This is a genomic window from Cryomorphaceae bacterium (assembly GCA_017798125.1).
In the GTDB taxonomy this organism is placed as follows: domain Bacteria; phylum Bacteroidota; class Bacteroidia; order Flavobacteriales; family ECT2AJA-044; genus ECT2AJA-044.
The window spans coordinates 2,076,174-2,133,844 of sequence record CP059070.1 but is presented as its reverse complement, the minus strand read 5'-3'; the positions used below and the strand labels follow the sequence as shown (position 1 = coordinate 2,133,844).

Sequence of the window (57,671 nt, the reverse complement as noted above, 5' to 3'; positions counted from 1 at the left end):
ATAGAATAGAGGCCTCACAGACGTGGGGCTTCTTTTTAACTCAAATTACTAATTAACATAATATTAATTATAGGACATATGTAGTTCATGATGTACTGAACATAAACCACTTAGAATTCGTTCCTTTGCAGCTCTTAACACGATAATACACTCAAATGAGTCAAGTAAAACAAAACGATACGGTACGTGTCCACTATACCGGAACTCTAGCGGATGGAGAAATTTTCGATTCATCACGCGAACGTGAGCCGCTCGAATTTACCCTTGGTCAAGGCCAATTAATCCCCGGTTTCGAGAATGGCGTCATCGACATGAAAACTGGTGAGACCAAAACCGTTCACATTCCTGCAGCCGAAGCCTACGGCGAACGTCGCGAGGAAATGATTCAGGAAGTTCCCAAAGACCAATTGCCTGAAGAAATCAAGCCTGAAGTCGGAATGACGCTGTTTAGCCGCACTCCAGACGGACGCGAAATGCCTTTGATTGTCTCTGAAGTTCTTGAGACGAGTATCATGGTCGATGCCAATCACCCATTGGCTGGAAAGGACCTCACTTTTGAAATCGAATTGGTCGAGATCAAATAAGAGAGTTAACATAATAATAGAGAAGCCTTCCTTTTGGAGGGCTTTTTTTTGGCCCTACGGGCCGATGCTTCAGGTTTTCTGCACCCCTAAAGTTTTGAGGTGGTACCTCAAATAAGCATAGGTAATCAAAGTGGAAAGGCCGTCGGCTAAGGGAAAACTGAAGAATACCCCGTCCAAGTCAAACCACCGGGGTAAAATCAAAATAAACGGAATCAACAGAAAGGCCTGTCTGGAAAGGGTCAGTATCAAGCCCGGCCATACCTTCCCTATCGCCTGAAAATAGGCTGCTCCAATGAGTTGAACCGCAATAATGGGCGTCAGAGAAAACACGAAGCGCATTGGTCTTGGCGTCTGTGCTATGAGTTCCGGATCCGTGGTAAAGACCCTTGTCAGTGCTTCAGCGCCGAACATCACTCCGAAGAAGACCCCTACACTTAAAATGCTCCCGTACTTAAAGGCCACTCCAATGGATTCTTTCACTCGGTCCCAAGACTGTGCTCCATAGTTGAATCCCGCAATGGGCATAAAGCCTTGCATGGTTCCAATCACGGGGAATAAGGCAAACATCATGATGCGGTTGATGATCCCCCAGACGGCAACACCGGTTTCCGCCCCGTAGCGAAACAGCGCTTGATTCAAAACAACGCTTAACAAGCTTATGGCCGCCTGCCGGGCAATTGTAATGCCACCAATACTCATGGTCTCCCGAATGATGCTCAAGTCCGGCACCAAGTTTTCGACACTCAAGGTGAGTTCAGATCGACCAAAGGCAAAATACCCCAAGGAAAACAGCGCCGAACCTATATAGGCTATGGTTGTCGCATACGCTGCGCCTTCAATGCCCAAGTCCAGCCAAACAATCATAATCGGATCCAAGATCAAATTGACCACGGCCGGTATGACCAATACATACATCGCCGCCTTGGGCCGCCCCTCGGCCCGCATCACATTGTTGGCCATCATGGCTATGATCAGCGCCGGAAGTCCGTAAAGAATGATCATGAAATAACGCTGCGCATAGGGAAAAATCCCTCCCTTTGCACCAAACGTGCTCAGAATCGGATCCGCATAAAGCACGCCGAGCAGAACAAACACCGCGCCCAGCACAAAGACAGCCGAAATCATGTTGCCAAAGGCCAGATTCGCCCGATCCAGTTGTCTTGCGCCCAAAGCCCTAGAGATGATACTGCTCCCCCCTATTCCAATGGCCATCCCAATGGAAGAGATTAAAAAACTAATGGGAAGTACGACAGTAATCGCACCAATTCCCTCACTACCCACATAGCGTCCTACGAAGATGGTATCCACAATATTGTAGATGGACATCACCAAGAATCCAATGGAAGCCGGAATGCTTTGTTGAAGGAGAAGTTTAGGAATGGGGAGGACGCCTAGGTCATCAGAACGGCGTGATTCGTTTTTTGGCACGATTTTTATTCTATTCTAAGTGCATCAAATCCAAAAGCGATGAAAACGAAGATAGCCTTTTTCCCCCTCCTACTTGCCCTACTCATTGGTACGGCACAGATCAGTTGTAAAAGCACTTATGGCACTAAGGTGAAACAACCTTTTAGCGGCAATAAGTATGAAAGTGACAAAAAGTGGTTTCGAGCCGTAGGCTCAGGCGAAAGCGTGAAAGACAATATCGCTCGCGACAAAGCCGAACTCGACGCCAAACAGCGTCTGGCCTCGCAAGTCGGTACCAATATGAAGCGTGTAGCTGATCAATACTTGGGGCAAACCGAGAACGCCAATAATGCTGATGTCGCGGACAAGTTTCAGAGCTTGGTGCGAGAAGTCATGAACACGCCTATGGCCGATCTGCGCAAGTTCGATGAGGAAGTCTTCTACACAGATGAGCAGAAGTACCGCATCTTCGTCGCTTATGAAATCAAGAAGAAGGACATGCTCAAATTCATGAAGAAGCAGGCGAAGCTAAACAGCAAACTGGATGACATCACCAGAAAACGCATCGAGGAGATAATCGATGAAGAATTGAAGCAATACGAGGACGATTAAATCGATTTCGTCTTGCTGAGTTTGGCCGTCTCTACGACCACATCCCCTACTTCGTTCGTATAGAACATCCGCTCAAATTGGCGGCCAAACTCAATCTCCTCTGCCGTATAACTGTAGCGCGTATAAACCGTTTGTCCGAAGCTCTCATCGAAGCCCTTCAAGAGCACGAGTATCTCACCCCCATTCTTTGTCACGTCCTCCGCACTTAAACCGTATAGAGGACTTTCGGAATCAATAGGATGAACCAAGGTCCAGTTCATCGGAAAGAAGGTAACCTTGTCCAAGGTCAACGGAAGTCGGTGGTACCGGCGCTCTATATGACCTTCATTCATCACTTCATACTTGTACATCACCGTTGCTTCCATTTCCATCAATATGTTGTGACGGAGATTGACAATCCGGAACATCAGGGCCGTTTGATCCCTGAAAGGCGTGACGAGCGCGATTTGACTAAAGCCAATTTTAGCCTGTGGATGACTGAATCGCCCATAGAGCAGCCCTGTAGCAAGTGCAAAACCCATAAGCCCGAGCAGAGCTTCAAAAGAACTGATCAACCCAGCTAGGTGACCTACTGGCGAGATAGCACCATACCCTACTGTGGTAAAGGTCTGTACGCTGAAGTAAAAGGCATAGAGAAAGGCATCGAGCCCTGTATCGATTGGCGGCAGCCCCTGAAGGCTATCGAGACCGATGGCCAAGTAGATCAGAGAAAAGAACGCATTGACCAGAAAGTACAGACCGAAGATCAAGCCCAAGAATTTGGGCCAGCTCATTTCGATCAGCCATTTATATGAATCCCTGAAAAAATCACCAGTGTGGTCCCTTCGAACGTTGAAGGTCCCATCTCTATTAATGACGCGTTTACTCTTTCCCAGGTACTTTTGACCTAATCCCGGATCCGAGGTACTTGTCTGCTGTTTCGCCATGTAATCGAAGATAATATAATTCCCACTTTAAGCTATATTAGCCTCAAAGCAGAACGTAATGGCGGAATCCGTAGATGCAGTAATAGTTGGGGCCGGTATGGCCGGACTCGTCGCAGCCCAACACTTAAGGGAAGCCGGGAAATCGGTGAAAATCATCGAGAAAGGAAAGCAACCTGGAGGGCGCGTAAGAACCGATGAAGTTCAAGGCTTTCGATTGGACCGTGGATTCCAAGTTCTTTTAACCGCTTACCCAGAAGCCCAGCGCTACTTTGATTACGAAGCTCTTGACCTTCGCAATTTTGAAAGTGGCGCCCTGGTCTTTCAAGGACGGCGCCACAACCGCTTTTACAACCCGCAGCGCCATCGAGATAAGTTTGTCCCCACCTTGCGCAGTGGCCTGGCGACTGTTCGTGATTTGACGATTCTTATGCGCCTTGCGGCGCGATGGAAACGAGCCACGCCAGCAGAACTCTTCCAACAGGATCAAATAACCACACGGGAATACCTAAAGCTTCAAGGCTTCAGCAACACTTTTGTCGATCGCTTCTTGGAGCCCTTTATGACGGGAATCTTTCTAGAGCAAGGGCTTGAAACCCCTCAACGTATGTTCGAATTCGTCATGAAGATGTTCAGTGAGGCGCCCGCGGCGATACCGGCTATGGGTATGGGTGCACTTGCCGATCAATTGGCATCAAAACTGCCAGAGGGTACCATAGTCTACGGAGAGGAAGTACGTAACATTCGCAGTGGAAGTGTTAAAACGCGCTCTGGGAAGATCTTCGAAGCGCCCATTATCATCATGGCCACGGACCCGACAAATATGCTTCGGAATTTCGTAGAGGAGCATCAGCCCTATCGTTCCGTAGTGAACCTATATTTTTCTGCGGACAGAGCTCCATTTAGCGATAAGCTCATCGCCTTGAATTATGGCGGATCTCGATGGGTCAATAATCTAGCCGTATTAACCAACCTATCCCCTAAGCTAGCTCCTGAAGGGAAACACCTCATTTCCGTATCCGTGGTCCGAGATACCGAGCTCGGTGAACGCGACCTACAGAAACTCGTTAAAAGTGAACTCTCCCAAGCCTTTGGACCTGAAGTCAACGACTGGCAACATCTTCGTTCCTATTTTATTTCAAGAGCACTCCCCTCACCTTCTGTATTCGACATGGAATTAGAAGATCAGGACGTCATCTATCAAAACGGAATATATCTAGCGGGAGACTACCTGCTCAACGGTTCGTTACAGGCTGCGCTATACAGTGGACGAAGAGCCGCAGAAGTGGCTTTGAAAAAGCCAGCTGCCCAAGCTAAAGAAGTCGAAGTCGAATCAGCCTCAAAATAAAAAAGCCCCAAAGTCAACGACTCCGAGGCTCAATGTGTTCTACCCTAACGTATCCTTACGCCCCTTTCGGGTCTTGTTGCAACACGTTTAATGGCAACTTATGCTCTGAAATATCCAACGAGATGAAGTAAGCCTCCATTTGGTTGCTGATCTGAATGTACTCAGCTCCGGCTTTCCCTTGAATCTCATTGAAGTACTCCTCTAAACGAGCTACGTTCTTCTTCATGTTTTCCACACGATCAAAACGCCCGTAAACAGCGTCCGCTTCGTTACTGGAGTATTCCTTTTCGAAACCTTCAACTTTGCTTTTCCAAGCGTCAATACGCTCTTTCAACTTGGCAATTCGGGGATCTAGTGCTTCTGACACAATACAATGCTTTTAATTCGGAGCAAAAATAAGACTAATTTGTTTGTTTTCCTCCATCTCTTCAATCCAAGCGCGAATAAGTTCCACCCCTTCACGATGCACAGATGAACGCCCCAATTCCGGCATCATAACACCGGGATCAAGACTTTCCATCCGATAGAGTAGAATGCTCTCCTGCGGTGCGCCAGGAACTATATCGTACAAGCGCCCGCCTGAACCCTTCCCGGCGGCCACTGGTTTCTTACCGATCCCCAATTCGTAACCATCCTGAGCGTAAACAGATAGATCTAAACCACTTGTTTTCGCTGGCCCTCCGGGCCGATGACAAGTCCCACAGTTTATGTCCAAGTAAGCTCGAGCCCTATCGTTCAAGCGTTCATGGGGTTGATCCCACTGAGCCAGCTTTGGCCACCCCGAGTCGGGTGCACCCTTGAGGTATCCCTTTTCTATCCACTCTACTACATGGCTTCCTTCATCTCTATGAAGTTGCCGTACTGAGGGTCCCAAAGGCGTAATACCACCGTTCAGCATGTGGCAGCTTTTGCATTGATTGATGGTTGGAACCTTGTAGGTCAAATCGCGCTCAACACCAGCATGCTCGAAAGCTAGGTCAAGTCGAGCACCGGTTACACTCAAATAGGCCTCCGATTGCTCCTCGTTCCATACATAGCTGATCGGATTCCATTCGCCTTGTTCAAGCTGGAGAAGACGTGTTTCAACGACTCTGCGTTTCTGGTCAGATCCTTTATTCTCCTTTTCATAAAGGAAATTCTTGACGATAATAGTTCCCTCTGGAAACTGAAGCACGTCTCGATCGTCGTAGACCATTTTAGCCTCTTCGTTAGGAAGTACAATGAATCGCTCCTTGTCCGCATAGTCGGTGAAAAGTGGTGTATTCAAAGAATACGGAAGAACGAGTCCATGAGCCGGTTTAAGCTTGGACATCGGAGTTTCAAAAAAGCCGTATTCGCTCAGTCGCGATCGTCCGAACCCTTTTTCACTCAAAGCGATTGCTCGATTCATGAGCTCAGTATCGGACTTGATGGTCGCTTTAGCTGAATCTTCCTGGGAATCCTTCGGGCCGCAGGCCCAAAAAACTAAGGAAATTCCGATGAATACCCAGAGTCTCATGGGCAAGCAAAAATTGATTTGTCATGGCTGATGGCCTCGAAGCCTTTGCCGGCATCCAAATCCGCAAACCTCGTTTCGATATCCTCTGCGAGGCAAATCTTGTATTCGGAAGATTGAAGTTCCTGACGGTCGGAAATACCAGGAGGAAGAACACCGTCGTACACAATGTCTGGGGTTTCGAAAGGAAACTTCAACAGAAACAAACGGCCAAAATCATGGCTTGTAGCAGGAAGGACATACGAGTTCGAAACGGTGTTGTTCTCCAGTCTAATTCCTCTTGGATACGGATTATAGGCCGCATCCTCTTCATACTTGCGGTTAATCTGTTGGGCGCTACCCGCATTTGAGTTCTCGGAGTCGTTATCGCCTGTCAACTCACTCACCAGTGCGTAGCTAATAATAGCTGCACCGACCGTCCTATTTTCCAGAATCTCATTGTCATGCACGTAAACATCCTCTGTTGCCAGAATCATGAATCCTGAACCAGGTGGAACGGCGGCGACAATGTTTCCTTCAGGCGCAAAATTCTTACGGTTATTTTCAACGACTACATTGTCGTAGGCCTCAATGTCTTTTCCAAACTGAGTCAGTCCAGGTAGGTCAAAAATGAGGATGCCTCCTGTGTTGTCGGTGGCTTCGTTTCCATAGATTTTTACCCATCTCGAATTCTCGGATTCGATTCCAGCGACATTCATATATGCCTTGTTATTTCGGATAATTACTGAGTCTGATTGGCCTACGTAAATACCAGCATCACTAGCCCCCATGGCCTCACACTCGTCGATCAGAACATTTCGGCATTGAACAGGATAAAAGCCGTAGGCTCCATTCGTTTCATCAATAGGACCCGTCCAAGCAACTTTGACACGGAGAAATGAAATTCCATCGGTATCCATCACTTTGATGTTATCTCCTTCCGCGTCTTCAACGGTAAAGTCCTCGAAGACGACATTCTGGCTATTGACAACCCGAATTCCCTCCGCCCCTTCGCTCTGATCAAGAAAACTCAGAACAGTCTTGTCCATTCCAGCCCCTCGAACCGTTACGTGACGAACTCCATCCAAGATTAAGGACCTGTCGAAACGAAAATGCCCTTCAGGCAACTCAATAACAGAACTATCCTCAGCAGTAAGAAAGACCAATTCGATATCCTCGCCATCAGCTCTAAAATTTCTCTCCGGATTATAGGTGTCAGTACATCCAACAGCCAGCAACATCAAACAACACAGACCGAAACCGATTCGCATACTCATTAGGTTTTGTTGCAAATTAAGGGATTCTACCTAAATATCGCAGACCTCTAGCTTGTACAAATCTGCCCCGTACTTCTTCAATTGTAGGTCAAATACGATGGTATCCTCACGGCTCGACTTCTGGGTACAATAGCGGTGATCAAAGCCCCTTCCGTTTAAGAATGCTTCGTGAACTTCTCGCACGCCTCGAGCGCGCAGCTCCTGAAGAATTTTGTAGTTCCTAGCAATCCGCTTTTGAATGGGACGGCATTCGGCGCTGCGCGCTCGACGCATTTCGTTGTGGTACGCATTCCGGCAATGGTCGTCGCAGAACTTCTTATCCACTCGACCAGTAATGCGTTCTTGACAATGTAGACAGTGTTTTGACATAGGTCAAATTTGCACTGCTACGAGGACTAGGAATGGACCTTAATTCCCCAATATGCCAAAAGGTAAGACCCTATGCTATAGGGTTATGGATTAGCGACTGTCGGACACCTTTATACTTCTCCCAATCGAATCGCTCAAGAAAATCAATTGCGCCTTTAGCCCCATAAAGAAATAAGTCCCTTTTCTCTTCATTGGTCATATTGAAATTGAGCCAATGAAACTTCTGGTCTACATCTAAGCGACAAATCAAGTGGCTGTAATCCTCGTTGCGCAATAGAAAATCGAGATCGTGTATTTGCCTCATGGTACTGATCATAGCGCCCATAAACGGCATGAGCTTTCCTGTGGACCCGTAGTTTTCACGGTACTGTGACAAACGCACCCCAAAAGTTGGTCTTCGCGGGACCGCATTCTTTCGATGAAAAACATTAATGGGGAAATTGCTCAGCATTCCGCCATCGACCATTTCCACTTCAGGAGGAATGGGCCCTTTATAGCGCGCGTGTTCCCACCAGCGCTCCTTGGCCTCCGGTCCCTGAGGAATAGTGCTGAAACGAACGGGTTCAAAGAAAATGGGAACGGACATGCTCGCTCTCACCCAACGGGCTGGATTCTCCTGATCAGGATTGGAAACATACAGCTCACCCATCGCTGGGAATTGAACCTTGGTCTTTGTAGTGACATCCGAAGCTATTACCGTCCACTTGGGCTTCGATTCAATGCTGTTCCCTTTCCTGTCTCTAAAACCACTTGGGTTAACCCTTTTTCTTTCTAGGTCTAACGTTGACTCCACGCCCTGATCTTTTAAGAGCTTCTCGAGCCAAGTGTAGAATACTATACCCGGATTCATGCCGAGTTTTGAACGTAGGAGGTTCCATATTTTTATTCCCTGGAAAATCAGTCTCCTTTTGGCCTTGCCTCCTTTCCCCTCTATAAGCAGCTGAATGGTCCTCTTGATCTTCGGATTCCCGTCGACAAAATCAAATAAGTTTTGTGCTGCCAATGCTTCTAGCGCTACAACCGATTTAGCCTCGGAGGTTGTGCCAATGCTGGCCATGAGTAAGGTATTTATGGCTCCAGCGGAAGTCCCTGCTAAGTCGTAGAACCGAATCCCCGCTTCCTCCATAATGTGCGTGTATCCGAGGAGAGCGATGCCCAATACTCCACCCCCTTCTTGCACGAGATCCGCATATTGATACCCATCATCATCAATAATATCGGAATAAACGCGCTCAGGATCGGCTTTAATCGCCCTTGCTTGGGCGATGAGATCGCGCATAGGTTCATATTCCAAAAAGAAATCGGAGGTCAATTGTTCAGGCATAATTAGGAAGTGTTGCTACCTGAAAATTAATGAAAAATCACCTAACCGATCCTAGTGCCGTTTTTCACGATTTGGTCTGGCTGGAGCAATACTACTCCTGAATCGGAAAGTCCACCGAGAATGAGAACCTCGCTTTTATGAGGTCCGATTTGTTTTGGAGGGAAGTTGACAACAGCAACGACTTTTTTACCCAGCAAGCCCTCAGTTGTATAGTGATCTGTGATTTGTGCACTGGTTTTCTTCACTCCTAAGGGTCCAAAATCAACGCGAAGAATATACGCTGGGTTGCGGGCTTCAGGGAAAGGCTGAGCATCGATAACCTCACCGATTCTGAGGTCAACCTTTGAAAAATCCTCCCAAGTTATGGTCGGGATCAAAAGACTACACCGATTTCTAAAGAGAGCATTCTATTTTCAGCATCCCCCTCAACAAACATGGTATTTATCCCTTGATCATACGTTAAGTCAAGAGTCAAGAACCACAAATCAATTCCTAACCCCGCTTGCCATGACCATATGTTTTCATTGAAGTCTTCAATATTCCAAGCCTCGGGATCATTTGGATCCGACTCAAGATTGAATACACGGGTCCATGCAGGTCCTCCGTTAAGCCGAAGTTTGAACAGTTCCCCATTGACAATATTGTAGCCTAATCGCGCCGGTACTTGAATAGATTGGACATCTAAGGTGAAATTAGCTGCACCCAAGGTATCGGATCCCAGTACGACCAAGTCAGACGACCACCTTTTCCAATAAACACCAGGGTAAAAATGAAATCTCTTACCAAAACGGAACGAAACGCCTAGGTCCGTACCCACGCGTGCCTCGCTCTGGTCAATGATTTCGTCTGTCGTAAGACGTGAAAGTGTCAGCCCGGCCTGAGGTTGAATCTTAACCTGCCCGAAAGAATTCAGGGAAATCAGCACCAGCAAACCGAGAGTCCAAAGTCTTTTCATATCTGATCTCATCTTAAAGGAAGACGGGTTTACGTTTCCAAAGTTCGCGCAATTCCGGCGGAATGTCGATTAGTTCGTCGGCAAAGTCGTCCATCTCGTCCTTAGTCTTTGAAGAAATCAAATCCGCGAGCTCCCTTGAAGCTTCTTCGCCCAATGCATAGGGAAACATGGAAAAGACTAAAAACGGTCCGTGCCCATGTCCTAGGATTTGATATTCATCCATATCTGAGACGCGCTTACCCGTAACTATGCAACGATCGAGCCAGAGTTCAGTATTCAGGTCATATTTACGCAGCATCTCCGCTCGATGACGCATCGGTCGCATCCTTTCTCTAAAGAATTGCTCTATGACTAAACTTGAATCCGCACTAATACGAGATCGTGAATCTTCAATACATGCAAAGCACACGGCATACTCGTAAATGGTATCCCCTGGCTTCAGGGCCTTTTCAATAATGTACTCTACGTCCTCTGCAAGAAGAGGGCGCTTGCAACGACTGCATGTGCTAAAGGGGTCTTTTGATTCAAAAGGATAAAAAACCTCTGGGAGCGGAATGTATGGAAAGTCCTCTCGAAGCATCAGACTAATATAAGTCATTTAGTTTGAGTCATTTCCAGGCATCATTTAGTCCAGATTATTGATTGCTATTATTTGAAACGTTTATAAATGTTTCCCTACCGACTGATTGGCGGCATTCTAGTGTTCTTCGTCTTCGAACTAATGAAAAATAATATGTCTAGTATTCGAAATCGAATTCAGCTCATAGGAAATCTTGGAGCTGATCCGGAAATCAAAGAAATGGAAAGCGGTCGTAAACTCGCCAAGTTCTCCGTAGCAACCAATGAGATCTATCGCAATCAAGAAGGCGATCTCGTCACAGAAACTCAATGGCATCGTCTGATTGCCTGGGGACGAACCGCCGAATTGGCAGAGGAATTCTTAAAAAAAGGAAGTGAGGTTGCCGTTGACGGCAAAATCCAAACTCGTTCGTACACGGATAGTGAGGGTGAACAGAAATTCCTCACGGAAGTCGTCGTAAACGAACTTCTTATGACCGGTGCAAAGAAGAAGGCCGGCTAAACAATGCAGAGTTCCGTAAGGACGAGAAAGGAGCTATCGCTAATCGAATGTTTCACTGCGCCTGACGATCGAGTCGAGCAGCGATAGCGCCTTTCTTTTACCTTCTTATTATCGCTCCCAAGTATCTTCAGGGGCAATCATCAATGAAGGGATACGAGCTTCAAGTATGGCTTCGTTCAGGTTTGAAACTTCGTTGTCCATAAGCGCATAGAACTGCTCAAGGAATTGATCGACCTCTAAGGTCAGTTCAGCAGCCACTTCTCTAGCTTGTTGCGTAGGCGGATAATTGCCGTTTTGTGAAATGGCTCCCACATGACCGAGCTTATTCGTGAGCTTTATTGGAAAATTCAGCATGTCTTGATTGCTGGAAAGCTTCACTTGATAAAGCGCTTCTTCTACATCTTTTAGTCCTTTTTTAAGACTCTTGAGAGACTCTGAAATCGATGAGTCCGCTTCAGTAGTGCGAGATTCGACGAGGGAGATCTGTTTTTTTAAGGCACGGATGTTTCGAATCGCCACATGGGCTTCCGATACCTTGCGGTTAATGGACCAGCAAAACTCGAATTGTTCAACAAGCTCCTCATCCGTTGATTCTGATCTAGGGTCTGAAAGTAGCGTGAAAGGCTGCTCTAGGTTAGACGATCCTAGCGTTAACGATACAGAATAGTCACCGGGAGGTGCCATTGGGCCGCCCATGCCGGCATACCACATCCACATTCCATCAAACTCCTCGGCATCCGGATAGCGCATGTTCCAAACGAAGCGCTGCCAACCCGAGTCTTTAGTCAGCTTCTCTTCCTTTTCTTGGGGATGGGTACTGTAGGTTTTAATGAGTTCACCATCGGCGTCCTTAATGCTCAAGATTAGCGTATCTTCATCTTCAAGGCTCGGAACGAAATAGTCCACATATACCCCAGACCTCCTATTTTGACCGGTGGTTCGACTTCCTCGTCCGTAACTCCCAACGCGGAATGCATCACTCGGAGTCAATAAGCGCAGATCTTCTACGTTTTGGTGCTCCGCATACAAGGGAGAGATGTCATCGAGTACCCAAAAACTTCTACCCTGGGTAGCTGCAATCAGGTCCCCAGACTTGAGAGCCAAGTCCGTTATGGGCACAATTGGAAGATTCAATTGGAGTGAATCCCAAGATGCTCCATCGTTTTGAGAGTACCAGACGGTGCGTTCAGTTCCAGCGAAGAGAAGACCTTCTTTTTCGGGTGAGCACCGAATAACTCGAGTGAAATCATCTTCAGGAAGTCCTTCAGAAATCAGTGACCATTGCTTTCCATAATTACTGACGCGATACAAGTAAGGGCTGTAGTCTCCGAGTTTGTAACGGGTAACCGCCAAATAAACCACTCCATCTTCCCATGGAGAAACCTCCAAACTGTTGATCATGCTCCATTCCGGAAGCTTGCTGGATGTTACATTTTCCCAGTTCTCTCCATTATCGCGACTCACGTGAAGCAAACCGTCGTCGGATCCCGCCCATAAAAGGCCCGGCTCTCGTGATGATTCCGCAGCTGCAAATACCGTGCAGTAGTATTCCACGCCCGTATTGTCCTGGGTAATAGGGCCCCCGCTAGAAACCATTCGAGCGCTATCATTGCGAGTCAAATCAGGGCTGATCACTTCCCAAGAGCCACCACCATCCATTGAGCGGTGAAGGTGGTTAGACGCGGCGTAAAGCACGTCGGGATTGTGTGGCGAAATGAAAACTGGGAAGTTCCATTGGAAGCGATACTTCATGGTCTCTACACCAGCGCCCAGTGGGTTGTCGGGCCAGACATTGATGACTCGGCCTTGTTTGTTAGCATGATTGTAACGGGTTAAAAAGCCTCCATAGCTCCCTCCATAAACAACCTCATTATTGCGGGGGTCAATGGCCAAGTGAGCGCTTTCGCCTCCCGCCGATTCTTGCCAATCTGATTCATCTATATTGTATCCATCTGAAAAGCTTGAGATTCGGATGGTGCTGTTGTCTTGCTGCGCTCCGTAAATGCGATACGGGAAATGATTATCCGTTGTAACCCGATAGAATTGAGCCGTTGGTTGATTGTAGTAGGTGCTCCAGTTAGCGCCTCCGTCTAACGTGACTTGCCCTCCTCCATCGTCCGCGATGATCATTCGTGATGGGTCCTTGGGGTTAATCCATAAATCATGGTGATCCCCGTGAGGAGCTCTCCTGGATGCAAAGGTGCGACCTCCATCTTTGGAATGATGGTAGCTCACGTTCATAATATAAACCTGATCTGGGTCGGTAGGATGTGCATAGATCCTTGAATAATACCATGCTCTTTGACGTAGTGATCGGTCTTTATTGACTCTTCTCCATGATTCTCCGCCATTATCACTGCGGAAAACCCCTCCTTCTGGTGCTTCAACAATGGCATAGATTCGATCCGGTTGTGAGGCGGAGGCAGATACGCCAATGATTCCCAAAGGACCTTCTGCAAAACCAGGCTTATCGCTGAGTTTTTCCCAAGTGTCACCGCCATCAGTGCTCTTCCACAGGTCGCTCCCATCACCTCCTGAAATCAAGGAATATGGCGTTCTCCGAACATGCCAAGTACTCGCGTACAAAACACGAGGGTTGGTCGGGTCCATAAAGAGGTCGACGGCACCAGCGTCTTCATTGGCGAAGAGGACTTGTTCCCAATTCTCTCCTCCGTCGGTAGATCGGTAAACCCCTCGCTCTGAGGTGGGCTTAAAAAGGTCGCCCAAAACAGCTGCGTAGACTAGGTCAGGGTTCTTGGGGTGAATGCGAATGCGCGGAATATGTCGTGACTCGGGGAGACCCGAATGACTCCAGGTTTTTCCGGCGTCCGTGGATTTATAAACCCCATAACCATAACTCACATTTCCACGAACCGTTACCTCTCCTCCTCCAACGTACATAACATTTGGATCCCATTCGGAAATTGCAATAGAGCCAATGGAGCCTCCGAAATGACCGTCTGTAATGTTGTACCAAGTTTGACCCGCGTCATCGGTTTGCCAAACACCGCCACCGGTGGAGCCGAAATAAAAGCGGTCGGCAACTTCAGGATGGCCGACTACAGCGGCACTTCGTCCTCCGCGAAATGGCCCAATATTACGCCATTCGAGTTCGGGGAAGTCGTTGTTCTGGACAGGTGTGGGAACTTGTGCAAAAGTGAGCATCGTGCCGCAGGCACAAATCAATAGGAATAGTCGTCTTAGGGTCATGTGTGCTGATTATGAGTTAAATCGATATGCTTTCTCTAGATAATGGGCCGTTTGTTCCGACCAATCACCCTCGTCTTCGATAGCGATGTAGCGATTGATTTTATCGGTTCCCCCGATGTTCTTAGCCGTTTTTAAAAGTTCATTGGTTGGTTCATCGCCCAGCGCCAATCCAATCCAAATTCCACCGCGCTTAGGCAAAATGACAGCGAACTGCTTGTGGCCCAAAACCGAGACGTACCCTTTACAAATACCGAGCTTGATTGGTTCAGTAAAGGATTTGGTGATTTGAAGACTGAGAAAATCGTAGAGTTCTCGTTGCTCTTCCTTTTTATACTGCTCTTGTAAGAGGGCTTCTGGATTGCCGTAAACGAGCTTTCCGCCATTGAAATAAATCTGCGTCAACACATAAGCTTCGCCGTGTTTGACACCGTGTTCTTGCTTCAGGAATTGTACGAATTCCATCTTCTTCTCAAGACCTGCAGCGGCACATACCTCTATCCATTGATCAAGTGTTTTCCCGTACCTTTCGGGAAGATTCTTGACCATAATGGCTTCCATTTCTGCGGGAGTCTGGGGTGCGGGCATTGGATGGAAAATTTAGCGAGGACCCAAAATAGCAATAATTTCAACAGAGCTCAGGTGACTGAGCGCTTGACGGCAATGTGGGTCCTGACCGAAACTGGTCTTGGTGGATTTCTACACGCTTTTAAGCTTCCGCTTACCGGCCTCTTTGTGGGCGGATTAGCTGTACTCTGGATCGGGCTGATCGCCCGTTTCTCGCCCTACCCAAGAAAGCAAATAGTCTCTTCGGGAATTGTCGTTTTGATTTTAAAGGGCCTTCTGGCCCCTCAAAGCCCTCCGGGCGCTTACTTCGCCCTTTCTATTCAGATTGTCACAGGACTAATCCTCTTCAGGACCAATCGCCATCTCGGCTTGAAAACAGCGATGCTCACCTTCGCAACCGTGACACTCTCCGCGATACAAAAAGTTATCATTCTCACGGTATTATTCGGCGTTCAACTATGGGCGAGCATTGACCTCTTGGGCCGGCAAATTGGAAGCCAACTGGGATGGTCTTCTGATCAATTGCCCGCCTCTGGCCTACTCGTCGGAGGATTCTTACTCTTCTACGCCCTTGGCGGCCTCGTCATAGGAATACTCAATAAGGGTATCGTTGAATATTCTTTTTCCGTGAGGTCACTGCCAGAAGATCTGCGACTACCAACAGACCCGAAAAAGAAGACGCGCGTACCGGCCTGGGTGTGGATAGCCTTTGCTGTGTTGATTGTCATCCTGCTCCAAGGATGGGCTCTGGGGTCATGGGGAATCGCGTTTGACAGTCTCCTACGCGCTGCTTTGATCACCTTTGCTTGGTTTTTTGTTGTGCTCCCGATTCTGCGCCTCACGGCGCGATGGAAAACCGACACATGGAGATTAAAATATCAGCAGTCGATTGTGCAAATCCGTTCCTTCTTGCCCGCTGTATCGGCACTATTTCGGGCCGCCTACCGCGAAACCATCGCTTCAGAAAAGCGTACTTTACGAACCTTCTTAATTACTTGGCTCGAATACGTATTCAGTTATGATTTCGAATATTCTGATTCTTACGGGTCCGATCATCAGCGGTAAGACCTCTGCTCTACTCGATCATTTTGGTAAACGAAGCGATGTCCGAGGATTTCTAACTCCGGACATCAATGATCTTCGAGAAGTTCACCTGCTCCCCTCGAGCAAAACCAGTAAAAAGATCCCGATGCAGTCGCGTGAGTCGAGCTCAGAGACCCTATCCATAGGACGTTATCACTTCTTCAGAAGCGCCTTTGACGCTATGAAGCTGGAGATTTCCGGCATGATTACAGCACCCGCTCTGTGGAACATTGTAGATGAAGTGGGTAAATTAGAAATCAAGGGCGATGGTCTTTGTCCGGAATTGGATCAAGTGATCCATCATTGGCACAGAGAAAACCGCTCCCAACGACTTGTACTGGTGGTACGAAAGGACTTAGTGGACAAGGCCGTTCAAAAATTTGGTTTGAATCAGGCCAGTATTATTCAAGTAGAGGACTTGCCTCTACTTCCTTAAATACTGACTACACCAGCGTCAATGTTGTTCTGCTTGAGAATCCGACGTGTGAATTGCATACTCCCGTGCGGGACAAAAACCTTGAATTGAGAATTCTTGATGTGTGCCATGGTGGCCAGGAGCTTCCACTTGCTTACCAATTCCTCTTTGTTGTCCGTCTTCTGGGCAATTTCAAAGTAGTACTTACTCCCGTTGCGCTGAGCCGTGAGATCCGGAACCAGTTCGCTATTTGCGTTCTTCTGAATGAATTTAGTCGGAGATTCGTAGTCTGGATGATCGGCTTTTATGTTTTCAAAACCGCGATTCTCGAGGTGAGTTACCACAGAATCTAAGAGTTCTTTAACAGTATCCGGATTTTCAATAGACTGGATCATGAGGGCTGGGTTTGAGTGCTTTGAATCTGTTAAGTTAACATTAATATTTGAAACAGTAATTAAATCACTGATTACCAATACACTTGAAAATGACGCTCAAGTCTTGTACAGACTGGGGGTTTTACTGTTTCAAACGCGTCGAATTATCCGACGAAAACTGTTTTGGTATTGATAAAGGCCAAGATCCCTTCTCGTCCAAGCTCACGACCAAAACCGGAGTCCTTTACCCCTCCAAAAGGAAGTCTAGGATCGGACTTGACCATCTCATTGATGAATACGGCTCCTTCATTAAAGTGAGGAGCCAATGCCAGTGCGCGCTCAACATCCTGGGTACACAGGGTGACCCCGAGTCCAAAGGTCGGGTGCTCTGCCTTTTCTAGCAGATCCTCTTTATCGGTATAGGTCATGACCGCCGCAACAGGACCAAAAGTTTCTTCTTGCCAAACGGACATATTCGGACGGACTCCAATAAGAATGGTAGGCTCAAATAAAGCCTGCTCGCGATGGCCTCCCAGCAATAGCTCTGCTCCTTCTTCGACACTACGGCGGACCTGATCACTCAACTCTTCTGCTAAGTCTACACGAGCTAGTGGTCCCACATCACATTCCTCGCTTGTTGGATCTCCAGCCCGAAGGCTTTGGAATCGCGCCGTGAGGCGCAAAACAAACTCATCAGCTATAGATTCATGGATCAGGAAGCGCTTGGCCGCAATGCAGCTCTGTCCGGAGTTCTGAATGCGCGCCTGAACCGCTAAATCGATGGCCTGATCCAGATTTGCATCTTGAAACACGACAAAGGGATTGCTCCCTCCTAGCTCCAGCAAGGACGGCTTTAAATATTTACCTGCCAGTGCGGCAACAGATGATCCTGCAGGTCCAGAACCGGTAAGCGAAACACCTCGGCAACGTGAATCCTGAATCACCTCCTCTACCCGAGCACCGGGCAAAATCAAAGTGCGAAAGACACCCACAGGAAAACCAGCATCGCGAACGAGATTCTCGATTTCAAGAGCACATCCAGTGACATTGCTCGCGTGTTTTAATAGCGCGGTGTTGCCAGCCATGAGTGTTGGGGCAAGAAAACGAAAGACCTGCCAAAACGGGAAGTTCCAAGGCATCACGGCGAGTATCACTCCAAGCGGCTCATAAGTCACATAGCTTTTACGGGCGTCTGTCTTCACGTGACGGTCCGATAAAAACTCAGATGCGTTTTCAGCATAATACTCGCATACCCAAGCACATTTGGAGATCTCGGCCCGAGATTGAGTAATGGGCTTGCCCATTTCGGCCGTCATGAGTTGAGCGAGTTGTTCACGCCGTTCAACAAGTTTCTGAGCCAGGCGCAGCATCCACTTAGATCGGTTGGCAAATGAAGTTCGACGGAAATTCTGAAACGCTTGGTGAGCGTTTTCGATACGCAGGTCTACTTCGGCGCTGGAGTGTTCTTGATACTCCGCCAAAACCTTCAAGGTATACGGATTGATACTGCGAGGCATTACTTAGGACAAGGATGTTCTGTGAGGAGCAGGTTTTCCGTCGGAAACCCTAGTGATTTTGCCTTGTCCAACAACTCGCTCATCCTTTCTTGAGAAAGCTGGGGGTTTCTGCTCAAAATCCACAAGTACTTACGACTTTTGGAGCCCACCATCGCTACTTGATACTGATCGTCCAACGAGATGATGTTGTAGTCTCCCTTAAACGGCCAAAAGAACTGGACGTTTAAAGAAGCGTTGTTGGTCGACTTTACGGGAAACGCTTTCCCTCTGGCATTTATCTCCTTGTTCTTTTCGGTATTCCAACAACGGTTGTACACGCGGACATATCCCTCTTCAACGGTGTATTCCGCCGTAGTACAAGTGCAGTTCTTCTGAAAAGAATTTGGTAATCGCGCAATCTCGTACCACAGACCGGAATACCGATCGATATCAACTTCAGATACTGTTGGAAGAGGTTCTGTCGGCTTACACCCTACAAGAGTCAGGAGAAGCCCTAGAATGGAAATTCTAGCGCTCATTCCACGGGCTCTATCGGTTCATAGGACTTGAATTCTATGGAACTGGCCCATTCATATATGGGAGCCCACTCCTCTACCAACCAAGCGTTGAAATTCTCTTTTGCCATGGCTACGTGCTCTATGGCCCGGTCAAGAGCCCCTCGAGCCGAAGCATCCGGAACTCCTTGAGTCGTTTCAATCAGATTGTACGCCCGATAGATGATGTCCTCTACATCCTCAGGTTCATCAATATATCCATCGCGGTCGTCTTCGTACTCAACGTTTTGCTGAAGCACATGAAGGCTATCCTTGAGATCTCCAAGAGACGATTTCAAGCTGTCTAACTCATCATTCATTGTAGTATCTACGTTGGATTTTATGAGCTTCATAAATTGACCGATCAAATCTTCAGTTTCGGTCATACGATCGTCCACTTCGACCATCTGCTCATAGATACCCAAGTATTCATCGACCCATTTGGCATGCTCTTTATAGTCTTCAAGAGTATAGCTCAAGCGAGGGTCAGCCGCAACGGTGATGGACGCGCTATCAGCGTGATCTCCATAGTTTATTTCAAGGGTATACGTTCCAGGGAGCACTTGAGAAGTGCCGGGCTCATTAGGTTTGTCCGTTTTGTCTTGCCATAATGAGCGAACTCCCTTTCGGTCTCCATACCAGCTGCCAATATTCAATCCGAATTCTTTCGGAGTCCAATATAAGGTCCGGACCTGTTCATTCTTTGCGTCATAGATTTTGACGGTCACGGTATCCGGCTTTTCAATGGTGTCGTTTAATACGTATGCGATCCGTCCACGTTCTCCCCGGTTAGTGCCCTTGTAGTGCGCATCCGCGGCAAAACGGGTTCCTGCTGCCTGCTGGTATTCCGCCAAATAGAAGGTTGGCGCATCAAAGAGTACCAGAGGCTCATCAAGCAGTGCTTCTCCTTCTGCCGCCATTGCCCGAAGAGGGCGAATGTTATCAATGACATATGCCGCGCGTCCAAAGGTTCCCATGACCAAGTCCGCTTCTCGCTCTTGTAAAACGATATCGGCAATCTGCACATTTGGGATGTTATGCGTCCAATGATGCCAGTCCGCCCCTTCGTTCAGGCTAAAATAAAGTCCGTTTTCAGAACCTAACCACATGAGTCGAGGTTCTACTGGATCTTGAAGGAAACTTACCACGTACCCTTGAACGGAATCTTTCTCATCCACCATGCTCTTCCATGATTTTCCATAGTCAGTAGTCTTATACAAGTATGGAGCCCAATCATTCCGTCGGTAGTCATTTACCACGAGAAAAGCAGTTCCGGCATCGTGACGGCTGGCTTTGATCTGCGGCATCCACGAACCATCTGTAAGGCTTGGGATCTTACCTTCAACAGAAGTCCAAGTAGAACCACCATCTCGGGTCACGTGAACACGACCATCATCAGTAGAAACCCAGATTAAACCGCGCTCCAAAGTGCTCGGTTCTATGGCCAAGATGCAGGTATGATTTTCGGCACCAGTTACGTCAAACGTCAAGCCTCCACTTTCACCGTACTTCTGCTTTTCAGGGTCGTTGGTGGTCAAGTCAGGAGAGATGATGTCCCAGGCGCCTCCTTTATTGGCACTTTTGTGCACGTATTGGCTTCCAAAATAGATGGTCTGATCATCAAAGGGGTCCGCAGCAATGGCTGCATTCCAGTGAAATCTTAGCTTGATGGAATCGGTATCTACGGGTCGAATACTCCGAGTCTCTCCAGTCTTGGTATCCACGTGAGCTACATACCCTTCTTGGCTCATGGCGTAGGCATAGCGATTATCATTGGGATCCGGCAGTACGTCGAAACCATCTCCGAAATAGAGCTCTTGCCAGTAGGCATTTCTGATTCCGCCTGATTTCCATACGTAACCAGGCCCTTTCCATGAACCGTTGTCTTGCATACCTCCGTACACATTATACGGGATATCGTTGTCCACATTTATGTGGTAGTACTGCGCCAGAGGAAGATTTTCGACAAATCGCCAGTTTTCACCGCCGTCTCGAGTGATGGCCATTCCTCCATCGTTTCCGTTGATCATAAAGTTGGGATCATCTGGGTGGATATACCAAGCGTGATGATCAGGATGGACTCCCGCTCCCCAATAAGGCATGATGACTCGAAATGACTTACCCCCGTCATCGGACTGCGAGACTACGCTGTAGAGGTTGTAGATTCGATTTTCGTTTGAAGGATCCACATAGAGATCCGCATAGTAAAACGGTCGGTTTCCGATGTTCTTATCACTGACCTTTTCCCAGTTGAATCCACCATCGTTGCTTCGGTAAAGCGCGTTTTTCTTGCTTTCAATCAGGGCGTAGATCACGTTGGTTTTACCCGGAGCTATGGCTAATCCCATTCGGCCGAGCTCCCCTTTGGGGAGTCCGTCTTCATCCGTACGCTCTTCCCACGTTGATCCACCATCGTAGGTTACGTAAAGACCGGATCCTTCACCTCCCGATTTAAAGAACCAAGGCCAGCGTTTAAATTGCCACATGGCCACCAGAATTTTATTCGGATTTTCAGGGTCCATGACCATGTCCGCTACTCCAGTAGAATCATTTACATAAAGAATGCGGTCCCAGGTAGCTCCTCCATCCGTGGTTTTGTACACTCCACGCTCATTGGACTCACCCCATGCAGGGCCTTGAGCCCCGACGTACACAGTGTTTTCATCTCTTGGGTCAATGAGGATTCGGTGAATATTTTTGGAATTTGGAAGTCCCATGAAGTCCCAGTTCTGACCGCCGTCCATAGAACGGAATAGCCCACGCCCAGCGCTTTGTGAGTTTCTGGGGTTCCCTTCGCCTGTTCCTACCCAAAGAACGTCAGAGTTGCTTGGGGCAATGGCCACGGCACCAATACTCAGTGAGGCCTGATCGTCAAAAATAGGCTCCCAAGAGGTGCCTCCGCTTGTGGACTTCCACAGTCCTCCTGAGGCTGTACCTATATAGATGGTGCTGGGATCATCCCGAACAACGTCAATGGTTGTTACACGTCCACTCATGCCCGCCGGGCCGATACTTCGAACGCTCATCGTTTCGAGGCGTTCCACCAGTGTTTTGTCTTCCGTTTGGGCACTAAGCAGCCATCCGCCCGTGAGGGCGATACATAAAATCAAGTTTTTCATCGCAATCTATTGATTATCAGCAATCTTGAATTCCGTTCTTCTGTTTAAAGCTCGGCCTTCTCTATTATCCGTTCCGTCGTCATTGCGGTTCGGTGCTATCGGCATGGTTTCTCCATATCCCATGGCCTCCAAACGGTCCATGGTAATGCCGTGTTCAATTAAGTAATCCACCACCGCTTGCGCGCGGCGCTGTGATAATTTCTGATTGTACTCTTCAGATCCAATCGCATCTGTATGTCCGCCAATTTCGATGCGAATTTCGGGGTACATGTTTAAAATGTTGATCAGACTGTCCAAAGTCTTATTGGATTCTGGACGAAGCGTTGCTTTGTCGAAGTCAAAATAGACATCGGCCAGCTTGAAGGATAGTGGGTAAATGAGTAGAGGTTCATTCTCCAAAGTCGTTGTTCCCTCGTATTCGCTTACATCACCGGTCTTGACACTTGTTGAATCCGTCGAGAAAAATGGTTTGCTCGAGTACACCATATAGGAGCGGTTGAGTCCAACTTCGAACTCATAATGGCCTTCTTCATCCGTGTAGGCGGTCTCCAGAGTATCTCCCGTGATACTGTCCACTAGGAAAACATCGGCACTATCGATGGGTGCTTGGGTAGATTTCTCCAGAACTTCGCCGTCAACATACAGGTGATACTGCTCGTATTCAAACAGTTCAAGGCAACAACCCGCTTCTCGGTCTGAACTGAGGTAGTACTTATCTGCGGTCTGACTTGGTGTGAAATAGGCATCATCCGCTGTTGAATTGATGGGGTAACCGAGGTTCTGAACCTCTGATCCATCTGAAGAAGCCTTAAATACATCCAATCCACCGTATCCAGGGTGGCCATTGGAAGCAAAATAGAAGGTTTCTCCATCCACATGAGGAGTAATTTCATCCTTGTCCGTATTCACATCACCCGACATGAGACTAGGACTGCCAGAAACCGTTCCATCCGCATTGAGGGCTACTTGCCATATGTCCATTCCCCCCTTGCCTCCAGCTCGATCCGAAGCAAAGTAAAGCACAGAACCATCTGCGTTTACAAAGGGATATAAATCACGGCTATCTGGAGTGCTCAAGCCTTCCAAAACGGTCATTTCCTCGTCATTGACTCCTTTGAATGCGATTTGGTATTCCTTCTTGTCAGCAAGTGTCTCCCAGGTGTTGAAGTACATGCGTTGCGTGCTCATGCTATAACTTACCCCGGCAAACTGTCTTTTCTCTTTCTCATCTTCTAGAATGGCCGTTGCCCCAGAATCAGAAGTTGCCTGAACACTCTGCAGGTAGACGTTAAACTTCTTCGACAAATTCCTCGTCGTCGTGAAAAGGTACTGGCCATCATCAAGCATGGCCGCTCCGTAGTTAGAAGATCCTCCTTCATTTACACCAGCGTCACTAACGCGCCCAATGTTGACGAATTCAGGGTGTGCTATACCTTCGATCGCCAGATCAACAGACGCTAGCTGAAATGCTGCTTCAGCATTGGGGTTTGCCGAATCCGCTAAGACTTGTTCGAATTGAACTTTAGCCGAATCCAAGGACTCCTGTGCGCGTAGTGAAACGCCATACCAGAACCGGTTTTCCGGTGTGTCTCCCCCATCGAGCTCAAAAGCTTTCTCGTAATACGTCGCGGCGTTCAAGTAATCAAAGTGAAGTCGATATGAGGTCGCAGCTTGGTTCGTGGCGTATAGCTTCTGCACCTTGTTCAGCTTGGCGCCAATAGCGATGGTATTTTGATATGGGTATCGAATGGGTAACAAACTCTTGTCTCCCGTTGCGGCTGCGGCATAAAATTGAGCAGCGATGTCGTAGTCTTGATCTTCAAAAGCCTGGTCACCGTAATCGATGTAGGACGATTGAGCGACCCCAGCATATCCGAGGCCTATGACGAAAATTAATAGGTATTGTAATTTCTTCATCAGATATCGGAATTATAGGCGTGGGCACACAGGTTTGGCATCAATCTCGGAACCGGGAAGGATGTACGTGATGGTCAGTTCAAAGGACCTCTTGTTTTTATTGACATCGTTGATGTCTCCAATGGCTAAATCGTAACTCGCACCTACGGTGAAGCTTCGCCAATCAAAGCCTATATATGGAATGATAGACTCTTCGAGTCGATGAGCCACTCCAGCGGCTAGGGCAAATTCATTGCTGAAGGCAAAGTGCCCGTTCACTCCAACCAAATTACTGTTGGCTGGACCTTGATAGAGGACTTGGGCATGAGGACTCAAACTGAAGCGCTCGCCCAGTTGGAATCGAGCTCCAAAATGGCTGTAGATTTTTAGAGGCAATCGATCTTCAGCCGTTCCTAAACTCGCATCTGGCTGAAGGTAGTTTAAGACTGCAACGCCTGCGAACGGTGCAATTTTCTGCCCTGGCTTACCCACAAACCAAAGGGCCCCAAGGTGCATATTCAAGACGGTATTCGAATTGTCATCTAGATTTTCTCCAGCGGAGTTACCCGGGTCAAATCCTGTTCCCGGTATATACTGTGAACCAAATGTCGCTTCGGTCAAGTCGATTTGATGACTCATGATGCCGATTTGAGCACCTCCCACGATATGGTGTCCTCCAGCATTTTCACCGAGGATATCATAACTCACTCCAGCCATGGCGTCCAGGCGTTCATAGCCTACAACACCGGCTGTTTGTCGAACCACATGTCCGCTTAAGCCCCATTTCGAGCCTATCCGCCCATCAACGCCCAAGCCAAACGTCTCATAGGCATCGGGGATCTGGGACCATTGGTCGCGGTAAACCAAACCAACACGAAGCTTTCCAGCAAATTGACCAGCCAAGGCTGGATTGGTAATCAAGGGTGTGTTGTAGTATTGAGAAAAATGAGGGTCTTGTGCCGAAGCCGTGAGTCCAAGACCGATCGTACAAAGTAGTAGTAATAGTCGTTTCATAGCTTCAGAATTATCGAATCAAAGTTATAGTTCCCTGCTCCTGGTATGTGTTCCCAACCGAATCGGTTAAAATGGCCGAGTAGACGTATACTCCACCAGGCTGTGCCTTCCCTTTCCAAGTTCCGTCCCAGCCCTCCGAGATATCAGAGGTTTGGAAAACCGCATCCCCGTATTGGTTGAAGATGATGAACTGTTGAAGTTCCACGTATTCACCAAATATGTAGAGCACATCGTTATTCATGTCCCCGTTCGGAGTAAAGCTATTGGGAATAAAGATCTCAGGGACTTCAAACACTTCCACCGTAGCCGTCAAGGTGAAGGTTGCCGTACAACCATCATCGGTCGTCACTGTAAGTGTGACCGTATATGACCCGGGGTTACTGTACTCATGGGTAGCATTCTCAGTCGTTGCATTGGCTCCATCGCCAAAATCCCAATTCCATGAGCTTACGTTGGGACCGCTATTGGCCTCAAACAGATAGGTGCTTACTGTAGCGCCCGGAAACGCACTGTCTTGAGCGGTAGCCGTCGGGTTGGCACTGGGCACCTCATAAACCTGAACCGTTGAAGTTAGCGTAGCACTGTCACATTCTGGGTAATTGGAATTGAACACAATGAAATTCAAGGTCGTATCGGCCGAAGGCGTAAACGTGAACTCACTCTCTGAAGTAACTGTACCGTTTACGTTTACCGCGTGAATTCCTTCGATCATACCGTTGATCACCACGGTTACCTCCCCACCCACACAGGTCTCGTATAAAGGTTGAACAGAGACATTCAGAGGGCCGCAGTTCAGAGTAACACAGGTTTTATCCGTGGTCTCTTTTCCTGGTGGACAACCATTTGTTCCATCTAGGGCTCGAACGCGTAGCGTTTGTTGCGTATTTTCTGGAAGACTTGAAACAACATGGGCTGTCGGCGGCTGATTCGCTGGAATCCAAGTGGCTCCTCCATCCAGGCTCACCTCATAGCCGGTCGCCCCGGGAACTGGATCCCAAGCGAAACTTACCGAACTAGGTGTTGATCCCGTACATCTCAGATTGGCTGGAGAGAGTAATTGTTGAAACACCGTTATATCCACGGGTACTCGAGCCTCATTATCACAAGCAATATTATTCAGTTCGATCTGAGCGTACACAGTCATGGTTGTTGGAGGAGTAAACACAAATGGGGACCCTGTTCCAATAAGCGTTCCGCCAACTGGATCGGTATACCACTCTACCTCAAAACCAGGAACGTTGCTGGTTCCTGTAAGGGTTACCGATTGGCCAAAACACACGGAAAAGCTGGTTGGCGAGATCGTCGGCGTAATCTGTCCGTCGACATTAATCACAATCACCTCTGCGCGAACCGGATTGACGCAATTGCCAATGGCTGCTTCGGCAAAATAACTTGTAGTTCCTGGAGGGATACTGGGCAATGTATACGTATTTCCGGTTGCCAACAGCGTCCCGCCAGAAGCTGCATCATACCAAGAAACCTGACCAGTGTTTTGCTTGATCGTTGCCGATACGGCAACCAAGTCCCCTGAACAGGCATATATAGTGTCTTGAGTTGCTCCTACTGTAGGGTTATTGGCGACACTTGTGCTCACAGAAGTTCTCAGACTCGAAATGCCTCCAACTTCTGCTTGAACATAGAATACTGTACCCGTACTCAGTGGCGGGGTGGTAAAGGTTGCGCCAGACCCTAGGAGGGTTCCAGCGGCAGGTTGGTCCCACCAGGTAAACGTTGCACCGGGCTGTGTGCTTGAAGCAGTCAAAACTGCACTAGAGCCAACACAGACGGTTTGGGAATTTGATGTCGGGGGAAGCGTTTGACCTTGAGCCAGTAGTCCAAGGATGAGTACCCCAATGGAGAGTAAAGCTTTTTTCATGTGCCGAATGATATAGATGCCTAAATCAAATATAGGAATCTTAATCCGGCGAAAAGCAAATAAAATAGGAGCCGATCTCGAGTCGAGATGAGCTCCTATTCGTTCAGTCACGTTACCGTAGCAAACGTGTCCGTTTGAGATAACTTCAGTTCATACCGCTGTTGTTTCTCATTCGGAATATAGTGATTTTCAGACAACTAGCAAATAGAGGCGACGTTCAATGTTATGAACAGGCAATTCACACTAGTTATCAACAATTGTTCATATTATGACGGAATGAGTCCTTTAAGCTGCTCATTATCCATCATAGATTGATAATCAATCTTGCGTATCAGACGTGCTAATTTGTCCGGTTCAATGTCTCCAGTCAAGCGGGCAAGTAAAAAAGAATCGTTCTGCTCAAGCAAGGCTATAATCTCGCTCAAGCGTTCCTGGTTCTTTTTCTGGATTTTGAGGCTTACCCGCATCTCTCCAGTATTCATCATAAAAACATCCTCGTATCGATCCGGATTCAAGCAGGTATGCAGTTCGGCTAAGTAACCTTCAAATTGCTCAGGCGTTCCGTCGGCGATGTCGTATCGAAGAACCACCAGATTATTCAGCTTGTTTAACGCTTCCACGCTTTCCTCATCTACATCTGCTCCCTCTTGAATCTGCAGAACGTCGGCAGGCACAGTAAAACTAGCAAAGCCCGCTTCGTTTTCGTGATCTACAATGTAGCGCTGAACAGAGGGCGTTGTGCTGCAAGAAGTCCAAGCAACAGCCACAAAAGCGACTGCTGCAAGGACAATGCTATATCTCGATTTAATCTTCATCGTTTTCTTCGAGTTCTTTCAAATTCTCAAGGCCGTCGATATTCATTTTGCTCGACATGCGGGCCAACTGATTTAAGTCGATGTTTCCAGTGATGGAAATGACTACGGTTTCCGTGTTGTCATTAACCAGCATCAAAAATTCACTGACCATCTTTCCTTCCTCTTGGATGAGCATTTGAACCGTTTGATCTCCATCTTTAACGACCATCAATTCCTCGTATTCCTTGATTGGTAGCGTTTTTCTTGCATCAGTGTAAAACTCTGAAGCGCGATCTGGATGCAGAGAATCAGAGTCTACCGTCAGGATCTTCATGCGGTCGATGGAAGATGCCATATCCGTGAATTCCTTCATTTCCTCGTCTGTATCTAAGTCAGCAAACAGCTGGAACATGTACTGAGTAATGTGGATACTCGTATAGCCATCCTTTCCTGAATAACGTTCGAACAGTTCGTCCGAGGCGGTTTGTCCAAATACCATTGGACTCAGCATGAGTGCGACCGCCATGATTACTATCTTTTTCATTCTATTAAGTGTTTAGTGGTTATTTACTTGTTGCAAGTTTTTGTTTGACTTCATCTATTTTCTTCAAATGGCCTACTTCTTTAGGAGCTCCCAAGGACTCCAAGTACTTCATAGCTTCCATTCCACTGGCCAATTGTGTCTCAAGCATGACCAAAGACTTCTGCGTCTCATTCACTGCATGTTCCGCAACGGCCACATCTGCAAACTGAATCACTCCGCCTTTTACATTACTCGATGTCGTTTGTGGCCAAAAGAAGACCGACAGCAATAGCGTAACTGAAGCTGCAGCCGCACCCAACCAATACAAGGGTCGACTGCTTGACTTCTGGGGCTGCTCACGAAGGAGCGATTGAAACTCCGCTTCAAAATCATCTGAGAGTTTAATTTCTTTGGCCAACGCTGCTGAACCCAAAAGGTAATCTCGCTCCGGCATCCATTCCTCGGGAAGATCCGGATGACTCATGGCCTCTCGAAGCTGTGCTTCCTCCTCCAGGGACAGGTCACCCTCATAATATCGTTCAAGCCATTGGGCTACTTTAGTCCAGTCCATAAGCGTTCGTTTTTAGCAATCCTTCTCTCAGTTTCTTTCTGGCCCGAGATAAGTTCACCCGTATTGTGTTGATCTCAAGTCCAGTCACCTCTGCAATTTCCTTATAGTCATATTGCTCAACATCTCGGAGCATTACAATTTGACGCTGTTGTTCAGGCAGCTGATTCATGAGCTTTAATACCTTTTTTGCTGCGTCCTTGACTTCTGCCACTTCATGGGGACTCTTGGATTTGTCCGTGACAACGACCTTCAATTCAGCCGTTTGATTGTCCTTCAACCTGAGCTTATCCAAGCAATGGTTTTTGGTCATTGTCATTGTAAAGGCTTCAACGTTCCGGTATTCCGCAAGTTTCTGACGATTCCTCCACAATTTGAGCAGTACTTCCTGCGTCGCATCCTCCGCGTCTTCCGCAACCTTCATTAAGGAGAAGGCAAAGCGATAGACCTTGTCGCGCAAGGGGTAAACTTCAGCGTAAAAAATATTAGCGCTCATACACAGGGAAGACGAACCGAGACCATGTTCATTACAGTACGGTTCAAGTTTTTCTTAAAGTAGTCGTTTCTGTACAATTTCTATATTCACAGCAAATAGAATCTTCCTATGAAAATTGGTGTCCTTTTGTCCGGTAGTGGCGTCTATGATGGATCTGAAATACACGAAGCCGTATTTACCTTATTGTCGATCGATGAGCGAGGTGCTGAGTACCAACTTTTCGCTCCTGACAAGCCCCAACTCCACGTGATTAACCATCGAACCGGGGAGGAAATGGAAGAAAGCAGGAATGTACTTACTGAAGCCGCGCGCATTGCTCGAGGTGATATCCAAGACGTTACGGAACTTCAAATGAAGGATTACGACGCGCTTGTGATTCCTGGAGGATTTGGTGCGGCAAAGAATCTAAACACGTGGGCATTGAGCGGCCCGGATTCAGATATTGACCTCGAAGTACAACGCGTCATACGAGAAGCCGTTAATTCGAGCAAACCCATTGCAGCATTATGTATGGGGCCGACCGTTGTCGCCAAGGCGCTTCAAGGGACGGAGCAGCACGCAACTATGACCGTTGGATCTACCGAGGCTCCTTCCCCATATGACATCCAAGGAATTTCTGACGGACTTTCTTCAGTAGGCGCCCAACCCGTTATGAGAACCGTTCAGCAAATTGCGGTAGACAATGATCTTAAGCTCGTAACGGCTCCTTGCTACATGATGGAAGCCCGAATCTCCGAAATACGCAACAACATTGATCAAGCCATTGAGAAGCTAATAGAATTTGTGGAGAGAGACGACTAAAAATTCCAACGGGACCCTCTATTCTGTGAACCTTCAGACGTGTTTTGCGTCTTGCTAATAGAGTTATTATTGCATATTAATAGTATTACTATTATTTTTGCAACGTAAAACACAAACCTATGGCCTCGAAGAACATCTTCCCGGTGACGCGATTTTTCCAGCTTCTCGCCAATGATCGGAAGGATTTATTCTACGTCTACACCTTTGCCATCATTAGTGGTGTAGTAAACCTCTCGCTCCCTCTCGGGATTCAGGCCATTATTGGTTTGATCATGGCTGGGCGCGTCAGTAATAGTTGGATTCTTCTCGTAGCTATCGTTCTTATCGGAATTCTCGCCACGGGTATTCTACAGATTCTACAAGTACAAATCATCGAATTGATCCAACAGAGAATTTTCGCACGAAGTGCATTCGAGTTTGCCTACCGCATACCCAGGATTAAAACGGAATCCGTCCTTTATCGTCACGCACCTGAATTGGTCAACCGATTCTTCGACACGCTCACCATTCAGAAAGGCCTACCGAAAATCCTCATAGATTTCGTGACGGCTGTTCTACAGATCGTCTTTGGACTGATACTGCTGTCCTTCTATCACCCATTCTTCGTTCTATACGGAATTATCCTCCTCCTTCTCCTCTTTGTCATCTTTTACTTTACTTCTCCTAAAGGGCTGAGAACGAGTATCGAAGAATCAAATTTCAAGTATGAGGTGGCCCACTGGCTCGAGGAGCTAGCACGGACCATGAACACCTTTAAATTGGCAGGGAAGTCAACGCTACCCGAGGGTAAAGCCGATACGCTAGTGACTAAATATCTGAAGGCAAGGAAGGAGCATTTCCGAGTTGTACTCTTCCAATTCTCCAATGTTGTCGCCTTTAAATTCTTGGTCACTGGAGGCCTTTTGATCCTCGGAGGTGTCCTCGTCATCAACCGAGAATTGAACCTCGGTCAGTTCGTTGCCGCGGAGATCATCATCATCTTGATCATCAACTCGGTAGAGAAGATCATCAACAATATTGAAACCATTTACGATGTCTTGACGGGCTTGGAAAAAATTGGAGTCGTAACAGATCTTCCTTTAGAAAAAGACGATGGTCTTTGCGCCGACGACCTTCCTGGCGTTGCTCCTTTGGCCCTGCGGGCCGATGGGCTCAGCTATCGCTTCGCCAACGAACAGAATTACACCCTAAAGGACATATCGCTGGATGTCCCGGCCGGAACTAAGGTTGCTCTAGTGGGTCCGAGTGGAAGCGGGAAATCAACCCTTATGGCCGCCGTTGCCGGACTCTTCCACAAAATAGAGGGGCAAATCAGCTACGAAGGAATTCCACTCAACAACTGGGACCTTGAGAGCCTCAGATACATGATTGGAGACAATCTCGTGCAAGAAGATCTGTTTCACGGCACATTACTGGACAACCTAACTCTGGGACGCCCCATGCCCTTCCCTCAAGTCCGGGAAGCCGTTGAAGTCGTTCAACTCGGACGCTGGATTGAATCCCTCTCGCATGGCTACGATACCGAACTGCAGCCCTTAGGTAAGTTGCTATCTCGAGCTGTCACAAGAAAAATATTATTGGCCCGTGCCATTATCCACAACCCGCGATTGTTGTTGCTGGAAGACTTCGGTCAAATACAGACACAGGAACAAACGAACGACATCGCGGACTATTTGACCGGAAAAGAGCGGCCTTGGACCATGATCGTCTCAACAAAGGACCCTGAAATGGTTCAACGCTGTGACGTGATTTGGTACATGGAAAGTGGCCGAATTGTCGACACCTGTGACTGGGAAACGGCAAAAACAAGAACTTGGTTTAACGAGGAATTCCCAACGGTACCATGCTAAACATCAGCCCCAACACCATAAAAGGCAAGGTGGACGAGCAGCGCTACCTCTCGTTCCGAATCACCAATAGCGCCAAGGCGATTCGAGTGTTTACCTATTGGTTGCTCGGTTTTCTCGGCATCATATTCATCATGCTGTTTATGCCTTGGACCCAGAACGTTCGTGGAACAGGTAAGGTAACCAGCCTTTACCCTCAGCAGCGCATCCAAACTCTTCAAAGCACCATTGATGGCCGTTTGGAAGAATGGTACGTCACAGAGGGTGATACGGTTAGAAAAGGAGATACCCTAGTTCACATTAGCGAGATCAAGGATGCCTACTTTGACCCGGAGCTTTTGGAACGTACACAGGAACAGTTGGACGCTAAGGAGCAAAGCGCAGAAGCCTATGCCGATAAGATCAATGCTCAGGAAGATCAGATTGATCAGTTGATTCAAACGCGGGACCTCAAACTCAAACAGCTGGCCTTAAAGGTTGAATCGGACAGCTTGAAGGCTAACGCGGCTAATATCGCCGCCGAACTTGCTCGTATTCAATACGTACGAGCAGACACCCTATTTGACGATGGATTGGTATCGCGTTTTGAGCGGGAGAAGCGCTGGCAAAAGCTACAGGAGATGAACTCCAAAGCTCTAGCGGCGAACAACGATTATGCGAATCAGCAAACCGAATTGGCCTCCACACGCGCCGAGTACGGAGAAAAGATCGCTAAAACCCGTTCTGAATTATTCTCTGCTCAAAGTGGCCTGCAGGAAGTCGAATCGCAAATTGCCAAACTGAAGAATCAGCTGGAGAACTACCGCATTCGACGTTCCTTTTACTATGTACAGGCGCCACAGGATGCATTTGTAACCAAGGCCATCAAAACGGGTATTGGTGAAAACATCAAAGAAGGAGCTCCTATTGTAGAATTGATGCCTTTGAGCTATCAACTCGCTGTTGAAATGTTCATTCGTCCGGTAGACCTGCCGCTGATAAGCCCAGGACAAAAGGCCCGAGTAGAATTTGACGGTTGGCCCGCTATTGTCTTTAGTGGATGGCCCAACACCTCTTTTGGAACCTTTCCGGCGGAAGTATTTGCCGTGGACAACAGCCTTAGTCCCAATGGACGATACCGCGTTATTCTTAGAGCCGATACCAGTGAAGAAGCATGGCCAAAGCCCCTTCGTTTTGGTGCCGGAGCTAATGGAATACTGTTGCTGAATGACGTGCCGGTTTGGTACGAGATTTGGCGACAACTCAACGGATTCCCGCCCGAGTACTACATCAACCCCACTCCATTGTCTAAAGAGGATAAAGGCGTGATGAACGGAGGAAAAAAATGAGACGTTTCAGCGCCCTCGTAGCGCTTCTCATCGGGCTGAATACTTTTGCCCAAGACACCATTTTGCCTCCCAACGTCTACATGGATTGGGTAGCGAAATATCACCCCTTTGTTGGTCAAAGCGAGCGTGTGCGCAGCATTGCGGACGCAGAAATCCGCCAAATGAAGGGTTTCTTTGATCCCGTTTTGAGCGGTAGCATCCAAAACAAGGACTTCGATCAGAAAGAGTACTACTTCATGGCTGGAGGACAATTGACCGTTCCTACCCGATTGGGGCCCTCTTTCGAAATGGGATACGATCAAAACCGCGGTGAATTCCTCAACCCGCAAAATGATTTGCCCGAACGAGGTCTGTGGTACTTGGGAATTGAAATACCGATTTTGCAAGGGCTTATCACCGATGAGGAGCGAACGGCAGTACGCATCGCAGAAGCCGGACAAGAAGTCACAGATAATGAGGTGCGCGATCAACTGAATGATCTCTTTTACCGCGCTCAGGCGGCGTATTGGGCATGGGCTGCGAGTTACTCTGTTTGGCTGACGCGCCAAAACGCTGAGTTGACTTCATACGAGCGTTACCTCAATACTGTACGTGGATATGAAGAGGGTTATTATCCCGCTATTGATACCCTTGAGGCCAGCATTCAATGGCAGAATAGGCGATTGCTTCGACAGGAGGCGCTGAAAACCTATGTGTATGCCCAGCTTGAACTGAGTTCATTTATCTGGGACAGCACAGGGACTTCTTTGGTGTTGGCAGATTCTATACGCCCAGAGCCATTGGAACTTTACTCCTACGAACTCTCGTCCTTCGAAGAAGGCCTGAGCATTGACAGTCTTCAGAACAACCATCCAAAATGGCAAGCATTCACTAGTCAAATTGACCTTTTGCGTTTTGATCAAAGGCTAAAATCTCAGAAGATTCTACCTAAGGCCAACTTGCGTTATGACCTGTTACAGGATGCCGCGACACTGGGAAGCGAAGGCCCTACATTTGATTTCAACGACCATTATTGGAGCTTGAAAGTGGAGCTGCCCCTGTTCTTGCGAGATGAACGCTTTGCCCTCAAGCAATCGAGACTTAAAGTCGAGCAAACGGATTTAAAGCGAAGTGAATCTTGGATCAAGACGAGAAACTACTGGGGAGCTTTGCGGAATGAATTGGTCGTGCTCAGTGAGCAGGTGGATCAGTACGACGGTGCTGTAGATGGCTATCTCGCATTACTCAATGCCGAAACGCGATTGTTTTTTAGCGGAGAGAGCAGTCTTTTTGTGGTGAATTCGCGAGAGCTAAAGTGGCTCGAAAGCGTAGAGAAACTCATTGAACTCCGTCAGAAGTACCGCACGAAAAGAGCCCTTTGGTACTACTACGGCGGGCTTGCCCCTTTACAGCCTTAAAGCATGGTAGGGCTCAAATAGAATTCTTAATTTTACAAGCCCAAGCTGAAAACTATGTCAAAGCAACGCTTCGTATTCCTACTGATTCTTATTGGCGCGCTCAGTCGCCTCATTCCTCATCCTGCTAATTTCACTGCCGTTGGTGCTATTGCCTTGTTCGCAGGTGCTCAGTTGAAAAGTCAGCGCTTTGCTTTCCTAGTACCCGTCCTTGCGCTATGGATCAGCGATCTGTTGATCAACAACATCCTCTACGCAAGCTATTACGACAGTTTCGTCTTCTTTACCGAAGGGTTTGCATACATGGCCTTTGCCATGGTGTTAGCGGTCATGATTGGTCAGCAACTCCTTTCAAAGTTTTCGGTTGGACGACTGTTTTCAGGCTCCTTGCTCTCAGCTCTATTGTTTTTCGTTATCACCAATTTCGGTGTTTGGTTGAGCGCTACAAGCATTTACCCGGCCACGGCTGAAGGACTCCTCCTCTGTTATGAAGCGGCTATTCCCTTTTTCCGCAATGATGCCTTGGGAACCTTGGTTTACAGCGGTGCTCTATTTGGTTTATATTCTTGGGTAGCCAATAAATCCGTTTTGTTGGCTAAGGCCTAATGAGCCTATTTTCTCATTGGGAAAAACGCGCTGTCGAGGAAAAAGTCGATCTGGTCATTATTGGCTCCGGCATCGTTGGCCTAAGCAGTGCCCTCTCCTACCGCAAACTTCATCCGAAAGCTAGGATCCGCGTTGTTGAACGCGGGATTTTCCCTAATGGCGCAAGCACTAAAAACGCCGGATTCGCCTGTTTGGGCTCACCTACAGAACTATTGAGCGATCTCTCTAAGCGATCAGAAGATGAAGTTATTGATACACTCGCCATGCGCTACGAGGGGCTTCAAAAGCTCTTTAATTGGGTGCCACGCGAGGATTGTGAATACGAAGCATGTGGAGGATTCGAGCTTTTTCGCCCTTCGGATGCAGACTCCTGGAGGCAGGTACAGGATGAAAAAGATCGGCTTAATCGATTGTACCAGCAAGCTACTGGTCAATCGGAGTCTATAAGACTGCACTCAGGTAATTCGGATTTCCCGGAGATGTTGGGCACCGCAGAACTAAGGCTTGAAGGAGCATTGAACCCTTGGTTGTTGGTTCAAGGGTTATTGCGTCAGGCAAATAAGGCGGGTATCCAAGTCTGGAACAATGTAGAGGTCACAAACTGGGAAGATTCAGCATCAGAAGTGATCATTTCGACATCGATTGGGAATGTAAAAACCAATAAGCTCTTGGTGTGTACCAATGGTCTGACTGGGCGCATTATTTCTGGATTGGATCTCCAACCTGCTCGCGCCCAAGTATTGGTCGCTCAGACGAAGGAACCCATTTCATGGAAAGGCACATATCATCTAGAAGAGGGCTTCTACTACTTTCGTCCTATAGACGAGCATCGAGTCCTTCTAGGGGGAGCACGTCACCTGGACTTCAAAGGAGAGAACAGTGACATTATCGAAACCAGTAATTTGATTCAGAGTAACTTAGAACTATTACTTGAACAATCAATTCTAGCAGGAAAGAACTTCCAAATTGAGCATCGATGGGCTGGAATCATGGCTGTAGGATCCGGGAAAAAGCCCATTGTTAGGCGAATCACGGACCGGGTTGGTTGTGCGGTTCGCATGGGTGGAATGGGTGTGGCTATTGGAGCAGAAGTCGGCGATCGGTCCGCCGGCCTGTGGGATTGATGGCGCTCTCTTAGGGTCGAAGTATTATCCGTGGAATAAAGCCCGTACGAATTGTATCGAGCGGGGCAAAGAAGGGATCTAGGCGATACAGCCACCCCCGAGTGGCAAAATCCAGAACATCCGTGTAGTACCAGTCTCCAGTACCTGGATCTAAGGCGAACCCGCCTACATTGGCGTTGCCCGTTTCATAGAGGGACGCAGGCTGTAATACCCAATCAGCCCTTCTAAACTTCCGAATCTCACCTCCAGCCCAGAAATAAAAGGCGTCCTCATCAGTATTGTAATTCAGAAAGGAAGCGTCCATTGCGCCGAAATCCGAAGATCTCATGATTTCGCCTGAGATCGGATTTATTTCGACTAAATCAGAGCCAACGGCGGCGTGAGCAAAAGCATAAAGTCGGCCTTCAGCCTCGATTAAATCTGATATCCCGCCAGGAAGGTCTGTTTGGAATTGAAGAGTGTCTCGTTCAAGGTTAAAACCTAGAAGCGTCCCTCCTACTTGATCTTCGACCCAAAGCATCGAGTCTACGAGTTCCATACGCTCAGTCCAGCCCGGAGTATCCCACTTGTTCAAGACCTCTCCCGTATTGGCGTCTAGAACCCATAGCTTACCGTCGAATAGCTGAGAAACGAAAAGCCGTTCGCCATAGCGGCGCACGTATCTAGGAGAGCCCAGAGCTCCGAAATCGCGCCGTAGGCGCATGGTAGAGGGATTAACCACAGCGATTCGGGCGCTGTTGTTGACCACCAAGTACAAGTCCCGGTCATCGAGGTACATGGACTGCAAGACATCGCCGAGTGGAAGGCCATTCACTTGATCGAAGACCCCTGAAGCATGAACGCCATTCTCAGGCTGATAGTAATCAACCGAGGCATTGCCAAAAGTGAAGGTGCCTTCATTTCCGATAAGAACGCCGTCGTCGTAGGCAAAGATGTCGTCCGACTCCCCAATGTTGCTTTGTGGGCCAACCTCTTCGTTCTGACATGCGCTTAGCCATCCGAGAGCGCAACAAAGAAAAACTAGAAGGATTCGTTGCTTAGATTCCATTGGAGTCCTAATTGTACCGTTCGTCCAGGCATAGGGCGCAGCGGCAAGGATTGATATTCAATATTCGTGATGTTCGCGCTTTGGACGAATCCAGAAAAGCGGTGACGTCCCCAGTTCCATCGGTAGGAAATCCGGGCGTCCGCCGTTTGATACCAAGGCATGTAGAAATCATTATCTCGGTCCGTGTGTACTTTTCCACGGAAGACGAAAAGCACGGAAAAAGTCCACGAGTTTACAGCGTACAGTGCTCTACCTCGAGCCTGATGTAGCGGTATAAAGATCAACTGATTTCCCTGTTCATCTTGGCTTTGGGTGAAGGAGTAACTTGCGGTTAAGCGCGTCTGACCAGGACCTAACTCACGTTCAACCTCGACCGAAGCCTCCGCTCCAAGCACCTGAACATCTCCGACGTTGGAAGCCGACCAGCTCAGGTCATTTTGTGGCGTCCAAAGAATGTAGTCCGAAATGTAGTTCGCATAACCATTGAGGCCGATTTGCACTGCTATAGATCCTAGGGTAGCTGAGTATGATTGCCCTAGTTCATTTTGAAGACTGTGTTCGTAGCTCAAGCCCTCGCCTGCCTGGTCACCCCAAAACAGGTCGTTCAGGGTCGGGTAGCGCACCTGAGAGGCGATTCGGGCCGAAGTCTTCCAACGATTCCCTCGACCATAGACAATTGCGGCGCCAACCTGATACTGGAATGGTGCCCATGCCTCACCGACACGTTCCTGCTTGACCTGGGCATCCATGGTAACAATGCCTATAGAGCGCTGTGCAGAGAGCGCCGCCATCCAGCGATGACGTTCGGCCGACCCACTCGGATACGCTTCCGCCTCTCCGCGTTCTAAGCTGTATTGAACCAAAGATTCCACGGAAGTAAGGCTATCTGGAGTAAAAACCGTGCGCCATTGGTTCTGCCATGTTTGCGCAAGACTCTCATCTCCGTCGAAGTCAATCTTCCAACCCGATGCACCAGATCGGAGCTGGGATTGCCACTTTCGCCCAGTGTAATTCCATTCCAACTGGACGCGCTGTTGCACGTCGATCTGCACACTTCGAGATTCCAAGTCCGGGTCTGTGTAAATGGACATGAGCGAAGGCAGCTTGCGGTTGCTTTGCTGAAGCCACAGTCGGGCAATCACATGATGCCTTTCCCCTAGGGCCAACCCGGCTTCTTGAATCCACTGGTTTTGATTGACTTCGGCGTGCTCATTGACAAAGGTCGGACTATCGGGCAGTCGCGGATTGGTATACTCAAAGTCATTGAGGCTGTAGTCCCACAACAACCGTGTACGCCAAAATACACGCCCGTTCGATGCGGATAAATTGAAATCGGTGTGACTCGTTTGGTAACTCCCAAAAACCTGTTGAAGCCCGAGATCGAAATGATCCTCAAAGCGAGGCTTATTGCTCAAGTTTAAGGCTCCTCCAAAGGAACTCAATCCCGAGGCGAGGGACGCGCCACCGTAAATGAACTGCACATCGTCAAAGGCCGAAGGGCTAATCAAGTTGAGATCATAGAGTCCCAACATAGGGCTGTTGATGGACATCCCGTTCCAGAGAATGTCGGTGTGCTGAGCTCCTGTCCCTCGGACCGAAAAGGTAGCGACCGCAGACGGACCGTACGATTTGATGTACACGGGAAGTTCGGCGGTAATGGACTCCGACAAGCGGAAATACCCCACCTTCAAAGACGAATCAAGCCGAACCTCCTCTGCTCCTATGGCCTTACGCACCTGAACTTCCCAAAGGTCTACTTCGGGGAGCAGATTAGTATCCATCTGGCCGTAGGCCGAAAAGGACAGCAGCAATAGAGCGAGTATTTTGCGCATGTTATTTGACCACGCGGCGGACCGTCCGAACGCCGGACGCCGTTTCCGCTACAATCAAATATACGCCAGAAGTCCAAGTCCCGGTTGGGATGTGATGTTGCATGTCATCTCCACGTTGAGCAACCATCTTTCCCGTGGCATCGTAAATCTGTATACGAACGGGATAAGCTGCAGCCACATTGAGCTCTCCGGCAAGAGGAACGGGGTACAAGGACAGTGCAAGCGGGTCGCTTTCGACAAGGCTTAACGGCCCATCCACGGCGGTAACCGGTAACGTCGGCTCAATCATCGGATCGAAATCCATATAACTGCACCCAAACCATGTTCCGGGCATAACCGCGGTTCCGATACCCAAATTTGAGGTCCAGAAAAAGGGTGTCCCCGACCACGTTCCCCAATAGTCCGGCTGACCGCCGAGCCCTTGCTGAGGACCGTAGACTATATCGTTCAAGAACCCGCTGGTAATGCTGATGGTAAACCCTGGATCCGCCGCCGCCAATGCTTGCAGCATGCTCTCTCCGTCGGTGGAGTCGTTAAACAATACGCCCCAGGCTTTTGATCCGTTTCCATCAAGGAAATCAATGACCAAGCCCGCGGTATCACTTCCCGAACCGACGAAATAGGTTAAATCTGATAATTCTGAAACTTGCGCGTTTGCCCACATGGCCAGGCCGCACAACAGCCCTGCTGAGTAAAATTTTAATCGCATATCTTTTCCCGAGATAAGGTTAAACAATCCGTAAATGCTAAGGCAGGTCTTCTGACTCGCCCACTCCCCGTCCCTTCCCACAACGAATGCGTTGCAGTGGTTAATGACGCGGAGCTCTTAACGGGCTCACAGCTGCGGGAACAGTCTCGGACTTACACCGAGTTCCCTTTTAAGGCCATGTGCCTACGGCACGATGGTCACCTCAGTCGCGACAAATGTACTTCGAAGATTCGGTTTGACTTCTTATTCGACTGGAAAAGTCTTAACGGCCTGGTTATAAGCCGACTCAAAGGCCAGGGCATTGAGACCGTGATCCAATTTAAGCTCCGTCGCAAAGCTCAAAAGCTTCTCTGTGGGCATATTCCCGGTCAAGTCGTCCTTGGCCATAGGACAGCCGCCAAAACCTTTTATAGCTCCGTCAAAGCGACGACAACCTGCATTCCAAGCGGCGTCAATTTTGGGACGCCATTCATTTGGGAGGGTGTGTAAGTGGGCTCCAAATTCCACTTCGGGAAGTGCGGGAATCAAGTGACGAAACAGCTGATCAATGATGTCGGGAGTTGCCGATCCGATCGTATCACTGAGCGCCAGGGTCTTGATGCCCATTTGCTCCAGGCGTTCCGACCAATGGATGACGAGTTCAGGAGACCAAGTCTCGCCATAGGGGTTCCCAAAACCCATGGACAAGTACACCACCAGGCTCTTTCCATGACGGAAAGCAATGTCTTGAATTTCCTCAACGATGTGCAGACTTTCCTCGATACTCCGATTCGTGTTCCGCTTTTGAAATTCCTCACTAATACTGAAGGGATAGCCCAAGTAGCTGATTTCCGCGAAACTAGCCGCATCATTGGCTCCGCGAACGTTGGCGACTATGGCCAAAAGTTCCGAGCTGGTTCGGTCCAGGTCTAGACGATTCAGTACTTCAGCGGTATCGCGCATCTGGGGAATAGCCTTTGGGCTGACGAAAGAGCCGAAATCCACTACCGGAAAACCCACTTGCAAGATGGCATTCAGCAGATCTACCTTTTGATCCGTCGGGATGAAGGTCTTGATGCCTTGCATGGCATCTCGAGGGCAGTCGATGATGCTGATCTTTTCGCTCATAGCGCCTTTATCAATCCTTTATTAATGCGTTTAACCGTAGCAGGTCCTTCGTAAATGAATCCGGTATAGATCTGAACAAGAGATGCACCCGCTTTTAGCTTTTCTAAAGCGTCCTCCGCAGTGTATACTCCACCAACCCCTATGATGGGAAAGGATCCATTACTTTTCTGGTGCAGGTAACGGATGACCTCGGTTGAGCGTTCACGAACGGGTGCTCCGGAGAGCCCACCCGCGCCAATGTCTTCCAAATCGCTATCTGGCATCTTCAATCCACTGCGATCAATGGTCGTGTTCGTCGCAATGACCCCATCGATCTTTGTTTCGTCAACGATGTCCACAATATCGTCGAGCTGTTCATCGGTCAAGTCAGGGGCAATCTTCAACAAGATGGGTTTACGTAGCTCTTTTTCGGTGTTGAGTTCTTGTAACCGCATAAGGAGTGCCGTCAAAGGCTCCTTATCCTGAAGCGCTCGCAAGTTGGGCGTATTGGGAGAACTGACATTCACCACAAAGTAGTCGACGTACGGGAAAAGGGCTTCAAAACACTTCTCATAATCACTGGTAGCTTCCTCGTTGGGCGTCACCTTGTTCTTGCCAATGTTACCCCCCACAATGAGGTCTCCGCGTTCGACCTTCAATCGTTCAATAGCCTCCGCTGTTCCTCCGTTATTGAAGCCCATTCGATTAATCAAGGCGGTGTCTTCTTTCAGACGGAACATGCGGGGCTGTGGGTTTCCGGGTTGCCCTACCGGGGTGAGCGTTCCGATCTCAACAAAGCCAAAACCATAGTTGCCGAGTTCCCGAAATAGCTTAGCGTCTTTGTCGAATCCCGCTGCTAAACCAACAGGGTTTGGAAAGCGGATTCCAAAGAGTTCCCGTTCTAGCTTGGGGTGCTTTACCTGAAACAAGGCTCGGTTGATAGCGCCCACGCCTGGAATACGGTGGAGGAACTTGACAAGGCCGAAAGTAAAGTGGTGAGCCCGTTCTGGGGGCATGAGGAAAAGCAGCGGTCGAATGAAGGCTTTATACATACCGCAAAGATAATGAACTCCCCTCTCCCACTTACTGTTATCCCCACATGTTGGACAAGTTAAAACCAGAGGAAATCGACCGCGTCATCGAGATGGCCTGGGAAGATCGCACGCCTTTTGAAGCCATTGAATTTCAGTTCGGCCTCAAGGAGAATGACGTGCGCGCCTTGATGCGCCGCGAAATGAAGGAAAGCTCCTTTCGGATGTGGCGAAAGCGTGTCAAAGGCCGGACCGCAAAACACGGAGCGCTGCGGAGCTTTACTGAAGGCCGCTTTAAATCCAAGAACCAAAAGTAAGCTGTACCTTTGCCGACCATGTCGAATGAGGCTATCAATATCGTCAACCGCCGTGCGCGATTCGAGTATGAACTGCTCGATGAATTCACCGCAGGCATTCAGCTCCAGGGAACGGAAATCAAGAGTTTGAGGACCGGACAAGCCACCCTCGGTGAAGCCTATGGTATGTTCATCAAAGACGAGTTGTGGATTCGAGACATGCACATTGCCGAATATAAGTACGGCTCCTACGCCAATCACGAACCCAAGCGCCCGCGTAAGCTTTTGTTGAATCGGAACGAATTGCGCAAGATTCAGAAACGTCTTGGAGAAAAAGGGTTGACCGTTGTACCCACCCGGCTATTCATCGATGAAAATGGGCGTGCGAAGCTCGGCATCGCCGTGGGACGCGGTAAAAAGTCCTTCGACAAAAGGGAGTCGATTAAGAAGCGGGAAGACAAGCGCCGGATCGATCGCGCGATGAAACGCTAAACGGGAAGCATCGTGCCGTAGGCACTTTCTGGGCTACTCTTTATCCTTGAGCATAGGCACAAAGCGGAAACTGCCGTACTCGATGGTCTCAAATTCAGATTCAGAGGTTCGAATGACCGCCGTCATAATCTGCTCGTCAAATCCAACGGGTATCACCAGCATTCCACCCACCTTGAGTTGCTCCTTTAAAGCTTCGGGGATGTGCGGAGCCCCGGCCGTTACCAAGATTTTATCAAAGGGCGCATAGGCTGGTAGCCCCTTATACCCATCTCCGTAAAACGTTTTGGGGTTGTAGTTGAGCTTTCGGAAAAGGACTCGAGTCTTGTTGTGGAGCTCAATTTGTCGCTCAATGGTGTACAGTTTTGCGCCCAATTCCAGCAGGACACAACTTTGATAACCGGAACCCGTGCCAATTTCTAGAACTTTTTCTCCGGGATGCACGTCCAACAACTCGCTCTGAAAGGCAACCGTATAAGGTTGGGAGATGGTCTGGCCGGCGCCTATGGGGAAAGCCTTGTCCTCGTAGGCATGCTCCAAAAAACCGGTGTCAAAAAAGAAATGTCGGGGTACTTTTTGCATTGCCTCCAAGACGGCTTCGCTATGTATGTCCTTGGCCGCCAGTTGACGAATCAATTTGGCGCGCAAACCCTGATGTCTTGGACTATCTTGCATCCCTTCTATTCCCTCGAAATTGGTTACTTTTGGCCTCAAATCTACGGATATGAAGTTGAAAGCTGGCGTTCTTGGAGCGGGACATTTGGGAAAAATCCACATCAAGCTCCTAATCCAAAGTGAGGAGTATGAACTCGTTGGATTTTACGATGCCGACGCCGAAAATGCCACGGCCGTCTCTGCCGAATACGGCATTCCAGCCTTTGACACCATCGAGGCATTGATCGATGCCGTTGACATGGTGGACATCGTGACGCCTACCCTATCCCACTACGATTGCGCGGTTCAAGCCCTTCGTAAGTCCAAACACCTCTTTATCGAGAAGCCGATCACCAATACGGTGGCCGAAGCTGAGGAACTCATCCGTTTAGCGAAAGAGGCAGGAGTTAAAGCCCAAGTGGGGCACGTTGAGCGTTTCAACCCCGCCTTTACAACGGCTCGTCCATTCATCAACCAGCCCATGTTCATCGAAACGCATCGATTGGCTCAATTCAATCCGCGCGGAACGGATGTGCCGGTAGTTCTGGATTTGATGATTCACGACTTGGATATTGTACTGAGTATTGTGAAGAGTTCGGTGAAGCGCGTATCGGCCAGTGGAGTGAGCGTGGTGAGTGAAAGCCCAGATATTGCCAATGCACGCGTGGAGTTCGACAATGGCTGCGTCGCCAATTTGACGAGTAGTCGAATTTCGATGAAGAACATGCGCAAGACCCGCATTTTCCAGCGCGATGCTTATATCTCAGTCGATTTTCTGACAAAAGAGACAGAAATCGTACGGATGAAAAATGTTGAAGGAGATTTGGAAGATTACGCCATGGTTCTCGACCTCGAGAATGGCAATCAAAAGCAGATTTACTTCGAAAAGCCCGATGTACCTTCAAACAACGCGATTCTCGATGAACTCAATGCCTTGGCTAAAGCCATCCAAGACAACACCGAGACCGCCGTCACGTTAGAAGATGGACATGCTGCACTGAAATTGGCCACTGATATTGTGTCCAAATTCAACGATGAATTGAAGCCCTTGAGCGAGTGAGACGTATAGCTATACTATTTTTGGCGGCCTTTACGGCCGGATGCGGCCTGGACGAAAAGCCAGAACAGATTCCTGGATACGTTCAGATCAATGATATTTCCGTAACAACGACTTCTGAGCAAGGCTCATCTAGCGACAACATCAGCGACGCTTGGGTTTATGTCAACGATCCTGAATTTGGATACATTCTACAAGGTGTTTACGAAATGCCTGCGAGTTTCCCTGTCTTGATTGACGGAGAAACCGAATTTCAGATTCGCGGAGGTGCGCGAATTTCGGGTTTGAGTTCTGTTCGTCAACTCTATCCCTTCTACCGTTCTTACTACGATACCGTTCAACTCACTCCCGACGGAAACGTAGAGCTTACTCCGGTTCTTGACTACTTCCCAGGCGTGACCTTCGACTGGATGGAGGATGCCGAAGATCCAGGATTGAGTATGGAGCCTACGGAGAGTTCAGACACCATCCTGACGCGTATCACTGGCTCCGAGGCCTTTGAAGGAAATGCATCCTTAGCCTTTTACCTTGACACGGCGAATCCTCTATTCTTTGGGGTGACCGTCGAAGAATTTGACTTGCCCAAAGGAGGGCGTCCGGTCTTCTTAGAGATTGACTACAAGTGCAATTACGAGTGGATTGTAGGAGTCTTGGGGAATACTCCGAATGGTGTAACTGACTTTATTGCATTGACCATATTGGCTAAAGAGGATTGGAACAAGTTGTACATTCAGCTGACCAATCAAGTATCTGCGGCTGGAAACATCAACGCCACTTCCTTTAAGATCTACTTCGCCTCCCTCCTTAACCCGGATGCCCAAGAAGACGCGTTCGTCTATATCGACAATGTCAAGCTGGTTTATTGATGAATAGACCTCTACACAGGCTCAAGTATCTGTTTTTTGACGTCCTATCCGCTGGTGGAGCGTGGACACTATTCTTCGTTTATCGTAAAACGGTTATCGAGAGCGCCAAATTTGGCATCCGAGTTCCTCTGGATTACGACGCCAAGTTCTACGCGAGTCTCGTAGCCATCATTCTCTTTTGGATCGGCATGTATGCTGCATCCGGATACTATCGAGATATCTACCGGAAATCTAGGCTTCAAGAATTGGGGCAAACGATGTTCTATTCGATTTTCGGAACGGTCATCATCTTCTTCGTGCTTATTCTTGACGACACTATTGTGAGCTACAGGAGCTACTACAGCTCGTTCTTTACCCTACTCGGCCTGCACTTTGGCCTTACCTATCTGCCGCGCTTCTTTTTGACGACGCATACCGCCAGGCGCATTCACCGCCGCGAAATTGGTTTTCCAACGTTGCTTATCGGCAGCAATGAAAACGCCGTCATTCTCTATCTGGAATTGGAAGGAGCCCGTAAATCCAGCGGAAATTCCTTTGTCGGTTTTGTCAGTGTAGAGAACAACATTGAATTCCTCGCTTCTAAAGAACTCAACCACCTCGGTGTATATACTGAGCTCCCTGAGATCATTGAGAAATACGAGGTCGAGGAAGTCATCATTGCGCTTGAGTCTACAGAACACAGTAGAATTGAAGAGATTCTGAACCTACTGGAAGCCGCGCCAGTAGTCATTAAGATGATCCCGGACACCTACGATATCCTCTCTGGAAAGGTGCGCATGCAATCCATCTTCGGTACGCCCCTGATTGAAATTCAACACGAGCTCATGCCGTTGTGGCAATTCACGATCAAAAGAGCCTTGGACATTACCTTGTCCATTCTCTTTATGCTCTTGTTGAGTCCAGTCTTCTTGGTTACCGCAGTCATGACGGCCTTTAGCTCGCCTGGCCCTATATTCTATAAGCAAGAGCGTGTTGGCCTGAATCGAAAGCCGTTCTACATCATCAAGTTCCGATCTATGTTCCAAGATGCCGAAAAGGCCGGACCTCAATTGTCCAGCGAACAAGATCCGCGGATCACCAAATGGGGCCGTATCATGAGAAAGTTTCGACTGGATGAACTCCCTCAACTGTGGAACGTATTGATTGGAGATATGAGCTTTGTAGGTCCGCGTCCCGAACGCCAATTCTACATTGAGCAGATTGAACAAGAAGCGCCTCATTATCGTCACTTACATCGGGTTAAGCCCGGAATCACAAGCTGGGGAATGGTAAAGTACGGTTATGCTGAGAATGTAGAAGAGATGATTCAACGCATGAAGTACGACATCATATACATCGAGAACATGTCGCTCTTTATCGATATTAAAATTTTGATTTACACCATACTCATCGTCTTGCAAGGACGGGGTAAATAAGCACTACACACATGAAGAATATAACCGTAATCGGCGCAGGTACCATGGGAAATGGCATTGCGCACGTTTTTGCCCAAACAGGATATGCCGTCAACCTCGTTGATTTAAATCCAGAAGCTCTGGAGCGCGGTATCGCGACCATCACCAAAAATCTAGACCGCATGATCGCCAAGGAAAAGATTTCCGAAGACGATAAACAAGCTACACTAGGGCGATTAAACCCCCTTACGGATTTGGCTGAAGGCTGCGCAAATGCAGACCTCGTTGTGGAAGCGGCTACAGAGAACGTAGACCTAAAACTCAAGATCTTTGCCCAATTAGAAGAGATCTGTGGGCCGGATACTGTTCTTGCCACGAACACCTCTTCGATTTCCATCACCAAAATCGCCGCAGTGACCAATCGTGCGGACAAGGTGATCGGTATGCACTTTATGAACCCCGTTCCCATCATGAAGCTCGTTGAAGTCATTCGCGGTTACGCTACCAGCGACGCCGTCACCGAGCAAATCATGGAGCTCAGCCGTAATTTGGGTAAGGTTCCCGTAGAAGTCAATGACTATCCTGGTTTTGTGGCGAATCGCATACTGATGCCCATGATCAACGAGGCCATCATCAGTCTCCATGAAGGAGTAGCCGGTGTTGAAGAAATTGATACCGTGATGAAACTCGGTATGGCTCATCCAATGGGGCCACTTCAATTGGCTGATTTTATCGGTCTTGACGTTTGTCTTTCAATCCTCAACGTGTTGTACGAAGGGCTAGGCAACCCGAAATACGCGCCATGCCCACTGCTGGTGAACATGGTTACCGCCGGAAAAATGGGAGTAAAATCTGGTGAAGGTTTCTACGACTACAGTCAGGGGTTGAAAGCTGCCGTGCTCAGTCCTCAATTTGCGAAGTAAACGACTCTTCCTCCGCTGGAGGATAGGTATAGTTGTATACGTGTAAGAAGGCCACTACCCAAAATACATTGAAGTAGGCGGACAAAACCGTCTGTGCGATCATACTCACCGGTTGAGGCGTCCACATAAAGAGGAGCGCAATGAGAATAGAGATGAGTAGCATAACCAGTACTCCCGCGAGGAACAGGAAGAAGATGGTCCACCATTTCTTAATCACCATGTCGTAGCTCGCCTTAAGCGCGTCAATAAAAGTCAGGTCCAAAAAAAGGACGAAGTACAAGGTCATGGACCAACATACCGTCAAGAAGATACCCGGAACCACCAAGAAGAGAAAGGCTGGGATCAACAAGACAATCATTAAAAGAAGTGTTGCAATGACCCAAGGCCATTTGCGCACCGATCGGTTGAGCAGGTCACCCACCTCGTAGGTCTCCTTCCCCCACATGCGAAAGACGGCCCATGCATTAAAGCAAAAGAATAGGATACTGATCAATCCGACTATAAAACTCAGAAAGGGGTAATTTTCCTGCTCTAGGGCCAATTGTCCCGCAGCATCCCAACTCCCCTGGGCAACCAATCGATACATCTCTGATGTATCGGCAGCGGTATACGATTGCAACAAGGCCAAGGGGACGTAATAAACCAAGAAAACAGCGGCCCAAAAGCGACCGTTCTTGCTGATTACCTCATTTGTGTCCGCCATGATATGGCTAAAAGAGATTTCGGGAATACGTACGTTCATGGGCTTCCTTGGATTTTCCTCGAAAATAGAGAATCGCTTGGAAAAAAGAGCCTATTTTCGAGGTTATGGATTTCAGTGTTCTACTCACTTCTGAGGGACTAATTGCTCTGCTTACACTTTCCTTTTTGGAAATCGTCCTCGGCATCGATAACATCATTTTCATTTCGATACTTACCAATCGGCTTCCTGAAGAACGACGGCCACGAGCAAGGGCTGGCGGGATTGGGCTCGCTTTGTTTGCCCGCGTCGCTATGCTCCTGGGAATCACTTGGATCATTGGGTTCACCAAGCCCTTATTTGAGCTGATGGGACATGAATTCACTGGTCGGGACTTAATCCTGTTTTTTGGCGGTTTGTTCTTGCTGGGAAAATCGACGTACGAAATCCACCACAAGATTGAAGGAGAGGAATACGATGAAGCATCGGCCCGTGAGGGCCTAAAGAAAGGGTTTCTTGGCATTCTCGTTCAAATTGCGCTTCTGGACATCGTCTTTTCATTCGATTCGATTCTCACAGCAGTTGGGATGACCGAACATGTGAGTATTATGATTGTCGCCGTGATCATTTCCTTGATCATCATGTTGATTTTCAGTGGAGCCATTGCGTCCTTCATTGAAAAGCACCCCACCCTGCAGATGCTGGCGCTTTCTTTTTTGATCTTGATCGGGTTCTTATTGATCGCCGACAGTTTCCATTATCACGTGCCTAAAGGGTACGTTTACTTTGCGGTCTTCTTCTCGCTGGCCGTTGAATTATTAAATATGCGCATGAAGCGCAGTCGAAAGACGAAAACTACATCACATGAGTAAGTACAATGAAGGCATGATGCGCGACGACGCGCTCGAAGGAAAACGAATTGTTGTCACCGGAGGCGGAACGGGTTTGGGCCGAAGTATGGCGACCTACATGTCCAAGCTGGGAGCACAAGTGGCCATTACAAGCCGCCGTTTGGAAGTTCTTCAGAAAACCGCGGAAGAGATGTCTCAAGAGTCTGGGAATAAGGTGCATGCCATTCAATGCGATGTCCGGGACTATGAACAGGTTGAAGCCATGCGTGACGCTGCCGTAGAAGCCATGGGCGGTGTGGATGTGCTTTTAAACAATGCAGCGGGTAACTTTATCTCCCCTACGGAACGCCTTTCGCACCGCGCTTTCGATGCGGTGATTGACATTGTTTTGCGCGGTACCAACTACTGCACACTTGCCTTTGGAAAAATGTGGATTGAGGCCAAACAACCTGCAACGGTACTCAACATTGTTACCTCATACGCCTATACCGGATCTGGATATGTGGTCCCCTCCGCAACAGCAAAGGCAGGAGTTCTCGCCTTGACGCGATCCTTGGCCGTGGAATGGGCCAAGTACGGTCTTCGCTTCAACGCTATTGCTCCCGGGCCGTTCCCGACCAAAGGAGCTTGGGATCGCTTGCTCCCGGGAGATTTGAAGGAAAAGTTGGACCCTGCTGTCCGCATTCCCTTAGGTCGCGTGGGTGAACACCAAGAATTGGCGAACTTGGCCGCCTATATGGTGTCTGACTTCTCAGCCTACGTCAATGGGGAAGTCGTTACCATTGATGGAGGAGAATGGATGAAAGGAGCCGGCCAGTTCAATCAAATGGATCTGGTTCCAAGCGAAATGTGGGACATGCTGGAGGCTATGCGTAAGAAGGCTTAAGGAAACGCTCGTTGTAAATGGTGCGTACGATACCGTCGGCCAGACCGATCTTGGGAACGTGCACGCGCTTGGCATCACAGGCTTCCATAACCGTCACGAAAATTTGAGACGCCGGGACAATTACATCGGCCCGGTCCACATTCAAATCCAATTTCAAGACCCGTTCCTCGAGCGTCAGACCCTCTAGGTGCGATAGAGATTCATTCAGGTACCTCAAGTCAATGGGTTTACCCAAACGTTGCCCAGACATCTTAAACAGTTTGTTGATATTCCCTCCGGATCCGATGATCTCAACTTTATCGAAAGCCTTGGCATGATCGCTAACCCACGAACTCATTTCCTTCCAGTGCTTGGGCTTTACTCGGTCCGTCAGGATTCGGATGGTCCCAATATTGAAGGAACGCGAAGCCACTTTGTCCTGACCACTGAAGTAGGTCAGCTCGGTAGATCCTCCTCCTACATCTACATATAGGTAGGTTCGTTTTCGGTTGAGAAGCTGCTCGATGTGAGTCGAATAGATAATATCCGCCTCTTCTTTACCACTGATGATATTGATGTGGATACCGCTCTCTTTAGCCAGCTTGGCAATGACGGCCGTACCGTTATCGGCTTCTCTCATTGCCGAGGTGGCGCAAGCCTTGTAATCCACTACATCATTGACCAGCATTAAGTGTTTAAACGCCTTCATGGCGTGAATTAAGCGCTTCACATTGCGTTTGCCAATCTTTCCTTTGGTGAATACATCAGCTCCTAGACGAATAGGAACACGGATCAAAGAGCTCTTCTTAAAAACAGGGCCTTCTTTTGTGTCGATTACGTTACAGATCAACAATCGGATCGCATTTGACCCGATATCGATTCCCGCTATTCTTTTATACTTTAAACTCACTCCGTTTTCTCTTTCTCCCAATAATACCGCTGCAAAACTACCTGAGACCGGACGCGGTCTTGCACCCCAGTCCTTCGGTACTTATTGTCATAATCACCATCGTGCCAGCGCGACTTTACATTGTCTTGCCAACCGATCTCCAAGTTATCTAAAATCTCATTCTTCGCTTCTTCATCATAAATAGGCACCGTCACTTCTACCCGGTTGTCCAGGTTCCGAGTCATTAAATCTGCACTGGATATGTAGATTTTAGCTTCTTCGCCGGCTCCGAAGACATAAACGCGCGCATGCTCGAGGAACTTATCTACGATACTGATGGCCTCGATGTTCTCCGATAGGCCTGGAATTCCCGAAATCAAAGAGCATATTCCTCGAACGTTTAGCTTTACTGAAACCCCGGCTTGGGAGGCTTCATAAAGCTTCTCAATCATTTCCTCATCGACCAGGCTGTTCATTTTGAAATGCAGCAGGGCCTCACGGCCCGATTTGGCCTTTTCGATCTCGTCATCAATCAAGGCGTAAAAATCATCCCGCGTATAATGTGGCGACACCAAGAGATGGTCGTATTCGGGTATATTGAAGTTGTTTCGGAAGAATTTGAATACCTGATTGACTTCTTTAGTAATGCGTCGATCCGTAGTATACAAAGCGTAATCCCCGTACAATCGAGCCGTTTTCTCATTGAAGTTCCCAGTAGAAACGCATGCATATCGGGTCTTACCACCATCTTCATTCTTGCGATTAATCAGTAAGAGCTTGCTGTGTACTTTGAGGCCAGGTACCCCGTAAATTACATTCACTCCCTCATCCTGGAGTCTCTTGGTCCACTTGATGTTCGCCTCTTCATCGAACCGAGCTTGAAGCTCGATCACCACGGTCACGTTTTTCCCATTTTTCGCAGCATTCACCAGTGCATTCAGGAATTGAGAGTTCTTCGCGGCTCGGTAGAGCGTTGCCTTGATACTGGTCACCTGAGGGTCAATAGCTGCCTCTCGAATCATTCGTATTAAATAGGAAAAGCTCTGATATGGATAGTGCAGGAGGACGTCCCGTTCGTCCAATATTTTAAGAAAGCTAGCTACTTTGTCCAGCTCAGGACGCTTAGCGGGTCGATGCTTCTTATACTCCAGATGTGGACCACCGACGTTAGGAAAGTCCATCAAGTCTTTCTTGTTGTGGTATCGGCCACCGGGAATCAAACTATCGCTCTTGGAATCCGCTTCTAAGCCTTTCATCAAGAAGTTTAGCAGGTCCTTGGGCATGGTTTTATCGTAAACAAACCGCACAGGCTCTGCTTTCTTTCTGGCCTTTACAGAACGAGAAATCTTGTCAATGAATGAGCGTGAAATATCGTTGTCGATATCCAACTCCGCATCTCGGGTAAGCTTAATGGTATAGGCCTTTAGTTCCTCGAACTGGAACGTGGCAAAAATTCGATGCAAAAAGTGACGAATGACGTCATCCAAGTACATCACATACTTCTCTCCACCCCGGTCGGGAAGCACTACAAAGCGATCAAAAACCTCAGACGGAATTTCGATCAGCGCGTAATTCACCTGCGCTCCACCTTCTTTAACAAGGCGAACCGCGTGATAAATGGACTTGTCTCGAAACATGGGGAATTCATCCACATAGTTCAGCATAATCGGAACCAACGCCGGACTCAAGCGCTCCTCAAAGTAGTGGTCAATAAATTTGCTTTGGACGTCGTCAAGTCCATTTTCATCGACGATGTGGATACCTTCGGACCGCAAACCCGCACGAATCTCTTCGAAGATTTCCTCAAATCGGGTCTGCTGGTCAATCACAATAGAGGATATCTGCGTCAATAAGTCCTGAGGGGGAACCCCAGCCAACAAATCCGCGGCTTGTTTACCCAACACGGAAAGGCGGCGAATCGTAGCGTAACGAACGCGGAAGAACTCATCCAGGTTATTCGAGAAGATTCCCAAGAAGTGCATCCGCTCAATCAAAGGCACTGTGTCATCTGCGGCTTCTTGGAGCACGCGTCCATTGAAGAGCAACCAGCTCTTCTCTCGATCGATATACTTAGATCGCTCCATCCCCTTAGTTCTGAATTCGCTTTTTGGGGTAATCGAAGAACATCAACTCGGCATTGCGATCGATTTGGGCCCAAGAGGTTACGTCGAACTTAAGGCAAGCTACCCCTGTGGTCGGAACGTGATCAATGTGGTGCTCAATGCAGTAATTGACAAAATGCGTTATGGTCGGATTGTGTCCAAAAATCATCACGGAGGAATAGTCATCACTCAAAGAGGCCACGAGCTGTCTCAGGTGATGCGTATCAGCGCCGTAAATGGACTCTTCAATCCGCACGTCAGCAAAAGGAATATTCATCCTGCGCGCAAAAATCAAGGCCGTGTGCAAAGCCCGTGTCGCCGGACTGGAAACCAGCAGCTCAGGAAGCTCCCCTTGCTCTGTCAGCCATTCCGCCGTATTGTAAGCGTCCCGCACACCACGTCCTTTCAGCGGCCGATCGACATCGTCCAACTCAGCCATTTTCCAGCTGCTTTTCGCGTGACGTACGATGAATAGCTTCTTCATGATTAGAGGAGTTCGTTCGCCAAGTTTGCCAATTCTGAGCGCTCCCCTTTCTCCAAGGTAATGTGCGCAAACAATCGATTTCCCTTCAGCTTATCGATCAAGTACGAAAGCCCATTAGACTGCGCGTCCAGATAAGGCGTGTCAATTTGATGGATGTCTCCGGTGAAGATGATCTTCGTGTTCTCCCCTGCCCTGGAGATAATCGTTTTGACTTCGTGCGGGGTAAGATTTTGGGACTCATCCACGATAAAGATGACATTCGATAAACTCCGACCGCGTATGTAGGCCAACGGCGTCACGATGATCTTCTCTTGATTGACCATCTCATCAATCCGCTTGTATTCCTTGTCCTGCTCGTTAAACTGGTTCTTGATGAACTTCAAGTTATCCCAGAGCGGCTGCATATAAGGGTTGATCTTAGACTTGATGTCTCCTGGCAAATACCCGATGTCTTTGTTGCTCAAAGGCACGATAGGTCGGGCCAAATACACCTGTTTAAAATTCCGACGCTGCTCCAAACTCCCGGCTAGGGCCAATAGCGTTTTACCCGTTCCAGCGACGCCTTGAAGCGATACGAGTTTAATCTCAGGATTAAGGATGGCATGCATCGCAAAGGTCTGCTCTGCATTTCGCGGCTTTATCCCGTAGGTCATCTTCTTCTCCACCCGCTCCATGGTGTGCTCGAAGGGGTTGTAATAGGTCAATGCCGAGCTTTTGGCGCTCTTAAGGATGTAGTAGTGGTTGTTGACGAGTTCAAAGTGCTTCACCGCTTTATCCGCATCTACGGTCGGAGACTTAAAGAGCGTATCGATAAAGCGCTGGGGCACGCCTTCGACTATGGCCTTCCCAGTGTGCAGGTTCTCAACGTCCTTGATCTTACCGGTCTCGTAATCCTCCGCGTGCATATCCAAGGCTTTGGCCTTCAGGCGCAAGTTGACATCCTTAGTGACCAAGATGACCTTTTTCTTGGGCTCTTCAAGGGTCATGCTCAAGGCGGCGTTCAGGATCTTGTGATCCATCTTCTTGCCTACATACACTTCTTCTGCGTTGATCTTCAGATCGGGCTTGTTCATGATGACCTTGAACTTCCCGCGCTTGGGGCCATTGATCGGCGTCCACTCCTGAAGGCTATGGCTTCCCGACAATTCATCAATGTACCGGATGAACTGCCGTGCCTCAAAATTCTTGGTATCGTTGCCGCGCTTAAACTCATCCAGTTCTTCTAGAACCGTAATGGGAATGGCTACGTTGTGTTCCTCAAAATTCAGAATGGATCGGTGATCGTGAATGATGACCGAGGTGTCCAATACAAAGATTTTCTCCTCCTTTTTTGCCTTCGTTGTCTTCGCCATGGAGTGGTGATTTTTAGCTATAATAGCGTTCTTTCATTAAGAGCACGTTACCACGGATTCATTATTATGAACATTTTATTAAGATAGATTTGTGCCTACGGCACGATGCGCAACCATGCTACACCCCTTCACTCCCGATCACTTCGATTACATCATCCGCTGGGTCGATTCTCCAGAGCTCATGGAGCGCTATTCTGGACCCGATTTTGAATGGCCCTGGACCCGCGAGGTCCTACAAGAATACATCGACACTGTCCACGACCGTGATCGCTTCATGTACAGTCATGAAGACACTATGCTCGGATATGGTGAAGTGCTGTACAACGGGGAGTTTCAACCGCGCTTGGGACGCATACTCATCGGGCCGCAGGCCCATCGAGGAAAAGGACATGGCGCCCAAATGATCCGTGAACTTGTAGCGTACGCCAAACGCCACAATCCCAGGGAGCGCGTTTATCTTTACGTATACACGGACAACGCGCCAGCTATCCGCAGCTATGAGGGCGTTGGGTTTCATTACACCCATGATCACCCCCTGCCCGTGCCCAACATGCCGCACAAACAGGTGCATCTCATGCACCTCGACTAGTCGGTTTCGTCGAGTTCAAAGAGTTCGTGCACGGTGCAGTCAAAAACTTCAGCCATCTTCAAAGCCAACACAGTGGACGGAACATATTTACCGTTTTCAATGGCTATAATGGACTGTCGACTCACACCAATGCGCTCAGCCAATTCAGCTTGAGTGATCTTCTGTCTTGCTCGTTCTACCCGTACATTATTCTTCATCGCGAACGGGTTTTAGTTTCCAGCGGAATCGGGCAACAAAGAGCAGAAGTAGACTGAACATATTGACGGTCATGACCCAAAAGAAGGGCATGTCATAAACAAAGAGAATGGCTACCAGCAAGATGCCGTAGTTCCAATACAAGGCCCATACAAGCGACTCGAGCCGTATGCGCATGATAAATTCATCCTCTTCCTTCTCCTTCGAAAGCGCTACAAAAACGCTACCCAGCAATAGTCCTATGGCGATGAGCTCATCGATCACTACATTTTCAACGACAACGAAGAAACGCTGGTCGCCGAAAATTTCCTCCGTCCAAAAGGCAAAGACGTTCCATTCGGGGCCGTCAATTTCTCCGAGGACTAAATAGATGAGTCCGGCCAACAAGCTCGGCACCAAGAGCAGCCAGCCAATTTTTTTAAATGCGTTGGGAAACAGATAATTGGTTTTCATAAGTGTCATGTTTACTTAACCAAATGTATAGTTTACTTTACACTCGTGCAAGGCATAAAAAACAAAAAGTTGTACTAAAACATTCGCCTACTCAGCCCATTGTGTAATTTAGTTGCACATAGCGCGAAAGTCTACCCTTCGGGGTAGCAACAAAAAAAGCCACTCCCTCGGGAGTGGCTTTTGTATTCAAGTGTTTCTGGACTTATTTCTTGTCGTCCTCTACTTCTTCGAAGTCTACATCAGTGACATCCTCTGCGGCCCCATCTTCCGTAGCTCCTGCTCCTGGATCTGCACCTGCATCACCTGCAGCCCCTTCTTGTTGGGCCTTGTACATTTCCTCAGAAGCATTTTTCCAAGCTTCGTTGATTTTCTCCATGGCAGCGTCAATAGCAGCAAGGTCACGACTTTCGTGCGCTTTCTTCAACTCTTCCAAAGCTCCCTCAATTGGGGCTTTTTTATCGTCAGAAAGCTTGTCTCCGAATTCGCTCAACTGTTTTTCCGTTTGGAAGATCATGGCATCTGCACCATTTACCTTCTCTGCTGTTTCCTTCGCTTCCTTATCCGCATCGGCATTTGCCTCTGCTTCCTTCTTCATGCGTTGGATTTCATCGTCACTCAAGCCACTAGAGGCTTCAATGCGAATACTCTGTTCCTTATTGGTTCCTTTATCCTTCGCACTTACGTTTAGAATACCGTTGGCGTCGATGTCGAAGGTCACCTCAATTTGAGGAACTCCACGCGGTGCTGGTGGAATGCTGTCTAAGTGGAATCGTCCAATTGATTTGTTGTCTGCAGCCATCGGGCGCTCCCCTTGAAGCACGTGAATTTCAACGCTAGGCTGATTATCACTTGCGGTTGAGAATACTTCAGACTTTTTGGTTGGGATGGTTGTGTTCGACTCGATCAATCGGGTCATAACACCTCCCATGGTTTCGATTCCCAAGCTGAGCGGAGTCACATCCAAAAGAAGTACGTCTTGTACATCTCCGGTCAGTACTCCTCCTTGGATTCCAGCTCCAATAGCTACCACCTCGTCAGGATTCACTCCTTTAGATGGTTTCTTTCCAAAGAACTTCTCTACTACCTCCTGAATAGCAGGGATACGGGTCGATCCTCCGACCAAGATGACTTCATCAATCTCAGATGTCGACAATCCTGCGTCCTTCAAAGCCGTTTTACATGGCTCCAAGCTGCGTTGGATCAAGTTATCCGCCAATTGCTCAAACTTTGAGCGGGTCAACGTACGTACCAAGTGCTTTGGTCCGCTTGCAGTAGCTGTGATGTACGGCAAGTTGATTTCGGTTTGCGCTGAGCTCGACAATTCAATCTTAGCTTTCTCTGCAGCATCTTTCAATCGCTGAAGGGCCATTTTATCGTCGCGCAAGTCCATG

General features: G+C 48.3%; 58 protein-coding genes and 1 riboswitch (1 of these 59 only partly in view). Of the genes, 21 read left to right on the top strand and 37 right to left on the bottom strand.

Features of this window, described 5'->3' with window-relative positions; all coding sequences use genetic code 11:
• Positions 1–155: 155 nt before the first annotated feature.
• Entirely contained in the window at positions 156–584 is a 429-nt protein-coding gene (locus HZ996_09430) for a peptidylprolyl isomerase (protein QTN39349.1), read from the top strand.
• 69 nt (positions 585–653) lie between these two features.
• Here the strand turns inward: HZ996_09430 and HZ996_09425 are convergent, their stop codons facing one another.
• Complete coding sequence (locus HZ996_09425; protein QTN40034.1) at positions 654–2,021, bottom strand: MATE family efflux transporter; 1,368 nt, start codon at positions 2,019–2,021, stop codon at positions 654–656.
• A gap of 30 nt (positions 2,022–2,051) precedes the next feature.
• On the opposite strand from HZ996_09425, the gene HZ996_09420 reads away from it, so the two are divergent.
• Positions 2,052–2,603 carry a hypothetical protein gene (locus HZ996_09420; protein ID QTN39348.1) on the top strand — a complete coding sequence of 184 codons (552 nt, stop codon included), beginning with the start codon at positions 2,052–2,054 and terminating at the stop codon, positions 2,601–2,603.
• Here HZ996_09420 and HZ996_09415 read toward each other — a convergent pair.
• Positions 2,600–3,529 carry a hypothetical protein gene (locus HZ996_09415; GenBank protein QTN39347.1) on the bottom strand — a complete coding sequence of 310 codons (930 nt, stop codon included), beginning with the start codon at positions 3,527–3,529 and terminating at the stop codon, positions 2,600–2,602. The two genes, HZ996_09420 and HZ996_09415, sit on opposite strands and share 4 nt — an antisense overlap.
• Positions 3,530–3,587: 58 nt before the next feature.
• On the opposite strand from HZ996_09415, the gene HZ996_09410 reads away from it, so the two are divergent.
• Positions 3,588–4,874 (top strand): FAD-dependent oxidoreductase, encoded by a 1,287-nt coding sequence (locus HZ996_09410; protein QTN39346.1) that lies wholly within the window; start codon positions 3,588–3,590, stop codon positions 4,872–4,874.
• A gap of 55 nt (positions 4,875–4,929) precedes the next feature.
• Here HZ996_09410 and HZ996_09405 read toward each other — a convergent pair whose 3' ends face one another.
• The 8 genes from HZ996_09405 to HZ996_09370 all read right to left on the bottom strand — a co-directional run bounded on the left by HZ996_09405 (position 4,930) and on the right by HZ996_09370 (position 10,853).
• Positions 4,930–5,241: a hypothetical protein gene (locus HZ996_09405; protein QTN39345.1), complete on the bottom strand. Its 312-nt coding sequence runs from the start codon at positions 5,239–5,241 to the stop codon at positions 4,930–4,932.
• 12 nt (positions 5,242–5,253) lie between these two features.
• On the bottom strand, positions 5,254–6,372 hold the full coding sequence (locus HZ996_09400) for a hypothetical protein (GenBank protein QTN39344.1): 1,119 nt from the start codon (positions 6,370–6,372) through the stop codon (positions 5,254–5,256).
• Positions 6,369–7,619 carry a right-handed parallel beta-helix repeat-containing protein gene (locus HZ996_09395; protein QTN39343.1) on the bottom strand — a complete coding sequence of 417 codons (1,251 nt, stop codon included), beginning with the start codon at positions 7,617–7,619 and terminating at the stop codon, positions 6,369–6,371. The genes HZ996_09400 and HZ996_09395 overlap by 4 nt, the downstream gene beginning before the upstream one ends.
• A gap of 36 nt (positions 7,620–7,655) precedes the next feature.
• Positions 7,656–7,994, bottom strand: coding sequence for a hypothetical protein (locus tag HZ996_09390; protein QTN39342.1), 339 nt, complete (start codon positions 7,992–7,994; stop codon positions 7,656–7,658).
• 70 nt (positions 7,995–8,064) lie between these two features.
• Complete coding sequence (locus HZ996_09385; GenBank protein QTN39341.1) at positions 8,065–9,273, bottom strand: patatin-like phospholipase family protein; 1,209 nt, start codon at positions 9,271–9,273, stop codon at positions 8,065–8,067.
• An 86-nt stretch (positions 9,274–9,359) separates the two neighbouring features.
• The gene (locus HZ996_09380) at positions 9,360–9,692 is read right to left on the bottom strand and encodes a tRNA-binding protein (GenBank protein QTN40033.1); all 333 of its coding nucleotides are present in this window, start codon (positions 9,690–9,692) and stop codon (positions 9,360–9,362) included.
• Positions 9,692–10,273, bottom strand: coding sequence for an outer membrane beta-barrel protein (locus tag HZ996_09375; GenBank protein QTN39340.1), 582 nt, complete (start codon positions 10,271–10,273; stop codon positions 9,692–9,694). Before HZ996_09375 ends, HZ996_09380 begins: the two co-directional genes overlap by 1 nt.
• Positions 10,274–10,286: 13 nt before the next feature.
• Entirely contained in the window at positions 10,287–10,853 is a 567-nt protein-coding gene (locus tag HZ996_09370; protein ID QTN39339.1) for a hypothetical protein, read from the bottom strand.
• 153 nt (positions 10,854–11,006) lie between these two features.
• Between HZ996_09370 and ssb the strand changes: the two genes are divergently transcribed.
• Complete coding sequence (ssb, locus tag HZ996_09365; protein QTN40032.1) at positions 11,007–11,354, top strand: single-stranded DNA-binding protein; 348 nt, start codon at positions 11,007–11,009, stop codon at positions 11,352–11,354.
• Positions 11,355–11,462: 108 nt separating this feature from the next.
• Here the strand turns inward: ssb and HZ996_09360 are convergent, their stop codons facing one another.
• Both HZ996_09360 and HZ996_09355 read right to left on the bottom strand, forming a co-directional pair.
• Entirely contained in the window at positions 11,463–14,564 is a 3,102-nt protein-coding gene (locus HZ996_09360) for a glycosyl hydrolase (protein QTN39338.1), read from the bottom strand.
• A gap of 9 nt (positions 14,565–14,573) precedes the next feature.
• Positions 14,574–15,149, bottom strand: coding sequence for a DUF4287 domain-containing protein (locus tag HZ996_09355; protein ID QTN39337.1), 576 nt, complete (start codon positions 15,147–15,149; stop codon positions 14,574–14,576).
• Positions 15,150–15,203: 54 nt separating this feature from the next.
• Here HZ996_09355 and HZ996_09350 point away from each other — a divergent pair, with 54 nt between their 5' ends.
• Positions 15,204–16,193 (top strand): hypothetical protein, encoded by a 990-nt coding sequence (locus HZ996_09350; protein QTN39336.1) that lies wholly within the window; start codon positions 15,204–15,206, stop codon positions 16,191–16,193.
• On the top strand, positions 16,147–16,647 hold the full coding sequence (locus HZ996_09345; GenBank protein ID QTN39335.1) for a hypothetical protein: 501 nt from the start codon (positions 16,147–16,149) through the stop codon (positions 16,645–16,647). Before HZ996_09350 ends, HZ996_09345 begins: the two co-directional genes overlap by 47 nt.
• On the opposite strand, the gene HZ996_09340 is transcribed toward HZ996_09345, so the two are convergent.
• The 11 genes from HZ996_09340 to HZ996_09290 all read right to left on the bottom strand — a co-directional run bounded on the left by HZ996_09340 (position 16,644) and on the right by HZ996_09290 (position 29,336).
• The gene (locus HZ996_09340) at positions 16,644–17,021 is read right to left on the bottom strand and encodes a hypothetical protein (protein QTN39334.1); all 378 of its coding nucleotides are present in this window, start codon (positions 17,019–17,021) and stop codon (positions 16,644–16,646) included. The genes HZ996_09345 and HZ996_09340 overlap by 4 nt on opposite strands.
• Positions 17,022–17,164: 143 nt before the next feature.
• Complete coding sequence (locus tag HZ996_09335; GenBank protein ID QTN39333.1) at positions 17,165–18,517, bottom strand: NAD-dependent succinate-semialdehyde dehydrogenase; 1,353 nt, start codon at positions 18,515–18,517, stop codon at positions 17,165–17,167.
• Entirely contained in the window at positions 18,517–19,035 is a 519-nt protein-coding gene (locus tag HZ996_09330; GenBank protein QTN39332.1) for a lipocalin family protein, read from the bottom strand. Before HZ996_09330 ends, HZ996_09335 begins: the two co-directional genes overlap by 1 nt.
• Complete coding sequence (locus HZ996_09325; GenBank protein ID QTN39331.1) at positions 19,032–22,169, bottom strand: hypothetical protein; 3,138 nt, start codon at positions 22,167–22,169, stop codon at positions 19,032–19,034. The genes HZ996_09330 and HZ996_09325 overlap by 4 nt, the downstream gene beginning before the upstream one ends.
• Positions 22,170–22,175: 6 nt before the next feature.
• Positions 22,176–24,086: an OmpA family protein gene (locus HZ996_09320; protein ID QTN39330.1), complete on the bottom strand. Its 1,911-nt coding sequence runs from the start codon at positions 24,084–24,086 to the stop codon at positions 22,176–22,178.
• Between the two features lie 12 nt (positions 24,087–24,098).
• Positions 24,099–25,079 (bottom strand): PorP/SprF family type IX secretion system membrane protein, encoded by a 981-nt coding sequence (locus HZ996_09315; protein QTN39329.1) that lies wholly within the window; start codon positions 25,077–25,079, stop codon positions 24,099–24,101.
• Positions 25,080–25,089: 10 nt separating this feature from the next.
• Positions 25,090–26,955 carry a gliding motility-associated C-terminal domain-containing protein gene (locus HZ996_09310; GenBank protein QTN39328.1) on the bottom strand — a complete coding sequence of 622 codons (1,866 nt, stop codon included), beginning with the start codon at positions 26,953–26,955 and terminating at the stop codon, positions 25,090–25,092.
• A gap of 266 nt (positions 26,956–27,221) precedes the next feature.
• Positions 27,222–27,770, bottom strand: a complete 549-nt coding sequence (locus HZ996_09305; protein ID QTN39327.1) for a DUF4252 domain-containing protein — start codon at positions 27,768–27,770, stop codon at positions 27,222–27,224.
• Positions 27,760–28,293: a DUF4252 domain-containing protein gene (locus HZ996_09300; protein QTN39326.1), complete on the bottom strand. Its 534-nt coding sequence runs from the start codon at positions 28,291–28,293 to the stop codon at positions 27,760–27,762. The genes HZ996_09305 and HZ996_09300 overlap by 11 nt, the downstream gene beginning before the upstream one ends.
• Positions 28,294–28,312: 19 nt before the next feature.
• On the bottom strand, positions 28,313–28,843 hold the full coding sequence (locus tag HZ996_09295; GenBank protein ID QTN39325.1) for a hypothetical protein: 531 nt from the start codon (positions 28,841–28,843) through the stop codon (positions 28,313–28,315).
• Positions 28,830–29,336, bottom strand: coding sequence for an RNA polymerase sigma factor (locus tag HZ996_09290; GenBank protein ID QTN39324.1), 507 nt, complete (start codon positions 29,334–29,336; stop codon positions 28,830–28,832). Before HZ996_09290 ends, HZ996_09295 begins: the two co-directional genes overlap by 14 nt.
• A gap of 108 nt (positions 29,337–29,444) precedes the next feature.
• Between HZ996_09290 and elbB the strand changes: the two genes are divergently transcribed.
• The 6 genes from elbB (at position 29,445) to HZ996_09260 (ending at position 36,436) form a co-directional block, all read left to right on the top strand.
• Positions 29,445–30,137 carry an isoprenoid biosynthesis glyoxalase ElbB gene (gene elbB, locus HZ996_09285; protein QTN39323.1) on the top strand — a complete coding sequence of 231 codons (693 nt, stop codon included), beginning with the start codon at positions 29,445–29,447 and terminating at the stop codon, positions 30,135–30,137.
• Between the two features lie 119 nt (positions 30,138–30,256).
• Positions 30,257–31,987 (top strand): ATP-binding cassette domain-containing protein, encoded by a 1,731-nt coding sequence (locus HZ996_09280; GenBank protein QTN39322.1) that lies wholly within the window; start codon positions 30,257–30,259, stop codon positions 31,985–31,987.
• Positions 31,981–33,312, top strand: a complete 1,332-nt coding sequence (locus tag HZ996_09275; protein ID QTN39321.1) for an HlyD family efflux transporter periplasmic adaptor subunit — start codon at positions 31,981–31,983, stop codon at positions 33,310–33,312. The genes HZ996_09280 and HZ996_09275 overlap by 7 nt, the downstream gene beginning before the upstream one ends.
• The gene (locus HZ996_09270) at positions 33,309–34,709 is read left to right on the top strand and encodes a TolC family protein (GenBank protein ID QTN39320.1); all 1,401 of its coding nucleotides are present in this window, start codon (positions 33,309–33,311) and stop codon (positions 34,707–34,709) included. Before HZ996_09275 ends, HZ996_09270 begins: the two co-directional genes overlap by 4 nt.
• A gap of 54 nt (positions 34,710–34,763) precedes the next feature.
• Positions 34,764–35,312, top strand: coding sequence for a hypothetical protein (locus tag HZ996_09265; GenBank protein QTN39319.1), 549 nt, complete (start codon positions 34,764–34,766; stop codon positions 35,310–35,312).
• Positions 35,312–36,436 carry an FAD-binding oxidoreductase gene (locus HZ996_09260; protein QTN39318.1) on the top strand — a complete coding sequence of 375 codons (1,125 nt, stop codon included), beginning with the start codon at positions 35,312–35,314 and terminating at the stop codon, positions 36,434–36,436. Before HZ996_09265 ends, HZ996_09260 begins: the two co-directional genes overlap by 1 nt.
• 10 nt (positions 36,437–36,446) lie before the next feature.
• On the opposite strand, the gene HZ996_09255 is transcribed toward HZ996_09260, so the two are convergent.
• The 5 genes from HZ996_09255 to HZ996_09235 all read right to left on the bottom strand — a co-directional run bounded on the left by HZ996_09255 (position 36,447) and on the right by HZ996_09235 (position 42,163).
• Positions 36,447–37,484 (bottom strand): hypothetical protein, encoded by a 1,038-nt coding sequence (locus HZ996_09255; GenBank protein QTN39317.1) that lies wholly within the window; start codon positions 37,482–37,484, stop codon positions 36,447–36,449.
• Positions 37,457–39,316 (bottom strand): TonB-dependent receptor plug domain-containing protein, encoded by a 1,860-nt coding sequence (locus HZ996_09250; GenBank protein QTN39316.1) that lies wholly within the window; start codon positions 39,314–39,316, stop codon positions 37,457–37,459. Before HZ996_09250 ends, HZ996_09255 begins: the two co-directional genes overlap by 28 nt.
• 1 nt (position 39,317) lies before the next feature.
• Entirely contained in the window at positions 39,318–40,025 is a 708-nt protein-coding gene (locus HZ996_09245) for a T9SS type A sorting domain-containing protein (GenBank protein QTN39315.1), read from the bottom strand.
• Positions 40,026–40,048: 23 nt separating this feature from the next.
• Positions 40,049–40,245: riboswitch (cobalamin riboswitch) on the bottom strand.
• A gap of 23 nt (positions 40,246–40,268) precedes the next feature.
• Positions 40,269–41,132 (bottom strand): hydroxymethylglutaryl-CoA lyase, encoded by an 864-nt coding sequence (locus HZ996_09240; protein QTN39314.1) that lies wholly within the window; start codon positions 41,130–41,132, stop codon positions 40,269–40,271.
• Positions 41,129–42,163 (bottom strand): quinone-dependent dihydroorotate dehydrogenase, encoded by a 1,035-nt coding sequence (locus HZ996_09235; protein ID QTN39313.1) that lies wholly within the window; start codon positions 42,161–42,163, stop codon positions 41,129–41,131. The genes HZ996_09240 and HZ996_09235 overlap by 4 nt, the downstream gene beginning before the upstream one ends.
• 47 nt (positions 42,164–42,210) lie before the next feature.
• Between HZ996_09235 and HZ996_09230 the strand changes: the two genes are divergently transcribed.
• The gene (locus tag HZ996_09230; GenBank protein ID QTN39312.1) at positions 42,211–42,459 is read left to right on the top strand and encodes a TIGR03643 family protein; all 249 of its coding nucleotides are present in this window, start codon (positions 42,211–42,213) and stop codon (positions 42,457–42,459) included.
• 18 nt (positions 42,460–42,477) lie between these two features.
• Positions 42,478–42,930 carry an SsrA-binding protein SmpB gene (gene smpB / locus HZ996_09225; protein QTN39311.1) on the top strand — a complete coding sequence of 151 codons (453 nt, stop codon included), beginning with the start codon at positions 42,478–42,480 and terminating at the stop codon, positions 42,928–42,930.
• Between the two features lie 33 nt (positions 42,931–42,963).
• Here the strand turns inward: smpB and HZ996_09220 are convergent, their stop codons facing one another.
• A complete protein-coding gene (locus tag HZ996_09220; protein QTN40031.1) occupies positions 42,964–43,602 on the bottom strand; it encodes a protein-L-isoaspartate(D-aspartate) O-methyltransferase in 639 nt (212 codons plus the stop codon).
• Positions 43,603–43,651: 49 nt separating this feature from the next.
• Here HZ996_09220 and HZ996_09215 point away from each other — a divergent pair, with 49 nt between their 5' ends.
• The 4 genes from HZ996_09215 to HZ996_09200 are packed head-to-tail and all read left to right on the top strand — an operon-like array spanning position 43,652 to position 47,821.
• Positions 43,652–44,641, top strand: a complete 990-nt coding sequence (locus HZ996_09215; protein ID QTN39310.1) for a Gfo/Idh/MocA family oxidoreductase — start codon at positions 43,652–43,654, stop codon at positions 44,639–44,641.
• The gene (locus HZ996_09210) at positions 44,638–45,504 is read left to right on the top strand and encodes a hypothetical protein (GenBank protein ID QTN39309.1); all 867 of its coding nucleotides are present in this window, start codon (positions 44,638–44,640) and stop codon (positions 45,502–45,504) included. Before HZ996_09215 ends, HZ996_09210 begins: the two co-directional genes overlap by 4 nt.
• Positions 45,504–46,919 (top strand): sugar transferase, encoded by a 1,416-nt coding sequence (locus HZ996_09205; GenBank protein QTN39308.1) that lies wholly within the window; start codon positions 45,504–45,506, stop codon positions 46,917–46,919. Before HZ996_09210 ends, HZ996_09205 begins: the two co-directional genes overlap by 1 nt.
• Before the next feature lie 11 nt (positions 46,920–46,930).
• Positions 46,931–47,821: a 3-hydroxybutyryl-CoA dehydrogenase gene (locus tag HZ996_09200; GenBank protein ID QTN39307.1), complete on the top strand. Its 891-nt coding sequence runs from the start codon at positions 46,931–46,933 to the stop codon at positions 47,819–47,821.
• Here HZ996_09200 and HZ996_09195 read toward each other — a convergent pair.
• A complete protein-coding gene (locus HZ996_09195; protein ID QTN39306.1) occupies positions 47,799–48,563 on the bottom strand; it encodes a hypothetical protein in 765 nt (254 codons plus the stop codon). The genes HZ996_09200 and HZ996_09195 overlap by 23 nt on opposite strands.
• 65 nt (positions 48,564–48,628) lie before the next feature.
• Between HZ996_09195 and HZ996_09190 the strand changes: the two genes are divergently transcribed.
• Together HZ996_09190 and HZ996_09185 are read left to right on the top strand one after the other, a co-directional pair.
• Complete coding sequence (locus HZ996_09190) at positions 48,629–49,372, top strand: TerC family protein (GenBank protein QTN39305.1); 744 nt, start codon at positions 48,629–48,631, stop codon at positions 49,370–49,372.
• The gene (locus HZ996_09185; protein QTN39304.1) at positions 49,365–50,237 is read left to right on the top strand and encodes an SDR family oxidoreductase; all 873 of its coding nucleotides are present in this window, start codon (positions 49,365–49,367) and stop codon (positions 50,235–50,237) included. Before HZ996_09190 ends, HZ996_09185 begins: the two co-directional genes overlap by 8 nt.
• Here the strand turns inward: HZ996_09185 and HZ996_09180 are convergent.
• Genes HZ996_09180 through HZ996_09165 form a run of 4 tightly spaced genes read right to left on the bottom strand, consistent with a single transcriptional unit; the run spans position 50,218 to position 55,043 of the window.
• On the bottom strand, positions 50,218–51,126 hold the full coding sequence (locus tag HZ996_09180) for an exopolyphosphatase (GenBank protein ID QTN39303.1): 909 nt from the start codon (positions 51,124–51,126) through the stop codon (positions 50,218–50,220). The two genes, HZ996_09185 and HZ996_09180, sit on opposite strands and share 20 nt — an antisense overlap.
• Positions 51,123–53,189, bottom strand: coding sequence for a polyphosphate kinase 1 (gene ppk1, locus HZ996_09175; GenBank protein QTN39302.1), 2,067 nt, complete (start codon positions 53,187–53,189; stop codon positions 51,123–51,125). The genes HZ996_09180 and ppk1 overlap by 4 nt, the downstream gene beginning before the upstream one ends.
• Before the next feature lie 4 nt (positions 53,190–53,193).
• Complete coding sequence (locus HZ996_09170) at positions 53,194–53,691, bottom strand: histidine phosphatase family protein (GenBank protein ID QTN39301.1); 498 nt, start codon at positions 53,689–53,691, stop codon at positions 53,194–53,196.
• A gap of 2 nt (positions 53,692–53,693) precedes the next feature.
• Positions 53,694–55,043 carry a PhoH family protein gene (locus HZ996_09165; protein QTN39300.1) on the bottom strand — a complete coding sequence of 450 codons (1,350 nt, stop codon included), beginning with the start codon at positions 55,041–55,043 and terminating at the stop codon, positions 53,694–53,696.
• A gap of 91 nt (positions 55,044–55,134) precedes the next feature.
• Here HZ996_09165 and HZ996_09160 point away from each other — a divergent pair, with 91 nt between their 5' ends.
• Positions 55,135–55,632, top strand: a complete 498-nt coding sequence (locus HZ996_09160; protein ID QTN39299.1) for a GNAT family N-acetyltransferase — start codon at positions 55,135–55,137, stop codon at positions 55,630–55,632.
• Here HZ996_09160 and HZ996_09155 read toward each other — a convergent pair.
• The 3 genes from HZ996_09155 to dnaK all read right to left on the bottom strand — a co-directional run.
• Positions 55,629–55,829: a helix-turn-helix transcriptional regulator gene (locus tag HZ996_09155; GenBank protein ID QTN39298.1), complete on the bottom strand. Its 201-nt coding sequence runs from the start codon at positions 55,827–55,829 to the stop codon at positions 55,629–55,631. The two genes, HZ996_09160 and HZ996_09155, sit on opposite strands and share 4 nt — an antisense overlap.
• The gene (locus tag HZ996_09150; GenBank protein ID QTN39297.1) at positions 55,819–56,280 is read right to left on the bottom strand and encodes a hypothetical protein; all 462 of its coding nucleotides are present in this window, start codon (positions 56,278–56,280) and stop codon (positions 55,819–55,821) included. Before HZ996_09150 ends, HZ996_09155 begins: the two co-directional genes overlap by 11 nt.
• Positions 56,281–56,482: 202 nt before the next feature.
• On the bottom strand, positions 56,483–57,671 hold the 3' portion of the coding sequence (gene dnaK / locus HZ996_09145) for a molecular chaperone DnaK (protein ID QTN39296.1). 728 nt of this gene lie beyond the right edge of the window; the window shows 1,189 of its 1,917 coding nt (coding positions 729–1,917); the start codon falls outside the window, past its right edge; it ends in the stop codon at positions 56,483–56,485.

Coding starts and splice junctions, on each gene's coding strand:
- HZ996_09305 (QTN39327.1), bottom strand. CDS start 27,770: ATGAAGATTAAATCGAGATATAGCATTGTCCTTGCAGCAGTCGCTTTT.
- HZ996_09385 (QTN39341.1), bottom strand. CDS start 9,273: ATGCGCGATCTCATCGCCCAAGCAAGGGCGATTAAAGCCGATCCTGAG.
- HZ996_09260 (QTN39318.1), top strand. CDS start 35,312: ATGAGCCTATTTTCTCATTGGGAAAAACGCGCTGTCGAGGAAAAAGTC.
- smpB (QTN39311.1), top strand. CDS start 42,478: ATGTCGAATGAGGCTATCAATATCGTCAACCGCCGTGCGCGATTCGAG.
- HZ996_09370 (QTN39339.1), bottom strand. CDS start 10,853: ATGCTTCGAGAGGACTTTCCATACATTCCGCTCCCAGAGGTTTTTTAT.
- HZ996_09340 (QTN39334.1), bottom strand. CDS start 17,021: ATGATCCAGTCTATTGAAAATCCGGATACTGTTAAAGAACTCTTAGAT.
- HZ996_09230 (QTN39312.1), top strand. CDS start 42,211: ATGTTGGACAAGTTAAAACCAGAGGAAATCGACCGCGTCATCGAGATG.
- ppk1 (QTN39302.1), bottom strand. CDS start 53,189: ATGGAGCGATCTAAGTATATCGATCGAGAGAAGAGCTGGTTGCTCTTC.
- HZ996_09430 (QTN39349.1), top strand. CDS start 156: ATGAGTCAAGTAAAACAAAACGATACGGTACGTGTCCACTATACCGGA.
- HZ996_09330 (QTN39332.1), bottom strand. CDS start 19,035: ATGAGCGCTAGAATTTCCATTCTAGGGCTTCTCCTGACTCTTGTAGGG.
- HZ996_09345 (QTN39335.1), top strand. CDS start 16,147: ATGATTTCGAATATTCTGATTCTTACGGGTCCGATCATCAGCGGTAAG.
- HZ996_09245 (QTN39315.1), bottom strand. CDS start 40,025: ATGCGATTAAAATTTTACTCAGCAGGGCTGTTGTGCGGCCTGGCCATG.
- HZ996_09275 (QTN39321.1), top strand. CDS start 31,981: ATGCTAAACATCAGCCCCAACACCATAAAAGGCAAGGTGGACGAGCAG.
- HZ996_09170 (QTN39301.1), bottom strand. CDS start 53,691: ATGAAGAAGCTATTCATCGTACGTCACGCGAAAAGCAGCTGGAAAATG.
- HZ996_09235 (QTN39313.1), bottom strand. CDS start 42,163: ATGTATAAAGCCTTCATTCGACCGCTGCTTTTCCTCATGCCCCCAGAA.
- HZ996_09165 (QTN39300.1), bottom strand. CDS start 55,043: ATGGCGAAGACAACGAAGGCAAAAAAGGAGGAGAAAATCTTTGTATTG.
- HZ996_09270 (QTN39320.1), top strand. CDS start 33,309: ATGAGACGTTTCAGCGCCCTCGTAGCGCTTCTCATCGGGCTGAATACT.
- HZ996_09240 (QTN39314.1), bottom strand. CDS start 41,132: ATGAGCGAAAAGATCAGCATCATCGACTGCCCTCGAGATGCCATGCAA.
- HZ996_09220 (QTN40031.1), bottom strand. CDS start 43,602: ATGCAAGATAGTCCAAGACATCAGGGTTTGCGCGCCAAATTGATTCGT.
- HZ996_09250 (QTN39316.1), bottom strand. CDS start 39,316: ATGCGCAAAATACTCGCTCTATTGCTGCTGTCCTTTTCGGCCTACGGC.
- HZ996_09150 (QTN39297.1), bottom strand. CDS start 56,280: ATGAAAACCAATTATCTGTTTCCCAACGCATTTAAAAAAATTGGCTGG.
- ssb (QTN40032.1), top strand. CDS start 11,007: ATGTCTAGTATTCGAAATCGAATTCAGCTCATAGGAAATCTTGGAGCT.
- HZ996_09390 (QTN39342.1), bottom strand. CDS start 7,994: ATGTCAAAACACTGTCTACATTGTCAAGAACGCATTACTGGTCGAGTG.
- HZ996_09185 (QTN39304.1), top strand. CDS start 49,365: ATGAGTAAGTACAATGAAGGCATGATGCGCGACGACGCGCTCGAAGGA.
- HZ996_09290 (QTN39324.1), bottom strand. CDS start 29,336: ATGAGCGCTAATATTTTTTACGCTGAAGTTTACCCCTTGCGCGACAAG.
- HZ996_09420 (QTN39348.1), top strand. CDS start 2,052: ATGAAAACGAAGATAGCCTTTTTCCCCCTCCTACTTGCCCTACTCATT.
- elbB (QTN39323.1), top strand. CDS start 29,445: ATGAAAATTGGTGTCCTTTTGTCCGGTAGTGGCGTCTATGATGGATCT.
- HZ996_09320 (QTN39330.1), bottom strand. CDS start 24,086: ATGAAGAAATTACAATACCTATTAATTTTCGTCATAGGCCTCGGATAT.
- HZ996_09335 (QTN39333.1), bottom strand. CDS start 18,517: ATGCCTCGCAGTATCAATCCGTATACCTTGAAGGTTTTGGCGGAGTAT.
- HZ996_09415 (QTN39347.1), bottom strand. CDS start 3,529: ATGGCGAAACAGCAGACAAGTACCTCGGATCCGGGATTAGGTCAAAAG.
- HZ996_09360 (QTN39338.1), bottom strand. CDS start 14,564: ATGACCCTAAGACGACTATTCCTATTGATTTGTGCCTGCGGCACGATG.
- HZ996_09155 (QTN39298.1), bottom strand. CDS start 55,829: ATGAAGAATAATGTACGGGTAGAACGAGCAAGACAGAAGATCACTCAA.
- HZ996_09400 (QTN39344.1), bottom strand. CDS start 6,372: ATGAGACTCTGGGTATTCATCGGAATTTCCTTAGTTTTTTGGGCCTGC.
- HZ996_09300 (QTN39326.1), bottom strand. CDS start 28,293: ATGAAAAAGATAGTAATCATGGCGGTCGCACTCATGCTGAGTCCAATG.
- HZ996_09195 (QTN39306.1), bottom strand. CDS start 48,563: ATGAACGTACGTATTCCCGAAATCTCTTTTAGCCATATCATGGCGGAC.
- HZ996_09375 (QTN39340.1), bottom strand. CDS start 10,273: ATGAAAAGACTTTGGACTCTCGGTTTGCTGGTGCTGATTTCCCTGAAT.
- HZ996_09295 (QTN39325.1), bottom strand. CDS start 28,843: ATGGACTGGACTAAAGTAGCCCAATGGCTTGAACGATATTATGAGGGT.
- HZ996_09280 (QTN39322.1), top strand. CDS start 30,257: ATGGCCTCGAAGAACATCTTCCCGGTGACGCGATTTTTCCAGCTTCTC.
- HZ996_09255 (QTN39317.1), bottom strand. CDS start 37,484: ATGGAATCTAAGCAACGAATCCTTCTAGTTTTTCTTTGTTGCGCTCTC.
- HZ996_09200 (QTN39307.1), top strand. CDS start 46,931: ATGAAGAATATAACCGTAATCGGCGCAGGTACCATGGGAAATGGCATT.
- HZ996_09205 (QTN39308.1), top strand. CDS start 45,504: ATGAATAGACCTCTACACAGGCTCAAGTATCTGTTTTTTGACGTCCTA.
- HZ996_09325 (QTN39331.1), bottom strand. CDS start 22,169: ATGAAAAACTTGATTTTATGTATCGCCCTCACGGGCGGATGGCTGCTT.
- HZ996_09215 (QTN39310.1), top strand. CDS start 43,652: ATGAAGTTGAAAGCTGGCGTTCTTGGAGCGGGACATTTGGGAAAAATC.
- HZ996_09315 (QTN39329.1), bottom strand. CDS start 25,079: ATGAAACGACTATTACTACTACTTTGTACGATCGGTCTTGGACTCACG.
- HZ996_09355 (QTN39337.1), bottom strand. CDS start 15,149: ATGCCCGCACCCCAGACTCCCGCAGAAATGGAAGCCATTATGGTCAAG.
- HZ996_09265 (QTN39319.1), top strand. CDS start 34,764: ATGTCAAAGCAACGCTTCGTATTCCTACTGATTCTTATTGGCGCGCTC.
- HZ996_09190 (QTN39305.1), top strand. CDS start 48,629: ATGGATTTCAGTGTTCTACTCACTTCTGAGGGACTAATTGCTCTGCTT.
- HZ996_09410 (QTN39346.1), top strand. CDS start 3,588: ATGGCGGAATCCGTAGATGCAGTAATAGTTGGGGCCGGTATGGCCGGA.
- HZ996_09310 (QTN39328.1), bottom strand. CDS start 26,955: ATGAAAAAAGCTTTACTCTCCATTGGGGTACTCATCCTTGGACTACTG.
- HZ996_09395 (QTN39343.1), bottom strand. CDS start 7,619: ATGCGAATCGGTTTCGGTCTGTGTTGTTTGATGTTGCTGGCTGTTGGA.